This window comes from Pseudomonas sp. S3_B08, assembly GCF_054667725.1.
Window position 1 is genome coordinate 1,696,043 of the sequence record NZ_CP162750.1, and the last position, 57,671, is coordinate 1,753,713.

General features: G+C 60.3%; 45 protein-coding genes and 2 pseudogenes (2 of these 47 running past the window's edge). 13 read left to right on the top strand and 34 right to left on the bottom strand.

Features of this window, described 5'->3' with window-relative positions; translation table 11 throughout:
* Together treS and glgB are read left to right on the top strand one after the other, a co-directional pair.
* Positions 1 to 1,875: the 3' portion of a maltose alpha-D-glucosyltransferase gene (gene treS, locus AB4N73_RS07850; protein ID WP_460143209.1), read on the top strand. Its footprint begins 1,467 nt before the window's first position; only the last 1,875 of its 3,342 coding nucleotides appear in the window; its start codon lies off the left edge, out of view; its stop codon occupies positions 1,873 to 1,875.
* A 2-nt stretch (positions 1,876 to 1,877) separates the two neighbouring features.
* Positions 1,878 to 4,109, top strand: coding sequence for a 1,4-alpha-glucan branching protein GlgB (gene glgB / locus AB4N73_RS07855; protein WP_041480990.1), 2,232 nt, complete (start codon positions 1,878 to 1,880; stop codon positions 4,107 to 4,109).
* Positions 4,110 to 4,238: 129 nt separating this feature from the next.
* Here the strand turns inward: glgB and AB4N73_RS07860 are convergent, their stop codons facing one another.
* The 19 genes and pseudogenes from AB4N73_RS07860 to AB4N73_RS07950 all read right to left on the bottom strand — a co-directional run.
* The gene (locus AB4N73_RS07860; RefSeq protein WP_460143210.1) at positions 4,239 to 5,291 is read right to left on the bottom strand and encodes an autotransporter outer membrane beta-barrel domain-containing protein; all 1,053 of its coding nucleotides are present in this window, start codon (positions 5,289 to 5,291) and stop codon (positions 4,239 to 4,241) included.
* 379 nt (positions 5,292 to 5,670) lie between these two features.
* Positions 5,671 to 6,453: an endonuclease/exonuclease/phosphatase family protein gene (locus AB4N73_RS07865; protein ID WP_056786852.1), complete on the bottom strand. Its 783-nt coding sequence runs from the start codon at positions 6,451 to 6,453 to the stop codon at positions 5,671 to 5,673.
* 198 nt (positions 6,454 to 6,651) lie between these two features.
* On the bottom strand, positions 6,652 to 7,410 hold the full coding sequence (locus AB4N73_RS07870) for a PIG-L deacetylase family protein (protein WP_056785811.1): 759 nt from the start codon (positions 7,408 to 7,410) through the stop codon (positions 6,652 to 6,654).
* Between the two features lie 178 nt (positions 7,411 to 7,588).
* Entirely contained in the window at positions 7,589 to 8,248 is a 660-nt protein-coding gene (locus AB4N73_RS07875; protein ID WP_041480987.1) for a glycosyltransferase family 2 protein, read from the bottom strand.
* Positions 8,245 to 8,844, bottom strand: a complete 600-nt coding sequence (locus tag AB4N73_RS07880) for an SAM-dependent methyltransferase (RefSeq protein WP_460143211.1) — start codon at positions 8,842 to 8,844, stop codon at positions 8,245 to 8,247. The genes AB4N73_RS07875 and AB4N73_RS07880 overlap by 4 nt, the downstream gene beginning before the upstream one ends.
* Positions 8,841 to 9,599: a PIG-L deacetylase family protein gene (locus AB4N73_RS07885; protein ID WP_460143212.1), complete on the bottom strand. Its 759-nt coding sequence runs from the start codon at positions 9,597 to 9,599 to the stop codon at positions 8,841 to 8,843. Before AB4N73_RS07885 ends, AB4N73_RS07880 begins: the two co-directional genes overlap by 4 nt.
* Positions 9,596 to 10,594, bottom strand: coding sequence for an acyl-CoA dehydrogenase family protein (locus AB4N73_RS07890; RefSeq protein ID WP_041480984.1), 999 nt, complete (start codon positions 10,592 to 10,594; stop codon positions 9,596 to 9,598). Before AB4N73_RS07890 ends, AB4N73_RS07885 begins: the two co-directional genes overlap by 4 nt.
* 1 nt (position 10,595) lies before the next feature.
* The gene (gene glgX, locus AB4N73_RS07895; RefSeq protein ID WP_460143213.1) at positions 10,596 to 12,755 is read right to left on the bottom strand and encodes a glycogen debranching protein GlgX; all 2,160 of its coding nucleotides are present in this window, start codon (positions 12,753 to 12,755) and stop codon (positions 10,596 to 10,598) included.
* Between the two features lie 240 nt (positions 12,756 to 12,995).
* Complete coding sequence (locus AB4N73_RS07900) at positions 12,996 to 13,334, bottom strand: DUF2934 domain-containing protein (RefSeq protein ID WP_095179950.1); 339 nt, start codon at positions 13,332 to 13,334, stop codon at positions 12,996 to 12,998.
* A gap of 21 nt (positions 13,335 to 13,355) precedes the next feature.
* Positions 13,356 to 16,130, bottom strand: coding sequence for a malto-oligosyltrehalose synthase (locus AB4N73_RS07905; RefSeq protein WP_460143214.1), 2,775 nt, complete (start codon positions 16,128 to 16,130; stop codon positions 13,356 to 13,358).
* Positions 16,127 to 18,205 carry a 4-alpha-glucanotransferase gene (gene malQ / locus AB4N73_RS07910; protein WP_041480980.1) on the bottom strand — a complete coding sequence of 693 codons (2,079 nt, stop codon included), beginning with the start codon at positions 18,203 to 18,205 and terminating at the stop codon, positions 16,127 to 16,129. Before malQ ends, AB4N73_RS07905 begins: the two co-directional genes overlap by 4 nt.
* Positions 18,202 to 20,004 (bottom strand): malto-oligosyltrehalose trehalohydrolase, encoded by a 1,803-nt coding sequence (gene treZ, locus AB4N73_RS07915; RefSeq protein ID WP_460143215.1) that lies wholly within the window; start codon positions 20,002 to 20,004, stop codon positions 18,202 to 18,204. The genes malQ and treZ overlap by 4 nt, the downstream gene beginning before the upstream one ends.
* A gap of 17 nt (positions 20,005 to 20,021) precedes the next feature.
* The gene (gene glgA / locus AB4N73_RS07920; RefSeq protein ID WP_016774645.1) at positions 20,022 to 21,608 is read right to left on the bottom strand and encodes a glycogen synthase GlgA; all 1,587 of its coding nucleotides are present in this window, start codon (positions 21,606 to 21,608) and stop codon (positions 20,022 to 20,024) included.
* Positions 21,609 to 22,198: 590 nt separating this feature from the next.
* Entirely contained in the window at positions 22,199 to 23,152 is a 954-nt protein-coding gene (locus tag AB4N73_RS07925) for a D-2-hydroxyacid dehydrogenase family protein (RefSeq protein ID WP_406229073.1), read from the bottom strand.
* 12 nt (positions 23,153 to 23,164) lie between these two features.
* Positions 23,165 to 24,211, bottom strand: a complete 1,047-nt coding sequence (locus tag AB4N73_RS07930) for an alpha/beta fold hydrolase (protein WP_460143216.1) — start codon at positions 24,209 to 24,211, stop codon at positions 23,165 to 23,167.
* Positions 24,212 to 24,297: 86 nt separating this feature from the next.
* Positions 24,298 to 24,732, bottom strand: a complete 435-nt coding sequence (locus AB4N73_RS07935) for a YqaA family protein (protein WP_150742084.1) — start codon at positions 24,730 to 24,732, stop codon at positions 24,298 to 24,300.
* Positions 24,732 to 25,178 carry a DUF411 domain-containing protein gene (locus AB4N73_RS07940; RefSeq protein ID WP_460143217.1) on the bottom strand — a complete coding sequence of 149 codons (447 nt, stop codon included), beginning with the start codon at positions 25,176 to 25,178 and terminating at the stop codon, positions 24,732 to 24,734. Before AB4N73_RS07940 ends, AB4N73_RS07935 begins: the two co-directional genes overlap by 1 nt.
* 240 nt (positions 25,179 to 25,418) lie before the next feature.
* Positions 25,419 to 25,946 (bottom strand): annotated as a pseudogene (locus tag AB4N73_RS07945) (methyl-accepting chemotaxis protein); the annotation flags it as partial.
* A gap of 333 nt (positions 25,947 to 26,279) precedes the next feature.
* Positions 26,280 to 27,410 (bottom strand): annotated as a pseudogene (locus tag AB4N73_RS07950) (HAMP domain-containing protein); the annotation flags it as partial.
* A gap of 353 nt (positions 27,411 to 27,763) precedes the next feature.
* Here AB4N73_RS07950 and AB4N73_RS07955 point away from each other — a divergent pair.
* Entirely contained in the window at positions 27,764 to 28,291 is a 528-nt protein-coding gene (locus tag AB4N73_RS07955; RefSeq protein WP_024012886.1) for a hypothetical protein, read from the top strand.
* Between the two features lie 45 nt (positions 28,292 to 28,336).
* Here the strand turns inward: AB4N73_RS07955 and AB4N73_RS07960 are convergent, their stop codons facing one another.
* From AB4N73_RS07960 to AB4N73_RS07980, 5 genes are read right to left on the bottom strand one after another with little or no spacing between them, the layout of a single operon-like run.
* Positions 28,337 to 29,272 (bottom strand): GNAT family N-acetyltransferase, encoded by a 936-nt coding sequence (locus AB4N73_RS07960; RefSeq protein WP_256809769.1) that lies wholly within the window; start codon positions 29,270 to 29,272, stop codon positions 28,337 to 28,339.
* Positions 29,241 to 30,551 carry a phenylacetate--CoA ligase family protein gene (locus tag AB4N73_RS07965; protein WP_460143582.1) on the bottom strand — a complete coding sequence of 437 codons (1,311 nt, stop codon included), beginning with the start codon at positions 30,549 to 30,551 and terminating at the stop codon, positions 29,241 to 29,243. Before AB4N73_RS07965 ends, AB4N73_RS07960 begins: the two co-directional genes overlap by 32 nt.
* A 43-nt stretch (positions 30,552 to 30,594) precedes the next feature.
* Positions 30,595 to 32,997, bottom strand: coding sequence for an aldehyde dehydrogenase family protein (locus AB4N73_RS07970; protein ID WP_460143218.1), 2,403 nt, complete (start codon positions 32,995 to 32,997; stop codon positions 30,595 to 30,597).
* A 1-nt stretch (position 32,998) separates the two neighbouring features.
* Positions 32,999 to 34,129, bottom strand: coding sequence for a LuxE/PaaK family acyltransferase (locus AB4N73_RS07975; protein WP_460143219.1), 1,131 nt, complete (start codon positions 34,127 to 34,129; stop codon positions 32,999 to 33,001).
* Between the two features lie 9 nt (positions 34,130 to 34,138).
* On the bottom strand, positions 34,139 to 35,386 hold the full coding sequence (locus AB4N73_RS07980; RefSeq protein WP_460143220.1) for an MFS transporter: 1,248 nt from the start codon (positions 35,384 to 35,386) through the stop codon (positions 34,139 to 34,141).
* A 355-nt stretch (positions 35,387 to 35,741) separates the two neighbouring features.
* Between AB4N73_RS07980 and AB4N73_RS07985 the strand changes: the two genes are divergently transcribed.
* On the top strand, positions 35,742 to 35,930 hold the full coding sequence (locus AB4N73_RS07985) for a hypothetical protein (RefSeq protein ID WP_041480969.1): 189 nt from the start codon (positions 35,742 to 35,744) through the stop codon (positions 35,928 to 35,930).
* A 9-nt stretch (positions 35,931 to 35,939) separates the two neighbouring features.
* Here the strand turns inward: AB4N73_RS07985 and AB4N73_RS07990 are convergent, their stop codons facing one another.
* A complete protein-coding gene (locus AB4N73_RS07990; RefSeq protein ID WP_041480968.1) occupies positions 35,940 to 36,317 on the bottom strand; it encodes a fe2+ zn2+ uptake regulation protein in 378 nt (125 codons plus the stop codon).
* A 243-nt stretch (positions 36,318 to 36,560) separates the two neighbouring features.
* Here AB4N73_RS07990 and pvdQ point away from each other — a divergent pair, with 243 nt between their 5' ends.
* Entirely contained in the window at positions 36,561 to 38,900 is a 2,340-nt protein-coding gene (pvdQ, locus tag AB4N73_RS07995) for a bifunctional acylase PvdQ (RefSeq protein WP_460061246.1), read from the top strand.
* Between the two features lie 53 nt (positions 38,901 to 38,953).
* Here the strand turns inward: pvdQ and AB4N73_RS08000 are convergent, their stop codons facing one another.
* Complete coding sequence (locus AB4N73_RS08000) at positions 38,954 to 39,955, bottom strand: FecR family protein (RefSeq protein WP_150742091.1); 1,002 nt, start codon at positions 39,953 to 39,955, stop codon at positions 38,954 to 38,956.
* A 153-nt stretch (positions 39,956 to 40,108) separates the two neighbouring features.
* Here AB4N73_RS08000 and AB4N73_RS08005 point away from each other — a divergent pair, with 153 nt between their 5' ends.
* Positions 40,109 to 40,378: a PepSY domain-containing protein gene (locus AB4N73_RS08005; protein ID WP_095179971.1), complete on the top strand. Its 270-nt coding sequence runs from the start codon at positions 40,109 to 40,111 to the stop codon at positions 40,376 to 40,378.
* A gap of 71 nt (positions 40,379 to 40,449) precedes the next feature.
* Here the strand turns inward: AB4N73_RS08005 and AB4N73_RS08010 are convergent, their stop codons facing one another.
* The gene (locus tag AB4N73_RS08010) at positions 40,450 to 45,297 is read right to left on the bottom strand and encodes a dermonecrotic toxin domain-containing protein (RefSeq protein ID WP_460143221.1); all 4,848 of its coding nucleotides are present in this window, start codon (positions 45,295 to 45,297) and stop codon (positions 40,450 to 40,452) included.
* 233 nt (positions 45,298 to 45,530) lie between these two features.
* Here AB4N73_RS08010 and AB4N73_RS08015 point away from each other — a divergent pair, with 233 nt between their 5' ends.
* Complete coding sequence (locus tag AB4N73_RS08015) at positions 45,531 to 46,559, top strand: Ldh family oxidoreductase (protein WP_150635369.1); 1,029 nt, start codon at positions 45,531 to 45,533, stop codon at positions 46,557 to 46,559.
* Between the two features lie 202 nt (positions 46,560 to 46,761).
* Here the strand turns inward: AB4N73_RS08015 and AB4N73_RS08020 are convergent, their stop codons facing one another.
* Positions 46,762 to 47,079 carry an ElaB/YgaM/YqjD family protein gene (locus AB4N73_RS08020; protein WP_016774661.1) on the bottom strand — a complete coding sequence of 106 codons (318 nt, stop codon included), beginning with the start codon at positions 47,077 to 47,079 and terminating at the stop codon, positions 46,762 to 46,764.
* 154 nt (positions 47,080 to 47,233) lie between these two features.
* On the opposite strand from AB4N73_RS08020, the gene AB4N73_RS08025 reads away from it, so the two are divergent.
* Entirely contained in the window at positions 47,234 to 47,488 is a 255-nt protein-coding gene (locus AB4N73_RS08025) for a hypothetical protein (protein WP_003224595.1), read from the top strand.
* 6 nt (positions 47,489 to 47,494) lie between these two features.
* Here AB4N73_RS08025 and AB4N73_RS08030 read toward each other — a convergent pair whose 3' ends face one another.
* The gene (locus AB4N73_RS08030; RefSeq protein ID WP_256809776.1) at positions 47,495 to 48,409 is read right to left on the bottom strand and encodes a LysR family transcriptional regulator; all 915 of its coding nucleotides are present in this window, start codon (positions 48,407 to 48,409) and stop codon (positions 47,495 to 47,497) included.
* Positions 48,410 to 48,493: 84 nt separating this feature from the next.
* On the opposite strand from AB4N73_RS08030, the gene AB4N73_RS08035 reads away from it, so the two are divergent.
* A complete protein-coding gene (locus tag AB4N73_RS08035) occupies positions 48,494 to 49,417 on the top strand; it encodes a carbon-nitrogen hydrolase family protein (protein WP_236168857.1) in 924 nt (307 codons plus the stop codon).
* Between the two features lie 136 nt (positions 49,418 to 49,553).
* Here the strand turns inward: AB4N73_RS08035 and AB4N73_RS08040 are convergent, their stop codons facing one another.
* Positions 49,554 to 50,027: an LEA/WHy family protein gene (locus AB4N73_RS08040; protein ID WP_056785875.1), complete on the bottom strand. Its 474-nt coding sequence runs from the start codon at positions 50,025 to 50,027 to the stop codon at positions 49,554 to 49,556.
* A 66-nt stretch (positions 50,028 to 50,093) separates the two neighbouring features.
* Positions 50,094 to 51,560, bottom strand: a complete 1,467-nt coding sequence (locus AB4N73_RS08045; RefSeq protein ID WP_016774665.1) for a nucleobase:cation symporter-2 family protein — start codon at positions 51,558 to 51,560, stop codon at positions 50,094 to 50,096.
* A gap of 263 nt (positions 51,561 to 51,823) precedes the next feature.
* Here AB4N73_RS08045 and zapE point away from each other — a divergent pair, with 263 nt between their 5' ends.
* The 3 genes from zapE to AB4N73_RS08060 all read left to right on the top strand — a co-directional run bounded on the left by zapE (position 51,824) and on the right by AB4N73_RS08060 (position 54,239).
* On the top strand, positions 51,824 to 52,942 hold the full coding sequence (zapE, locus tag AB4N73_RS08050; RefSeq protein WP_258708178.1) for a cell division protein ZapE: 1,119 nt from the start codon (positions 51,824 to 51,826) through the stop codon (positions 52,940 to 52,942).
* A gap of 17 nt (positions 52,943 to 52,959) precedes the next feature.
* Positions 52,960 to 53,541, top strand: a complete 582-nt coding sequence (locus AB4N73_RS08055) for a DinB family protein (RefSeq protein WP_460143222.1) — start codon at positions 52,960 to 52,962, stop codon at positions 53,539 to 53,541.
* Positions 53,542 to 53,741: 200 nt separating this feature from the next.
* Positions 53,742 to 54,239: a GNAT family N-acetyltransferase gene (locus AB4N73_RS08060; RefSeq protein ID WP_024012903.1), complete on the top strand. Its 498-nt coding sequence runs from the start codon at positions 53,742 to 53,744 to the stop codon at positions 54,237 to 54,239.
* A 116-nt stretch (positions 54,240 to 54,355) separates the two neighbouring features.
* On the opposite strand, the gene AB4N73_RS08065 is transcribed toward AB4N73_RS08060, so the two are convergent.
* The 3 genes from AB4N73_RS08065 to AB4N73_RS08075 all read right to left on the bottom strand — a co-directional run bounded on the left by AB4N73_RS08065 (position 54,356) and on the right by AB4N73_RS08075 (position 56,879).
* Positions 54,356 to 54,565, bottom strand: coding sequence for a hypothetical protein (locus AB4N73_RS08065; protein ID WP_071172389.1), 210 nt, complete (start codon positions 54,563 to 54,565; stop codon positions 54,356 to 54,358).
* A gap of 177 nt (positions 54,566 to 54,742) precedes the next feature.
* A complete protein-coding gene (locus AB4N73_RS08070) occupies positions 54,743 to 56,485 on the bottom strand; it encodes a phosphoethanolamine transferase CptA (RefSeq protein WP_256809778.1) in 1,743 nt (580 codons plus the stop codon).
* A 211-nt stretch (positions 56,486 to 56,696) separates the two neighbouring features.
* Entirely contained in the window at positions 56,697 to 56,879 is a 183-nt protein-coding gene (locus AB4N73_RS08075) for a DUF6026 family protein (RefSeq protein ID WP_016774671.1), read from the bottom strand.
* Positions 56,880 to 57,154: 275 nt separating this feature from the next.
* Between AB4N73_RS08075 and gnd the strand changes: the two genes are divergently transcribed.
* Positions 57,155 to 57,671, top strand: partial view of a phosphogluconate dehydrogenase (NAD(+)-dependent, decarboxylating) gene (gnd, locus tag AB4N73_RS08080; protein ID WP_095179978.1) — the 5' portion only. The gene runs 464 nt beyond the window's last position; 517 of the gene's 981 nt are visible here — the first part of the coding sequence; the start codon lies at positions 57,155 to 57,157; its stop codon lies beyond the right edge, outside the window.

Here is a 57,671-nt window from a genome sequence, read left to right on the forward strand (position 1 = left end):
GTGCTGGCTTATACCCGCGAATACACCGATGCCGACGGCAAGCACGAAATCATTCTGTGCGTGGCGAACGTCTCGCGCAGTGCGCAAGCGGTCGAGCTGGACCTGTCGGCGTATGTCGGCATGGTGCCGGTGGAAATGCTCGGTGGTAACGCGTTCCCGCCGATCGGTCAGTTGAATTTCCTCCTGACCCTGGCGCCGTACGGTTTCTATTGGTTTGCACTGGCAGCAGAGAACCAGATGCCGAGCTGGCACGTCGAGCCGGCACAGAGCCTGCCGGACTTCACCACGCTGGTACTGAAAAAACGCATGGAAGAACTGCTCGAAGCGCCATCGCGGACGACGCTGGAGCAAAGCATCCTGCCGAGCTGGCTGCAGAATCGTCGCTGGTTTGCCGGCAAGGATGCGGCGATCGAGAAGGTCAATCTGGCTTACGGCGTGCGCTTCGGTGACGCCCAGCACCCAGTGCTGCTCAGCGAAATCGAAGTCACCAGTGGCGGCCAGACCAACCGTTATCAGCTGCCGTTCGGCTTCATTGGCGAAGACCATGTCGGCCCGCCATTGCCGCAGCAATTGGCGCTTTCGCGTGTACGCCGTGTGCGTCAGGTTGGCCTGATCACCGATGCGTTCACCCTGGAAACCTTCGTCCGCGCCGTTCTGCAAGGCATGCAGAACAACACCGTACTGGAGTCGATCGAAGGCGAAATCCGCTTCGAACAGACAGATCATCTGGAAAAACTCGGCCTCGGCGCCGAGTCGGATGTGCGCTACCTGTCGGCCGAGCAATCGAACAGTTCAGTGGTAATCGGCAACAGTCTGGTGCTTAAGCTGATACGCAAAGTCGCTTCTGGCGTACACCCGGAACTGGAGATGAGCGCTTACCTGACCGAGGCCGGGTTTGCCAATATCTCTCCACTGCTCGGTTCGGTGATTCGCCGCGACGCGCAAGGCGAAGACAACTTGCTGATGATCGCCCAGGGTTACCTGAGCAATCAGGGCGACGCATGGGAATGGACGCAGAACAACCTTGAACGGGCGCTGCGTGATGAACTGGCCGACGCCATGTCCGAGCAGGAGCAGCATTACAACGCCCTCGGCGAGCTGAGAGACTTCGCCGGCATGCTCGGCCAGCGTCTGGGCGAGATGCATCAGGTGCTCGCTGCGCCAACCGACAATGCCGACTTCGCGCCGCAAGTGTCGTCGAGCAAGGACATGGCCGCGACGGGCAAGGATGTCACCGCCCAGGTCGAACACGCCTTGAAGCTGCTCAAGCAGCATCAAGGCGAGTTGAATGCGGCGGATCAGAAACTGGTCAAGCGTCTGCTCGACGAGAAGAAAACCATTCTTGCCCATGTGCAGGATCTGGCGAAGAAAGCCACCGGCGGCTTGCGCATTCGGGTGCATGGCGACTTGCATTTGGGCCAGGTGCTGGTGATCAAGGGCGACGCCTACTTGATCGACTTCGAGGGCGAACCGGCGCGGCCATTGAGCGAGCGTCGCGGTAAACACAGCCCGTACAAGGACGTCAGCGGCGTACTGCGTTCGTTCGATTACGCAGCGGCGATGACCATCAATGTGCATAACGTTGATAACAGCGTCGAAGCCGAAGCGGCGCGCAAACGGGTCGCCGAGCGTTATCTGCGTGAGGCACGCGAGGTATTTGTCCAGGCATACCGCGAGGCAGCAGCTAGTCTTGAGCATGCCTGGCAGGATCCCGAGGGTGCCGACGCCGCGCTGGCGTTGTTCGGCCTGGAAAAAGCCGCTTATGAAGTGGCTTACGAGGCAGAAAACCGCCCAACGTGGCTGCCCGTGCCATTGCACGGCTTGTATGGATTATTGACAGGGCTTAAACCCTTTTCCGATCTTGGTGGAGAGTAGTCATGAGTTTCTCGAACAAGGAACAGGGTGTGGTAAAGGAAGCATTGTTACCCTCGGCGCGCGACATCGATGCTTTGGTGCGCGCTGAACATCAGGACCCGTTTTCCATTCTCGGCCCGCACGGCGATGGCGCCGGCGGGCAGTTCATCCGCGCCTATCTGCCCGGTGCGCTGAGTGTGGCAGTGCTGGACAAGGACAGCGGCGAAGAGCTTGGCCCGCTGGAGATGACCGAAACGCCGGGGCTGTTTGTCGGCCATTTCGACCAGGCGCGACCGTATCTGTTGCGCACACGTTGGGCCGGTGGCGAGCAGGTTGCCGAAGACCCGTACAGCTTCGGCCAGTTGCTCGGCGAGATGGATTTGTATCTGTTCGCCGAAGGCAATCACCGTGACCTCAGCGCTTGCCTCGGTGCACAGCTGAAAACCGTTGATGGCGTGGACGGTGTGCGCTTTGCCGTGTGGGCACCGAATGCCCGCCGTGTTTCGGTGGTCGGCGATTTCAACGTCTGGGACGGGCGTCGCCATCCCATGCGGCTGCGTCATCCGTCCGGTGTCTGGGAACTGTTCATCCCGCGCCTGCAAGCGGGGGAGTTGTACAAGTACGAAATTCTTGGTGCCCACGGCATTTTGCCGCTCAAGGCCGACCCGATGGCACTGGCCACCAGCCTGCCGCCGGACACCGCTTCGAAAGTTGCCTCGCCCCTGCAGATCGACTGGCAGGATCACGACTGGATGAATTCCCGTCAGGATCGCCAGCAGCGCTCCAAACCTCTGTCGATCTACGAGTTGCACGCCGGTTCCTGGCAGTGCGAGCTGGATGATCTCGGCGAGGTCGCGCGCCAGTACACCTGGCCGGAACTGGCCGAGCGCCTGATTCCTTATGTCAAAGAGCTGGGATTCACCCACATCGAACTGATGCCGATCATGGAGCACCCCTTCGGCGGTTCCTGGGGCTATCAGTTGCTTTCGCAATTCGCCCCGAGTGCGCGTTATGGCACGCCGGATCAGTTCGCCGAGTTCGTCAACGCCTGTCACCAGGCCGACATCGGGGTGATTCTCGACTGGGTACCGGCGCATTTCCCCACCGATACCCACGGCCTGGCCCAGTTCGACGGCACCGCGCTCTACGAATACGGCAACCCGCTGGAAGGCTTCCATCAGGATTGGGACACGCTGATCTACAACCTTGGTCGCACCGAAGTGCACGGTTACATGCTGGCCTCGGCGCTGCACTGGCTGAAACACTTCCATATCGACGGCCTGCGTGTCGATGCGGTGGCTTCGATGCTGTACCGCGACTATTCGCGCAAGGCGGGCGAATGGGTGCCGAATCGCCACGGCGGTCGGGAGAACCTGGAGGCCATCGACTTCCTGCGGCATTTGAACGACGTGGTTGAGCTGGAAGCGCCGGGTGCGCTGGTGATTGCCGAAGAGTCCACCGCCTGGCCGGGCGTCAGTCAGAGCACCCAGCAGGGCGGTCTCGGGTTTGCCTACAAATGGAACATGGGCTGGATGCACGATTCGCTGCACTACATCCAGCAGGATCCAGTGTACCGCGCACATCACCACAACGAGTTGAGCTTTGGTCTGGTCTACGCCTGGTCGGAACGCTTCATCCTGCCGATTTCCCACGACGAAGTGGTGCACGGCAAACACTCGCTGATCGACAAGATGCCTGGCGATCGCTGGCAGAAGTTTGCCAACCTGCGCGCCTATCTGAGCTTCATGTGGACGCATCCGGGCAAAAAGCTGTTGTTCATGGGCTGCGAGTTTGGCCAATGGCGCGAGTGGAACCACGATCAGCAGCTGGACTGGTACCTGCTGCAGTATTCCGAGCACAAAGGCGTGCAGAAACTGGTTGGCGATCTCAACCGGCTGTATCGCGAAGAGCCGGCGCTGCACGACCAGGACGATGCGCCGCAGGGCTTCCAGTGGTTGATTGGCGACGATGCGATCAATAGCGTTTACGCGTGGTTGCGCTGGAGCAAGGATGGCTCGCCAGTGCTGGTGGTTGCCAACTTCACCCCGGTACCGCGCCAGGCGTATCGGGTCGGCGTGCCGTTTGCCGGGCGCTGGACCGAGCTGTTCAACAGTGACGCCGACATTTACGCCGGCTCCAACTATGGCAATGGCGGCGGAGCGTTGACCGAAGAAGTGCCAAGCCATGGTCAGTCGTTGTCGCTGGAACTGAACCTGCCACCATTGGCGGTGTTGATTCTCAAGCCGCAGGGCTGATCCAGGTACAGTAAAACTGTGGGAGCGGGCTTGCCCGCGATGAGGCCGTCACATTCAGCACCTTTGTTGACTGACACTCCGCCATCGCTGGCAAGCCAGCTCCCACAGGGTTTTTCACTGATCAGCAGATCACCAACGCATCCGCACTCCAAGGCTGCCGATAATGCCGTTCAGGTCATTGTCATCCACATCGCTGCTGTAATCGGCGCTCATGTACAGGCTTACCGCCGGTGTGACCCGCGCCACCAGTCCCAAGCCCAATTCCACTGTTGAAGACTTGCGGCTGCTGCTGATCTTGTCGACCTGATCGAGGGTCACCGTGCTGCCGGTGTACACCGTGTGCCAAAGGTTGGTGCGCACGTAGGGTTCAACAGGCAACCCGTTCAAGTCATAACTGCCTTTCAATCGCGCACCGACACGGCCACTCCACGCGGTCAGGTCGGTCGACGAGGCGTTGCCCGAGCCTGCATAAGGCGCGTCGAGGCTGATGCGCTGGTTGATCAGTTGCGCCTGTGGTTCGACCACCCAGTTGTCACTCAAGCCGATCGGATAACCGCCTTCAACGGAAAAGGTCATCGCGTTGCCTTCGGTGGCTTGCCGATTGCCTTGCGGGGTCCGACTGAAACCGCTGACCCGACCGCCGCTGGCCGACAGGTCGACGTGCCAGCCCTGCGCGCCGACCAGGCTGTAATAGGCGCCAAGGCTCTGGCCTTGCAGGTTGAGGCTGTCAGTGTTGCGGTCGGCGAGGGCGCGTCGGGTCAGCGCACCATCGGCATTCAGCTGGACCTGATTGTCGCCACCTATGAGGCCAAGGGTCTGGGTAGTCCCGTTAGCGCTTTTCAACGTGACCACGGCCGGACCTTTGAACTCGCCACCGGCCATCGCATAACCGGAAGACAGTGCGTCGGTCTGTGCTTGCCGGGCGCTTTTGCCGTACAGCTCGTCCCAGGCAGACGGGGCAAGATCTTCGGTGATCAGGCGCGAACTCTGCTGACTCAATGGCAGCGGTCCGGGCGTTATCACGGTCACTGGCAAGGTCATCACAGGGACATCGGCGCGATACCACGCGGGTTCATCCGCCGAAAATTCCGCATGCGCCTCCATGGACGAGCACAGCAACAGCGAACCTGACACTGTGCAAAAAGTGATTTTCAATTCATGTGGGGTCAGTGAAGTTTTCATGGAGGTCTACCTTGCAAGCGCATGCGTCATCTCGAGTTTGGCGTCTCTCCTACCCCGAACGAGGGGCGACCGAATAGAGCGGGGCGAACCGCGGCTGCTCGATTTCGCGAGTGCCGGAAGGTCAGCCCCAGTAGTGATTCCGGGGGTAGTAAGGTAGAGATAAGAAGAGCGATGCTCGCGCGTCAAGAAAATGCACGATGAATGGCGCGCTTAAATCAGCAACCGCAAGCGTTTGTTTTTCTGCACATAACTAAGTGCTTGTTTGCATGGAAAAACGCTTGCGAAGGGTGCATCTGACGGTTTTTTGCCGCCGACGAAAGGTCCTTCCGAGCGGTTATGGCCGGAACGACCTGTCATTGGATGGCTGTCAAAAATGAAGCTAGAGGTGCACTTCAACCGCCAAGGGAAGATGATCCGACAAATGCGTCCACGGCTTGTTGCCGAGAATCCTTGGATCGTGGCTGCTGGCATTGCGCAGGTAAATCCGGTCCAGGCGCAACAGCGGAAAACGCGCCGGATAGGTTTTCGCCGGGCGCCCATGATGACGTTCAAAAGCTTCGTGCAAATAGTCGCGACGGGCGAGGGCGGCGTTGCCCTGCAACTGCCAGTCATTGAAATCACCGGCAATGATCACCGGCGCATCGTCGGGCAGTGATTCAAGCAACTGGCAAAGCAGCTGCAACTGCAATTGCCGATGGCTCTCCAGCAGACTCAAATGCACACAGATCGCGTGCACCTCGGCATGCCCGGGCACATCAAGAATGCAGTGCAACAGGCCGCGCCGTTCAGGCCCGGTGATCGACACGTCGAGGTTGCGGTATTCGCGGATCGGGTATTTCGACAGCAGCGCGTTGCCGTGGTGGCCGTCGGGGTAAACGGCGTTGCGGCCATAGGCAAAATCGCTCCACATACTGTCGGCGAGGAATTCGTATTGCGAGGTCTGCGGCCAGTCGTTGTAGCGACTCGAATGGCGTTCGTGTTCACCCACCACTTCCTGCAGAAACACCAGATCGGCCGAGGTACTGCGCATCGCTTCGCGCAGCTCCGGGAGAACGAACCGCCGATTCAGCGCGGTGAAGCCCTTGTGGGTGTTGACCGTGAGTACCCGCAGGCGATGAATGACTGGCGCGTCGACCACTTGACGCTTGGGATCGCTGGACACGTTCACTCCTCTGATTTGGGCCATGCCTGTTCATGCGACTGGTTTGAGGGGGTGGCAGTTCCTTCCGATGATTCACTGCTGGGCCAATGTGGGAGCGAGCCTGCTCGCGAAGACTTCATCACGTTCAATACATCTGACACATGACACACCGCTTTCGCGAGCAGGCTCGCTCCCACAGGTATTGTGAGCTTCCGCCGTTCAGAAGAAGACGATTTCATACGGCAAGCGCATCCGCTCCAGCAGCACCGGGGGCAGCAGCGGGGCGATGCCGATGGCCGGTTCGCCCTTGAGCTGGCTGGCGTAGGCGTGGGTGGCGTGGCTCTTGCGCGCGACTGTCCAGGTGTCGAGACGCAGCTTGCGCGCGCGTTCCCAGGGAATCATGCGCTGCTCGCGCTCCGGCCAGTGCCAGGCCCACACCGGCACATCGTGATAGGTCGCCCCGGCCTTTTGCGCCGCGTCGAAACTGGCGCGGCCGACCACTTCATGATCCGGCGGGCCATCCTTGCGCCAGGTACTGAACACTACGTCGCCCGGTCGCAGGTAGCGGCCGATGAACTCGGTGAGCTGGCTTTGCTGATCACTCAGTGCGTTGTCGGTAAAGCCGCCGCGCACCCACTTCAGGCTGTGCATGGGCAGGCCGAGGCGGCGCAGGGCTTCGACGCTTTCCTGCGGGCGGAATACACTCAGGCGTTGTTCCGACCATTGCCGCGAGCCGGGGTGGCTGGCGCTGCCGTCGGTAATCGAGAGCAATTGCAGGGGATGGCCAAGGCTGGAGAGCAATTGCAGCAAACCGCCGCAAGTGACCACTTCATCGCCCGGATGCGGGGCGATGACCACGGCGCGGGCGCCGGCGGGAACCAGGCTGTGGGTGTTGATGACGGGAATATTGTCGAGTTGCGGCGCGCTGTTCCAGATCTGTGCTGGCAGGCCGTGTTCGTTGATCAATGACGATTTCATGAGTGCGACGTCCTTGTGGTATCTCGCCCTCAGTCGTGAACAGCCAACGCTGATCGCGGCCCGTGAAGGCAAATGAATAGCAACGGTGCAGTGCTCCAACCCTTGGATTACTGCGAAGCAGAGTATTGCTCAAGACAGCCGATTCGTCGCGTCACAGATCAATCTGATCCGTATTTTTTTATTCCAGCTGTGCCAGATTGCGCAGAAAGTCACCGAATCCGCCCTTGGCCCGACTGTCGAGACGGGCGCTGGTGTGCACTTGCGGGCGATGACTCCAGGCGATATTCGCACCGCTGCGCTCCAGCGCACGCACCAGTTGCACGTCCTCGTCACAGGTCAGCGGTTTGAAACCGCCGGCCAGGCGATAAGCCTCGGCGCTGACACCGAGATTGGCGCCGTGAATGTGCCGATGGCCATCGCGGGCCTGATAATGGCGGTGATAGCGAATCTGCGCCGCTTCATCGATCGATTCGTGCCAGTGCTCGACGGTCACCGTGCCGCACACTGCGTCCGCCTCCAGTCCCAGTTGCGCCGCCAGCCAGTCATCGGCGACGCGGCTGTCGGCGTCGGTGCAGGCGATCCAGCGGGCACCGCGCTCGAGCAGCAGTCGCGCACCGGCGGCTCGGGCTTCGCCGACGTTGCGTGCGTCGATCTGCAGGCTCAGCACCGGATAAGCGCTGACGATCTGCGCCGAGGCGTCGCTGCAACTGTCGAGCACCACCAGGATTTCCACCGGCTCGCCGCCCAGTTGTGCATGCTGGCTGGCCCGCAGGGCGGCGCGCAGGCATTCATCGAGCAGCGCTTCTTCGTTGTGTGCAGGAATCACGATACCGATCAACGCAAGCCCTCCAGTGCCGCCACCGAGCGTGGCTCGCGGCTCCACAGTTCGAGAATGAAATCCGCTTCCTGATGCAGCACCAGACGCGGCAAAGCCAATTGATCGTGGATCTGATCGTGGACCTGACGTGCATTCAACGGGCAGCCCTCGATCGGCGGGCGCCAGTGGCAGGCCAGCAATTGTCCGTCGGCGGTCAGTGACTCACTGATCCGGCGGATCATTTCTGTCAGATCTTTTTCGTCGAGGTAGTAGCCGATTTCGCTGAATACGATCAGGTCGAATTTTTCCTCCGGCCAGTCAGCCGGAAGGCGGCCCTGACGGACTTCGGCATGCTCGAACACGCTCAAGCGCGTACGCGCCAGCTTCACTGCCGCGCTCGCCGTGTCGCAGCAAAACAGGCGGTCGCAGCGCGGAGCCAGTTCTGCACTCAGTTCGCCGTTGGCGCAACCCGGTTCGAACACCGACCTGTAGCGCGGACGCGGCAGGGCGGCGAGGGTGATCGCGCGTTTGCGCTGCTCGTACCAGCGCTGGCGGAACGCCCATGGATCGTCGTTGCCAGCGAACAGGCCGTCGAAATAGCGGTCATCGACGCTCACAGGAACACCACTTCAAAAGGTTGCAGCAAACGATCAAGCACATAGGGAGCGAGCACCGGCCCGAGCCCGACGTCGCGGTCGCCTTCCAGCTGGCTGGCGAACGCGTGGGCCGCGTGGCGTTTGCGCGCGATGTGCGTGGGTGACAGAAGAATCTTGCGCGCGCTTTCCCATGGTACAGAGGCGTCTTCCGGGGTTGCCCAGTGCCAGGTCCAGACCGGAAGTTCAAGGCAGGTCGCACCGACGCGTCGCGCCGCCTCGACACTGGCGCGGCCGACGGCCTCGTGATCGCTGTGACCGTCCTGGCGCCAGGTAGTGAAAACCACATCATTGGCGTGCAGATAACCGGCGATGAATTCGCTCAACCCGGTTTCCTGAGCCGCCACTTGGGTGTCGGTAAACCCGCCGCGCAGCCATTTCAGGCTGTGCATCGGCAAGCCGAGGCGGCGCAGAGCTTCGGCGGATTCCTGCGGTCGCACCACGCTCAAGCGTTCGACCGTCCAGCGTTGCGAGCCGGGGTGACTGGCGCTGCCATCGGTAACCGAGATCAATTGCAACGGCCGTCCGGCTGCCGCCAGCAACTGCATGATGCCGCCGCAACCGAGCACTTCGTCATCCGGATGCGGCGCGATGATCACCGCCCGCGAACCCAGCGGTACCAGGTCAAGAACGTCGATGGCGGGCAGTTCGGCCAGACGCCGCGAACCCTGCCATTGCTGCAGTGAAGTGCCCTGGCCGACGATCGGGTTGTCCTTCATAACGCCCAGACCTCGCAGGATTGACCGGCAATCCGCTGGCCCAGCGCAGCAAGGTCGCGCTCGGCGTGACTCTGGCGCAGAAACACCGGCAAGTCGGCACTCAGTCGCGCAAAATGCCGATCCTGACAAAACGGCCCGGCACCCAGCGCCCGCCCGACTTCACGCATGACCTGTTCGGCAGACTGTTCGACCACCGCGCGGGCGCGACGGGCCAGCAGTTCAGCGTCAGCCTCAGGCTGCGCATCGATTTGCAACGCGCTGAAGCGCAACACGTCGGCCGCTGCTTGCAGTGCTGTGTCAGTCGCACCGAGATGGGCGAGGGCGTGCGGTTCATCGCGTTGCGCGCAATGCTGACGCAGCCCTTCGGCAATCCGCCGTGAAGCGCCGTACCAGCAAGCCGCGATACCGATCCCGCCCTGCCAGAACCCCGGCCGTTGCAGGTAATCACCGGGGTTGCCAATGGCCTGCGCTTCGGCGTTTTCAAACAGCACTTCGACGCTGCCGGTGGCCGCCATGCCCACGGCTTGCCAGCCCTGATCGGTGATGGTCACACCGGGTTGATCGAGTGCGACTGCAACCAATTGCTGCTGATCATCAGCGTCCCACGCAGTGAGCAAGGCGTGGCTGAGCACCGCCGCGCCAGAGCACCAGGCCTTGCGCCCGTTCAGCGTGACCATATGCCCGGCCGGCGTGACTTTGACCCGCGCCTGCGGCGGTTCGGCAGCCCACATACCCCACGTGCTGCCTGGGGTTGGCGTGCCGCCCAATTGCTCGATGATCGCCAGCGCGTCGGTATGGCCTTCGTAGAGTTTGCACAGCCCCAGATCGTGTCCGCCCACCTCCGATAGACGCTGAAAGCGCTCCAGCGTGTGACCGCTGCCGGGCAACGGCAAGCGGTCGAGACCGGCCTCGACCATCGCCCGCAGGCAACGGCCGAGGGCATTGGTGTCGGCGTAATCTGGCGGACGGCGGGCCAGATAATGTTGAAAGTCCATATCAATCTTCTTCGTCGCGTTGCAGTTCGAACAACAGCAACGAACGCCCGGTCACCGAATACTCGTGGCCGAATTCGAAGCGTTCCTGGCCGCGAATCGATGGCTGATTGGTGTCGATCATGCAGGTCCAGAAGCCGCCGTCCGGCACTTCTGGCAGCGTGAAGTTGACGATGTCGTGGTGGGCGTTGACCACCAGCAGCAGCGTCGCGTCGGCGCCTTTGCGACGGATGCCGGTTTCCTGCGCGCGACCGTCGAGCAGCATGCCGAGGCAGCGATTGTGCGCATCGTGCCAGTGCTCGGTGGTCATTTCGGTGGCGTCCGGTGCCAGCCAGGTCACGTCCTTGACGCCGATATCTTCGTTGTACTCGCCGACCAGGAAGCGTCCACGACGCAGGATCGGATAAGTCAGGCGCAGCTTGATCAGGCGTTTGACGAACTTGAGCAGGGCCTTGCCGTCCTCGCTCAGGTCCCAGTTGACCCAGCCAATCTCACTGTCCTGGCAATAGGCATTGTTGTTACCGTCCTGGGTGCGGGCGAACTCGTCACCGGCGACGATCATCGGCGTACCTTGGGCCAGCAGCAGGGTGGCGAAGAAATTGCGCATCTGCCGGTGGCGCAGAGCGTTGATTTCCGGATCGTCGGTCGGGCCTTCGACGCCGTGGTTCCACGACAGGTTGTTGTTGCTGCCGTCCTGATTGTTTTCGTCGTTGGCTTCGTTGTGCTTGTCGTTGTACGAGACCAGATCGTTGAGGGTGAAACCGTCGTGCGCGGTGATGAAGTTCACCGACGAATACGGCCGGCGCCCACGCTGGTTGAACATCTCCCCGGAAGCGGTCATGCGGCTGGCGAAATCGGCGAGCTGGGCGTCGTCACCTTTCCAGAACGCACGCACGGTGTCGCGGAACTTGTCGTTCCACTCAACCCAGCCCGGCGGAAAGTTGCCGACCTGATAACCGCCGGGGCCGCAGTCCCAGGGTTCGGCGATCATTTTCACCTGACGCAGCACCGGGTCCTGACGGCAGGCGACGAGGAAGCTGTGGCGCTCGTCGAAACCATCGTGGTAACGGCCAAGAATGGTTGCCAGGTCGAAACGGAAACCGTCGACGTGCATCTCGCTGGCCCAGTAGCGCAGGGAGTCAGTGACCATTTGCAGCACGCACGGGTGACTCAGGTCCAGGGTGTTACCGGTGCCGGAGTCGTTGATGTAGTAGCGCTTGTCGTCGGGCATCAAGCGGTAGTAGGAGGCGTTGTCGATACCGCGCATCGACAGGGTCGGGCCTTGCTCGTTGCCTTCGGCGGTGTGGTTGTAGACCACGTCGAGAATGACTTCGAGATTGGCATCGTGCAGGTGCGCGACCATTTCCTTGAATTCGGCAATCTTGCCGCTGGCCAGATAACGCGGGTCCGGGGCGAAGAACGCGATGCTGTTATAGCCCCAATAGTTGGTCATGCCCTTTTGCAGCAGATGCTGATCGTTGACGAAGGCGTGAATCGGCAGCAGTTCGACAGAAGAAACACCGAGCTTGCGAATGTGCTCAAGCACGTCGTCGACCATCAAGCCGCCAAAGGTGCCGCGCAGGTTTTCCGGCACCGAAGGATGACGCATGCTGATGCCGCGCACGTGGGTTTCGTAAATGATGGTCTTGTCCCACGGCACGCTGACACGATGGTCGTTGCCCCAGGTGTGGGCCGGGTCGATAACCTTGCACTTGGGCACGAACGGCGCACTGTCACGCTCGTCGAAACTGAGGTCAGCGTCGGGGTGGCCGATGGTGTAGCCGAACAGCGCCTCCGACCATTTCAGCTCGCCGACCAATTGTTTGGCGTAAGGGTCGATCAGCAGTTTGTTGTGGTTGAAACGGTGACCATTGGCCGGGTCATAAGGACCATAAACGCGGTAGCCGTAGATCAAGCCAGGATGCGCATCCGGCAGGTAGCCGTGGTAGATCTCATCGGTGTATTCCGGCAGCTCGATGCGTTCGAGTTCGACTTCGCCGGCATCGTCGAAAATGCACAGCTCAACCCTGGTGGCGTTGGCGGAAAACAGAGCAAAGTTCACCCCCAGACCATCCCAGGTCGCACCCAGCGGGAAGGGCAGGCCTTCACGGATTCTCGACGGCTCGGCGTGCGCAGCGGGTTCGGCTTTCTTTGGACGGGTCATGATTGCTCCTGCAAAAAAACGGGACAGTTCAGGCAATGAGATTTCCTGGTGGGAGCGAGCCTGCTCGCGAAAGCGTCGGTACATTCGACGTTTTCACCAACTGACCTAGCGCTTTCGCGAGCAGGCTCGCTCCCACAGGGTGGTGTGTTTTGCCCCAAGAAGGGCTTTCTTCGGGGCGCAAGAACCCCCTTGTGGCGAGCACGCTCGCCACACAGTCATTCAGTTCAAAAATGGATCGGGTCAGTTCGCCGGAGGCTTCTTCGCGGCTCGCGGCTTTTTCTCGGCAGCCTTTTCGCCCGGCGGGACTACTTTGGCCGTGGCCGCAGGCTTGGCTTTCGCCGCTGGTTTGGCTTTGGCGGCTGCCGGTGTCTTGCCGTCGGTGCTTTTCGCTGTTGCCGCTGTAGTCTTGCCAGCCACTTTGCTGCCAGCCGCTTTTGGTGGCTTCTTGGGTGCCAGCGCTTCGGCCTCGGCCAGCTTGCGCGCCATTTCCCAATGACGTTCTTCGTGGCCTTCAGGTTTCCCTTCCGACTCCCAGATCTGATAGGCGAATTCGCGAATGCGTTTATCGTCGGTGCTCATCGCAATGCTCCTGAACTGAACTCATGCTTGTGTTAAGTGTTGGATAAAGAGATTGACCGGGACATCCCCCAGCGCTTCGCTGACATTCAGCTCCCTGTTTTGTGTGACTACGCTGCTTGCAAAAAGTCCCTTCAGGTTTGCATCCGAAGCGGCAGACGGTAAAACGACCCGCGTATCGCCCCAGCGCAGCGCATCGACCTGCGGGATGGCACTGTTTTCCAGCAACGTCGCGCAACGCACCGGCACTACGACAATGGCCCGCACGCCTTCGTGTTCACGCGCGAATGCCAAGACGTTGTGCGCCTGACTGCCCAGTACTTCCAATGGCTGGTAATCGCCACGGCGGAACAGCTCGCCGTGTTCCTTGCGCAGGTTCAACACCTCACTGATCAGCGCCTGTTTGATGCGCCCGTCACGCCAGTCCTTAAGCAGCTCGGTACCCGGCACGGATGCCTGCAACGCTTGCTCGCGGGCGGCGTAATCCACCGGGCGGCGGTTGTCCGGGTCTACCAGACTGAAATCCCAGTACTCGTTGCCCTGATAGAGATCCGGCACACCCGGCACGGTCATGCGCAGCAAGGTTTGCGCCAGCCCGTTGAGCGCGCCGGCAGCGGCGATGCTGTTGACGGTCTTGCTCAGCGCCGCGCGCAGCAATTCGCCTTCTTCGCCGGTCAGCAGTTTTTCCGTGAAGGCTTGCGCTGCGTTTTCATAGGCTTCATTCGGCGCGCTCCAGCTGCTTTGCAGCTTGGCTTCGCGCAGGGCTTTCTGTTGCCACTGCCAGATGCGCTTGGCGTAATCGGCGAAACCGGCCTTGTCGTCGTCCTGCAGGTCCAGCGGCCAACTGCCGAGCAATGCCTGATAGAGGATCAGTTCGTCGCCAGCGGAAGGCGCGTCATCTTCGATGCGCACGGGGCGGGCGAGGGCGCGCCACAGTTCGACCTGATCGGCGTACCAATGGCTGCGCTCGCTGAGTACGGCCAGCCGGGCGCGGGTGTCTTCACCGCGCTTGTGATCGTGGGTGGCAGTCGCCAGAAGGTTGTCGGGAAACTCCGTCATGCGCTGTTGATTGACTTCGTGGAACTCGCTGACCGGCGCGCTGAACTGCTCGGTGTTGTAACCGACATCATTGCGCGACAGCAGCACCGCCGAGCGATACAGCGCAGTATCTTCCACAGCCTTGGCCGCTGCCGGCGAGGTCAGTTGCTGGAAACGCACGCAGGCATGTTTGAGAATCTTGCGCGAGCGCCCCCGTGGCTTGCGGCGCCATGGCGTGCCGCCAAGCCAGCTGGCGACCGAGTCGAGCACGGGCCAGTCAGCTTCGCTGAGGGTTTGCCGCGCACCGTCCATGGCGTGCAGGAAAATCGCTTCGTCCTGCTCGGAACGGCCCATCGCGCTGATGTAGGTGCGATAAACCGGGAAGTGCACGATCAACGCGTGGAGCACGCGGCGGATCGCGCCCAGGGTCAGGTCGCGGGTCATCAAGTCATCACGTGCTACCTGATGCAGCGCTTGGGCAACACTTTCGAAGTCGCTGGCCAGCGAACCATTGAGGATTTGCTGACGGGCCAATTGCGCTTCTTCAATGAACGCTGCCGGGCGCTCGGTACGGCGCTGCCAGAGTTCGCCGAGGACATGTTCGCCGTCCGGGTCGTGTTGCAGCAGCGACAGCTGGTTCATGAACTCGTAACCGGTGGTGCCGTCGACGCTCCAGTCGCGGCGCAGGGTTTCGCCCTCGCCGAGGATCTTTTCGACGTAGATGGGCAGATGACGTCCCGGTGCCAAGTGATCCAGACGCCGACGCAATTTGCGGCAGTAGCCACGCGGGTCGGCAAGGCCGTCGATGTGGTCGATGCGCAGGCCGTCGACCAGACCTTCTTCAACCAATTGGAAGATCTTGCCGTGGGTTGCTTCGAACACTGCCGGGCGCTCCACGCGCAGACCGCCAAGCTCGTTGATGTCGAAGAAGCGCCGCCAGTTGATGTCGTCCGCCGCCGTGCGCCAACTGGCCAGGCGATAGCTTTGCCGTTCCAGCAGTTCGTGAAGCTTGTGAAAGCCTTCCTCGGTGGTGGAATCGTACTGTGCGAGGTTGCCTTCGATAGTCGCCAGAACACGCGGATCGCTCGCCAGCTCGCGCAACTCTTGCTTGAGCGGCATCGCCAGCGAATGTGCGTCGGTCTGATAGCTGAGTGTGCTGAAGCGATCTGCCAGAGACTTCAGCGTGTCGTCGGACTTGAGCAGCTCGCCATAGTTGTTCGGGCAGATCGGGAAGTGGTGGTCGTAATGCTCGACGTAAAAAGTGCCGGCCTGCGCGTTGAACTTGAGCTTGAGTGTGCCTTCCTGCAACGCCACGCCGTAGTCACTGCCAAGAAACGGCAGCAGCAATTGGCCTTCCATCAACGGGTCCGGCGAGTGCCACTGAATGTCGAAGAATTCGCCATACGGACTCAGGCGTCCCCATTCCAGCAGGTCGAGCCACCACGGGTTGTCGTTGCCACCCACGGCCATGTGGTTGGAAACGATGTCGAGGATCAGGCCCATGTTGTGTTCACGCAGGGTACTGACCAGTTGGCGCAATGCCGGCTCGCCGCCCAGCTCAGGGTTGACCTGAGTCGGGTCGACCACGTCGTAGCCATGCATGGAACCGGCGCGCGCCGCCAGCAATGGCGAGGCGTAGATATGGCTGATGCCGAGGCGGGCAAAGTACGGCACCAGTGGCACCGCTTGTTCGAGAGTAAAACCTTTATGAAATTGCAGGCGCAACGTGGCGCGCAGTGGCTGGATTTGCTGTTGATTCATTGGTCACGCTCAGAGGCTTGAAGGCGCGCGCAGGCCAGCAGTTCCAGGCGGCGGGCGGCATCGGGGCCGTCCAGCAACGCTTCGCTGGGACCGGGCAAACGTCGCGACCAGTTCGGATGTGAATCGGTGGTGCCAGGCAGGTTCGGCTGTTCATCGATACCCAAGGCATCTTCCAGCGGCAGCAGCACCAGCGGCGCGCGGGTGTGGCCGAGGAAACGCACACTGGCATCGACCACTTGATCGGCTTCGTGGGACTCTTCGCGGAAGTTCTGCGGATCCTGGCGCAGCGCATCACGCAGGCCTTCGCGTTCACGCTCGCGATGCCGGCGCCAGTCGATTTCGCCGTTGGCATCGACCAGACCGAGGCGCGCGTTCCAGTCGATATCGCGGCCATGCCACCAGCCATTGAGTGTCGGCAGGTCATGGGTGCTGGTGGTGGCGAGCGCGTCATCCGGCCAGTCGAGAATCGGTTTGAAGCGGGTATTGTCCTGTTCGAACAACAGCACGCGCATGCCGAGAATCGAGCGCGCGGCGAGTTTTTCCCGCAGGCCTTCCGGCACGGTGCCGAGGTCTTCGCCGAGCACGATGGCTTGATGCCGATGCGACTCGAGGGCCAGCAGACGCAGCATGTCGTCGAACGGATAATACAGATAGGCGCCATCGGCCGGGGCGGCGCCGTTGGGAATCACCCACAGGCGTTGCAGGCCCATGACATGGTCGATGCGCAGGCCTCCGGCGTGGGCGAAGTTGGCGCGCAGCATCTCGATGAAGGCACGGAAACCGTTGCGGATCAGCCCTTCCGGCGAGAACGCGGAAATGCCCCAACCCTGGCCGCTGCGGTTCAGGATGTCCGGCGGCGCGCCGACGGTCAGCGAGGCGAGCAATTCATCCTGAAAACTCCAGGCCTGACTGCCGGCACCGTCAGCACCGACGGCGAGGTCGGCGATCAGGCCAATGCCCATGCCGGCACTGCGCGCGGCAGATTGCACGCGCTCGAGGCAGCGATGGATCAGCCATTGGCAGAAGGCGAAATAACCGATGCGCTCGGCATATTCTTCGGCAAAAGCGCCCAGCGCCGCGCCGCGCGGGTCGTGCCAGTGCTCCGGCCATTCGCGCCAGTCGAGGCTTTCGCCACGGGCGGCGCGCATTTCCTGAATGGCTTCGAAGCGACAATGATTCTCCAGCGCTTCGCCACCGGCATGGCGGAAGCTGGCGAAGTCGGCGTGCAGCGGATGCTCGCCAGCGACGAAACCGTCATATAAGGCTTGCAGCAGTTTCTGCTTGGCTTGGGCGGCGGCAGGCCAGTCGATCAGCTTGAGATTTTCCAACTGGTCGAACTGCGCGGCCAGGCCACTGGCATCGATTGCGTCACGCAATGCGCGCTCGCCGAGAATGCTGCCCGGCGCTGCGTACAGTGAATTGAGAAACAAGCGGCTGGACGGCGAATAGGGGCTGTAGCGGCCATTGTCTGAGCTGAACATCGCGTGCATCGGGCTGATCGCCAGTGCATCGGCGCCACGTTCGCCCGCTACACGAACCAGTTCCTCCAGCGCTTGGGTGTCGCCGAAGCCACCGTCACCCGGACGGCGCAACGAATACAACTGGGCGCTCAGACCCCAGGCGCGCGGGATCGGGCTATCGACCGCATCGCCAACGCTGAAACAACGCTCAGGCGCCACAGCGAGAGTGAAATACTGATCGCCGATGTGCACTTGCTGGTAACCCACCGGAATCAAGCCGGGCAACATGGCTTCGTTGTCCAGCTTGAGGTTCATCTGCGAGCCGTCTTCAAGATGAATCTCGCAGGGCGTCTCCGGTGTGAAGTAGCGACTCAGGTCGAGGGCAACGCCAACGTCGCAGGTCAGCAGGGGCGGCAGATGGCGGTCTTGCTGGACTTCTTGCAGTTGCAACAGGCTGGCATCGATTTCTTGCGCGGTGCTGGCGGGGTGGCCGAGTCCGACCAGGACATTGCGCAACACAGCGGGAGCGACTTTTTGCTGACGCCCGTTGGCGTCGATCCAGTCGACGGCAAGGCCGGCTCGACTGGCGAGTATTTCCAGTTGCGCATCGCTCATAGGCGCTCTCCATCCAGGGGGTGCAAAAGGGGTGCGGCCGTGAGGCTGACGAGCGCGGTGTACGCCGGCAGTTGGTTCGGGTCCGACAGTTCGATCGCGGCTGGCTGTTGAAACAGCCACTCGGTATCGGTCTGTGCAGGGTTGACCACTGGCGTGTCACTGAGGTTCAGGTCAATTCGCAGCTCACTGCCGTTGCCCAGTCGCCAGCGCGCACTGACCGCTCCATAGCCGAGCATTTGCGCGCCCAGAGCCTGGGTCCCGGAGAGATGGGGAATGATGTACTGATGGCGCAACTTCAGCAGTTGCCGGTAGAGCTCTTGGGTCTGCTGTTGCAATGGCGTGCCGCTCCCGGACAGTCGCGGCTGCGAAGCGTGGAAGGTGCTTTCGGCATTTGGATCAGGGATCTGTTCGCGCTTGTGCGGATCGGTAAAGGCACTGAATGCGGCGAACTCGTTGCGCCGGCCTTCACGCACCAGTTCCGCCAGTTCACCGTGGTGGCTGGTGAAAAACAGGAACGGTTGCTCGGCGGCAAACTCGTCGCCCATGAACATCAGCGGAATCATCGGCGACAGCAGCAACAACACCGTCGCCGCCTGCACCGCACGCGGGTCGGCAAGCTGATGCAGACGTTCGCCAAACGCGCGGTTGCCGATCTGGTCATGGTTCTGCAGGAACAACACGAAAGCGGTGGAGGGCAGATGTTCGCTCGGCTCGCCGCGAGGTTCGCCATGGCGAGTGATGTGGCCCTGGAATACGAAGCCCTGACTCAGGCAGCGCACCAGTTGCTCGGTGGGCTGCGCGGCATAGTCGGCGTAATAGGCGTCGGTTTCGCCGGTCAGCAGCACATGCAACGCGTTATGACCGTCATCGTTCCATTGCGCGTCGTAATCGTTTTCCAGCAGGCTCGACTGGTTCAGCTCGTTCTCGACGGTCAGCCAGACATGCCGGGTCGGGTCGATCTGCTGGCGAATGCGCCGGGCCAGATCGCTGAGGAAATCCGGGTCTTCAATCGCGTGCACCGCGTCCAGGCGCAAACCGTCGAAACGGTATTCGAGCAGCCACATCAGTGCATTCTCAATGAAGAACTCGCGCACTTCCGGGCGGCGGAAATCGATCGCTGCGCCCCAGGGCGTGTGCTTGTCCTCGCGGAAAAAGCCTTTGGCGTAACGATGCAGATAGTTGCCGTCGGGGCCGAAGTGGTTGTAGACCACGTCGAGAATCACCGCCAGGCCATGGCCGTGGGCGGTGTCGATCAGGTGTTTGAGTTGTTCGGGGGTGCCGTAGGAGGCTTGAGGCGCGTAGGGCAGCACCCCGTCGTAGCCCCAGTTGCGATCACCGGGGAATTGCGCCAGCGGCATCAGTTCGATCGCGGTAATGCCCAGCGCCACCAAGCGCGCCAGATGCTGTTCAACTTCGGCAAATCCACCGAGCGCACCGACGTGCATCTCGTAAATCACCGCTTCGCTCCACGGCCGACCATTCCAGGTCGTGTGCCGCCATTGATAGGCATGGGGGTCGACCACCACGCTGTGGCGGTCAAGGTCACCATCCTGCGCTCTGGAGGCCGGGTCCGGCACCTCCAGTTCGCCATCGATGCAGTAACGGTAGCGACTGCCCGCCGGGCAATTGGCCTTGATTACAAACCAACCGTCACCCTGAGGCAGCATGGGCAACGATTTTCCATCTTCCAGTTCCACACTGACGTAGAACGCGTCAGGCGCCCACAACGCAAATTGCGTGTGCTCGGCATCCAGCATGATCGCGCCGTGGGGCCAGGTTTCTTGGGTCCTTGACGGCATTTTTTGCAACTCCCTGGTTATTTGTGGCTGGCTTTACCCAACGCCTTGGCGACCAGTTGTTCGTAAAGTTCGGCGTACGGTTCAACCGCTTTGCTCCAGTTGAACGGTGCAGCCATGGCCCGGCAACGCATGGCATTGAGCAATTCCGGGAAGGCGAAGACCTTGAACGCGCGGCTCAGGGCTTCCTTGTAGCTATCAACGGTGGACTCATCGAAGAGGAAACCGGTGACGCCGTTTTCAATGGTGTCGGCCAGACCACCGGTGTTGCGCGCGACCGGCAGCGAGCCGAAACGCTGGGCGTACATCTGGCTCAAGCCGCAAGGCTCGTAACGCGATGGCATCAAGAGGAAATCGCTGCCGGCGAACATGCGTCGGGCATCGGTTTCGTTGAAGCCAATCCGCACGCCGATCTGGCCAGGAAAGCGCAGGGCCAGTTCACGCATGGCTTGCTCTTCTTCCGGCTCGCCGCGACCGATGATCGCGATTTGACCACCGTTCTGCACGATGAACTCGGACACCGCTTCGGTGAGGTCGAGACCTTTCTGATAGACCAGGCGCGAGACCACGGCGAACAGCGGGCCGGTAGAGTCATTCAGGCCGAACAGCTCACGGACGTGGGCGGCGTTGACCGCTTTGCCTTCCCAATCGCCGATGGCGAACGGGGCGAACAGGTGCGGGTCGGTCGCCGAATCCCAGCTCTCGTCGATGCCGTTCGGGATACCGCTGAGCAGGCCTTGCTGGGTCTTGGCGGCAAGGAAACCGTCGAGGCCACAACCAAAGTCCGGGGTGGTGATTTCTTGCGCATACGTCGCGCTGACGGTGGTGATGTGGCTCGAATAGGCCATGCCGGCCTTGAGGAACGACATCTTGCCGTAGAACTCCATGCCTTCCTGTTGCAGGGCATGGGTGGGAATCCCCAGCTCCGGGCAGGAACCGAGGCTGGTCACGCCCTGGTAGGCAAGGTTGTGAATGGTGAACAGCGTTGGCGTGCGCTGCCCGCGCCAGTGCATGTAAGCGGGCGCGAGGCCAGCCGGCCAGTCATGGGCGTGCACCAGATCCGGGCGCCAGTGGATTTGCGCAAGGTTGGCGGCGATGTCGGCAGCAGCCAGGCCGAGACGGGCGAAGCGGATATGGTTGTCCGGCCAGTCGCGACCGTTGTTGGCGCCGTAAGGGCCACCCTCACGCTCGTAGAGTTCAGGGCAGATCAACACGTAGATCACCAGACCATCGGGCATGTCCATACGACCGATCTTGCAAGGTGGCAGCGCGGCGTGGCCACCCAGCTCGCCGATGATGTGAATCGGGTTTTCGCTGTGCACCACTTGCGGATACCCGGGAATCAACACCCGCACGTCATGCAGGTGGGCCATCGCCCGGGGCAGGGCGGCGGAGACATCACCGAGGCCACCGGTCTTGACCAGATCGGCGATCTCAGAGGTCACGAACAACACTTTTTTCTTGTTGGGATTCTGGCTTGCTACCGGAGCAAGCGTCTTGGTGCCGGGTACGTTGATCTGTCGGCTGCCGGGAACACTGATGGTGCTCGATTCTCCAAGCGACTGGTGAGCACGCTCTCCCTGAATATCCAATGCCGCACTGATCATATGTATCTCCCGTGTGTGATCTGATTCTTGTCTCGAACAAGCTGTTTCGTGGCCAAGTCCTGTGGCCGGGCGCAAAGGCGCCACGCATCGGTGAGCAAGTGCTGACCCAACACGCGCAAGCAGAATGGGTGGTGAGGCCGTTGCAAGGATTACACCAGTCGCTTTCGCCCAGTTGTTCTGATGACCTGTGGCGTGAAGCAAAAGTTTCGACTTTTTTTCGTCGGTATGACCGAGTGGTTTGGCCACTGAAAAATCAGTCTAGGCCAGATCCTAGAGCGGGTCGGGGCAAATGGGTAAATTGTTCGACAATCGGTTGTATCGGGATGTTAGCGAGGGTTCAGAAGGGAAAACGCTCCGACGAAGGGCATGTTTTTTGGACGGAGTGGGCCAAAACAGTGACTGGGTAGTCACGGTTTTGTGCTAGGGGATGGGCGAGTTGCACCGTTGTGGTGCGAGCGTATTGCAGAGTGGTATCTGAGATGACCTCTTCGCGAGCAGGCTCGCTCCCACATTGGACCGCGTACAACCTGTGGGAGCGAGCCTGCTCGCGAAGAGGGCGGTTGAAGCAACTCAACTTTAAAGTGATGGACTCAGTTCAACAGACGCACCGGCTCCCCAGCTGCCCAACCCTGAATATCCTCGATCATCTGCCGGAAGAACTGCTCGTAATTCTGCCGACTGACATAGCCCACATGCGGCGTGGCGAGGACATTGTCCAGCGTGCGAAACGGGTGCAGGGCCGGCAACGGCTCTTGCTCGAATACGTCCAGCGCTGCTCCGGCAATGCGCCGTTTCTGTAGCGCCTTGATCAACGCGGTTTCATCGACGATCGGCCCGCGTGCGGTGTTGACCAGCAATGCGCTCGGTTTCATCCACTCCAGCGCTTGCGCATCAACCAGACCGCGACTGCGTTCGCTGAGCACCAGATGCACCGACAGCACGTCGGCCTGCTCGAACAATTGCTGCTTGCTGACGTACGTCACGCCGGCCTGTTCAGCGCGTTCGGCCGTGAGGTTTTCGCTCCAGGCAATCACCCGCATGCCGAACACCTGACCGAATTGCGCGACCCGCTGGCCGATGCTGCCCAAACCGAGAATACCCAGGGTCTTGCCGTGCAGATCCCCGCCGAGGCCCTGTTGCCAATGGCCGGCGCGCAGGGCATTGGCTTCCTTCACCAGATCACGGGTGGCCGCCATGATCAGCGCCCAGGTCAGTTCCGGCGCGGCGTGTTTGTAACTGTCGGTGCCGCAGACCTTGATGCCCAGCGCTGCAGCGGCCGGCATGTCCAGCGCGGCATTGCGCATGCCGCCGGTGACCAGCAACTTCAGATTGGGCAAGCGCCCGAGCAAGTCGGCGTCGAAGCGCGTGCGTTCGCGCATGACGCAGATCACCTCGTACTTGCCGAGGCGCTCGGCCAGTGCCGCGTTGTCGGCCGGGTAATCATGCACAAAGGTCACTTCACCAATGCTCTCCAGCACGGACCAGTCGACCACGTCGCGTGCCACGTCCTGCCAGTCATCGATCACTGCAATCTGCACCGTCATCGGCTTACCTCATCATGGAGCGGAAGGAGTCTTGCCCAGCCAGCCGAGCAGCGCCTGATGGAATTTTTCCGGTTCCTCCATTTGTGGCGCATGACCCATGCCCGGGAATTCGATCAGCGTCGACTGCGGAATCAGCTTGGCGACCTGTTTGCCGAGCACCTCGTAGTGGCCGATTTTCGCTTTCACTTCCGGCGGTGCGAGGTCCTTGCCGATGGCGGTGGTGTCTGAGGTGCCGATCAGCAACAGGGTCGGCATCTTCAGGTCCTTGAACTCGTAGTACACCGGCTGGGTGAAGATCATGTCGTAGATCAGCGCCGAGTTCCACGCGACCTGGGTCTTGCCCGGACCGTTGCTCAGGCCGGCGAGCATGTCGACCCAACGATCGAATTCCGGCTTCCAGCGGCCGTCGTAATAGGTGGTGCGCTCATAATCGCGAATGCCCTTGGCCGTGACCTTCAATTCACGCTGATACCACTGATCGACGGTGCGATACGGAACGCCGAGGGCTTTCCAGTCTTCCAGACCGATCGGGTTGACCATTGCCAGTTGATCAACCTGCTCAGGGAACAGCAGCGCATAACGGGTGGCGAGCATGCCGCCGGTGGAGTGGCCGAGCACAGTGGCTTTCTGAATGCCCAAAGCCTTGAGCAATTGCTGGGTGTTGGTGGCCAGTTGCTGGAAGCTGTACTGATAATGCTCAGGTTTGCTGGAGGTACAGAAACCGATCTGATCCGGCGCAATCACGCGGTAGCCGGCGTCGCTCAGGGCTTTGATCGAACTGTCCCAGGTCGCTGCGCAGAAATTCTTGCCGTGCATCAGCACCACGGTGCGGCCGTTGGCCTTGCCATTGGCGGCGACGTCCATGTAGCCCATTTGCTGCTTCTGGCCTTGGGATTCGAAGGCGAAATGTTTAAGCGTGTACGGGTATTGGAAACCTTGCAGCTCCGGGCCATAGGCAGGCCCTTCGGCGGCAACGGTTTCAGTGGCTGCGTGCGCCATTAACGGCAAGGCAGCGCTGAGGACCAGGCCGGGCAGCCAGCGGGAAAGCGTGACGGACATAAGCACAAACTCCTTGAAAATTGGCCGACTCTGGAAGGTCGGGATTACGCCGACGTTAAACAAAGGCAATCACACTGAGGGTTGGTTCAACCTAGCCAGCCAAGTGTCAGCAAGGCCAGCACGCCATAGCGCGCGCCTTTGGCAAGGGTGACGATCAACAGAAAGCGCCCGAGCGGTTCGCGCATGACGCCTGCTATCAAGGTCAGCGGATCGCCGATCACCGGCAGCCAACTGAGCAGCAGCGACCAATGCCCATAGCGCTCATAGTGCTTGCGTGCCTTGGCCATATGCCCAGGGCTGACCGGAAACCAGCGTCGATCCTGAAACCGTTCGATGCCACGGCCCAGCCACCAGTTGACCAGCGAGCCGAGTACGTTGCCCAGCGTCGCTACCGCGAGCAAACCCCACAGCCAGTAACGCTCGCTGACGATCAGGCCGACCAGCAGCGCCTCGGATTGCAATGGCAACAACGTCGCCGCACCAAACGCAGCAAAGAACAGGCCGAAGTAAGCCGCACCCATCAACGGGCCGGGTAGTCCGCCACCACCACGTCGGCGCCGTCCTTCTTCAGACCGATCACTTGGTACGCATCGCTCATGCCGTCCATTTCCATGCCCGGCGAGCCCATTGGCATGCCCGGTGCAGCCACACCCAGCAGATCGTCGCGCTTGCTCAACGCAAGCACCTGATCGGCCGGCACATGGCCTTCGACGAATTTGCCATTGATGATCGCCGTGTGGCAGGACGCCAGACGCGGTGGTACGCCGTGCTGCTGTTTGAAGCTGCTCATGTCGCTTTCGACGTGATCTTCGACTTTGAAGCCATTGGCTTCGAGATGGCTGATCCACTTTTTGCAGCAGCCGCAGTTGGCATCGCGGTGCACTTCGATCGGGATCAGTTCGGCGGCTTGCGCCAGGGAGGAGATGAACAGGGTGCTCAGGGCGAGCAGACGCAGTTGGCTTCGCATGGGAATGGGCTCTCGACTCGGTGAAGGTCAGCAAGAGCGCATTTTGACCGGTTTTTCCATCCCGGCATCAACTGAGTGTTTCCAGTTGCTACAAGACAGCCGAACCAATGTGGGAGCGAGCCTGCTCGCGAATGCGGTTGACCAGCCGCAGATACAGTGACTGAAAAATCGCTTTCGCGAGCAGGCTCGCTCCCACAGGGGATTGGCGTAAAGGCCGAAATCCCCGTGGTCGCGGTTGGCTTAACTGACCTTGAACCGCCCCATGATCGCGCTCACGCGGCTATTGGCTTCGAGCAACTGGCGGGTATTCAGCTCGCTGGCCTGGCCGCTCTGCACCAGTTCATCGACCATGTGGCGAATCTGCACCATGCTGCGGTTGATCTCTTCGGTCACTGCGCTTTGCTGTTCGGCGGCGGTGGCGATCTGCGTGCTGAGGCTGTTGATATGGCTGACCGAACCGGCCATTTCGTCCAGCCCCGAGTTGACTCGGGCGGTGGCGTCAGCAGCGGACTGGCAACTGGCCTGGGTGTTTTCCATGGCGCTGACCGACGAACTCACGCCTTGGGTCAGACGGGTCAACATTTCGTTGATTTCCGAGGTGCTGGCCTGAGTGCGGGCGGCGAGGGCGCGGACTTCATCCGCCACCACCGCAAAGCCGCGACCCTGTTCACCGGCCCGGGCCGCTTCAATCGCGGCGTTGAGGGCGAGCAGGTTGGTCTGCCCGGCAATCGCGCCGATGACGCCGAGGATTTCGGTGATGCGCTGGGCGTCCTGCTGCATGTTTTCAACTTTGTGTGTAGCGCTGGCCACTTCGTCGATCAGCGCGACCACGCTGTTGGTCGCTTCACCCACCACGACGCGCGAGCGGTCTGCGTTCTCATTGGCACGCTGGGTGAATGCAGCGGTTTCAGCGGCGTTTTGCGCGACGCTTTCAGCAGTCGAGCTCATTTCGTTGATGGCGGTGACGGTCTGATCGGTTTCCGAAGCGTGACGCAGCAGAATCTGGCCGGTATGTGCCGAGGTGCGCTGCAGGTTGTCGAGGCTGGAAGCCATGGCGCCGGTGGCCTGGGTGACTTCGCCGATCATGTTCTGCAGATAGGCGATGAAGGTGTTGACCGAGTGACCGATGGCGCCCAGTTCGTCTTCGGCGCGAATGGTGATGCGGCGGGTCAGGTCGGCGTCACCGCTGGACAGCGAATCAATGTTGGCCTTCAGCGCTTTCATGCGCAGCACCAGTTTACGAATCGCGTAAACCTGCAACAGCACCAGCAGGATCACCAGCGGAATCTGGATCAGGCTGAGGCTATGGAGTACGTCATCGCGCTGGGCAGTGAGCATCTTGGTCGGCAGGGCGGTGGCGAGGAACCACGGTGTGCCCTCGATAGGCCGCATGAAGAAGGTGGCGTCTTCACCGTTGTTATCGAACTCGACGCGTTGCGCTGTATCGCGATTCTGCAGGCCGGTCTTGATCTGATTGACGAAGGTCGAGCTGGCCGTCAGTTCGCTGATGTTCTTCAACACGATCGGGCCGCTGATGCGCGAGCTGTTGCTGATGATCTTGCCGTCAGCCTCGACGATGAGCATTTCGGCGTTGAGGTCTTTTTCCTTGCGCGCCACCAGGTCGTTGAAGAAGCCCAGGGTCACGTCGATGGTCGAAACACCCCAGGCGCTGCCGTTCTTGTAGATCGCCATGGCGCAGTTGGTGCGCGGCTCGGCACTGGCGTCGTCTTTATAGGCAGCGGCCCACGCGCACTGGCCGCGCGGAGTGGCCATGCCGCCCTTGTGCCAGCTCTGGTCGTAATAGTTTGGCGCCGCATCGCTGTTCCAGAACGTGTTGACCTTGAGTTGGCCAGAGGCGTCACGGTGCCAGAAAGTGCTGAATTTGTTACGCCCGGCTTCGCGCTGGCCCGGCAACGGCCAGATACCGCCGCCAAAGACTTTCAGTTCGCCATACTGATCCACCAGCCCTGGCAGCACCACGTCGATGGCGGCGCTGTCGAGCAGCGGGATAGTCTGGGTGATGCTGCGTTGCTGCGCCTGGACCTTGTTCAGTTCGCCCTGGATCTGCACGGCGACTTCGGCGATGCGGTTGAGCACGACCTTCTCTTCGGTATCGCGCAGGGTCGGTGCCACCAGTTGGCTGATGCCGACCACGGTCAGTACGGACAACAGCAGGATGAACAGAATCAGAAACAGCGTGTAGCGAGCCTGAATAGTGCGCAGTGCGGGCATGGAACTGATCCTTGAGCGGCTTTTTTGTTGGAGGGCAGGAATAAAACAGGGCGGGTATCACAGCGTATCGTCGTTGCGGGCCGAAGCTTTAGGTGCTTGCGCGCCGAAACAACGCTGGGCGATGACCGGTTGGTATCGGGATGGGTACAAACCCCCGGATCGCCACGTTTGTTACATCAAGATGACGGCTCTGAACCAATGTTTACGGGATGCAGGCTTGTGTCACGAATGTACGAGATTTGTAAAAAAGCGCACAAAAGACTTGGTGCGATCAGGCGCATCGGCCGATACTCGCGCCCATTCAATTGGTTGGAACAAGGACATTTCATGCTCACCGCACAAGGAATCCTCGCATGACGATCGGCTATACCGGCGCCTGGGAAAGCAAGGCAGGCGTAATGGTCCGTGATACCGGCGCGAAAAAGCAGGTTTCGCAGAGCGTCAAAGTGCAGCAGATGCTGACGCTGGTCGGCAACGATCCGAATGCGCTGAATGTGGCGGAGATGGATAAGCAGGGTTTGCGCAAGCAGATCAAGGGCTTCGACCCGGCCAACGTTTCCGTCAAGCAGTTGGGCAACCTCAGCGAATTCCTGCGCGGGCGCGGCCTGATTTCCGAGATCACCTCGATCACTTTGCTCAATGCCGGCGACAAATTCGACCGCTTCGGCGTGCAGAAAGACCCGGAGGCGAAGTTCAACGCGCTGGAATATTTCGCCACTCAGCTCGATGCCATCCAGACCAACAGTCTCAATGGCAATTACTACGGCAAGAGCCTGATCCCCGAATTCAAGAAAGCCATTTACGTCCTGCAGAATCTCAAGACCTATGGCGAAGGCAATGCGGCAGTTCCGTCCGACAAAGGCCTGAAGGCAAAGGCGTAACGTCTGCTGATGACGCCCGCTCATCCGTGTGCGGGCTCATGCTGTTTACGCCGCCGGCACGGCTTGCCGAGTGATGTGACGTTGTGCCTGGTCATGCAACTGCTGCATGTGCGGACAATGCAATGTCTGCCTGCGCGTGCGGTAGCCACGATGAAACAGCGCCAGCCATCCCCCTCGATTATCCTGTGCAGGCGCCAGGCCGGTGAAAGCAAAACCGATGGCGTTGAGGCTGTGCAGATCCACGGCAAACTGTCGCGAAAGCTGTAGACGAATCGAAACCAGCCAATGCCCGGGCAGTGATCGCAACTGGTCGAGCAGTTCCGGATTGAGTTTTTCCAGCCACATTTCATGGCGGCTGCCGTGCTGCTGGACCTGAACCGAAGCTCCGCGCCAGCGTCCTGCATCAGCCCCGACGCCGAACACAGCGCTCAGACGCTCCATCAAGGGGCGGCAACTGGCTGGCCATGCCTGTTCTGGCAATGGCCGTTGATAGCCATCGATAGCACGTACACCCAACACGATCGACTCGGGTTTTTTACAACCAAAGGGTGAGCGGACATAGTCCGGCAACAATCCAGTGTTGTGAAAACCGAGGTTGATAGCCATGCGTTGGGTGTAAGGGTGATGGGTGACCTGTTTGATCGAGACGCTGCGACAGCCCAACGCCTGCGCATGAGTCAGCAGTTGTCCGCCCAGCCGTGTGGCAATGTTCTTTCCACGGGTATCGGGATGTACGACGCTCAAGGCCAGTTCGGCATCGTGCGAGCTTTCGCTTTGCCGATACAAAGTGGCATGACCAAGAATCCGCTCACCCTCCACTGCAACCAGTGAATGCCAGCGTTTGTCGGCGTGGTTCTGATTGATCAGGCAGGGCATGTAAACGTCGGTTTGCACGTAATGATCACCGTAGACCTCGCGAAACAGCTGGCTGACGGCCTTGGCGTCGGTGTCACGGTAATTGCGCAGAATCAACGACTCCATCACGCACCTCCCTCTCGTCCGGGCCATAGCAGCGCAAGTCAACGATCCGCAGGCTTTTCCCTGCGCGAGGATGGCGCGCCAAGTCCTCAAACCGGCAACTCTGGATGCGCAGCTCCAATAACCGCTCAGCCCGCAGTTGCGCGATCGGCGGGTACAGTTCGATCAAGCGGGCCTCAAGTTTCTCGTCGATGAGCGCCGATCGTTCGATGACTGCGTATTTCAACGTCAACACATCAGCGCTGTTGGCTTGTTCGATCAGCAATTGCCAATCGTCGCTGCCAGTAATGCTCCGTACGCTTTCGCTGATTTCATCGGTCATCAGCGACAGAATGCCGACCCGCACCCGCTGGCTATTGCCGCTGCGTCCTCTCAGGGCGAATTTGCGTCGTGCAGTGCCCGGCGGTTCGCGCCAGCACGCTAGATCTCCGACGGGATAGCGGATCAGCGGCATCAAGCGGCGATGCAGATTGGTCAATACGAGCAGACCGGTTTGATTGCAGGCCTCGATCGTTGCGCCGCTGTGCTGATCGACAATCTCCAACAGGACGTGACCGTCGGGTGTGCGATGTTCTCCTTCGATGCAGTCAGGATGACTGGCGCCAATGAATCCGCCATCGACGCTGGCGTAGCCGATCGAGGCAATGCGCGCGTTGGGCAGCACTTGCTCAAGGAGCTGGCGTTGTGAGGCAAACAGGCTCTCCCCGCCGTAAAGCACACTATCAACCAGGGGCAACGTAAGGCCGCGTTGTTTGAGCCAACTGGCGAAAGTCAGTAATTGCGCGGGCACGCCAGCCATTACATTGATTCGATGCTGGTTGATGGCGTCGGCCAACTTCGGTGGATCAACCTCGCCGGTAAACGGAAACTCGCTGACAGCTGTTTGAACATGGGCGAGTGAGTCATGAATAAACACAAAACTGGCGTAGAGGTCGCCAGCGAAAAACAGGTTGGCGACACGGTCCCCGGGGCTGAACTGCTCGCTCAGACTGCGGCCGAAATCTTCCACCGTGCGCTGCCATTCCGTGCGGGCATACACGGACAGCCTGCCACCGCCGGTTGATCCACCGGTCTTGAACACCAAGGCGTGCCCAATGGGGGCCGTCAGGACCGGCCATTGCGCGAGATCCGCGCTGTCTTTCCAGAAGTCTGCCGGATCAAGCAGTGGCAGTTCGCACAGTGAACTTATCGCCTCGGGGATGTTGGCGAGACTGTTCTTGTAGTAGGGCGAATGCTCACGGGCGAAACCCGTTAATTCGCTAATCGAGTCGGTTGTTTTCACGGTGTGTTCTTCTTGATTCGAATGAGCCAGCTCACGGCAAGCGTCAGCGGCGGGAGTCAATGACCAGCGGCGTCTTGCCACTGTGTTTGTTTCGAACGAAGTGTTCGGGCGAGCATTGCTCGATCTGCAGCACCAGCAATCCGCTGTCGATGATGGTCGTCAGGGTCAGGTAATCGGCGAGACGTGTTTCAACGGTGGCGGCTGTAAGTTCGCAATGCAGTTGCATGCGCTCGACGCCCTCGGCGCTGTGGTCCAGATGCAACTGAAACGGCACTTGCAGCCGTGACGCCAATTCGCTCAGGGAGATAAAGTCAGTGCCGATACGCAACAACTTGCCGTGGCGTTGCAACAGTTCAAAGCGGGGCGACTTCAGCCCGCAGGCGCAGACGCCCGGGAGCCAGCGTCCGCTGTCGCCAATCTCATAACGCTGCACGCGCTGACCACCCTCGCGGGCGAGCGAGGTCACCAGCAGCCGGCCCACCTGATCATCCGCCACCGGCACATCCTCATCGAACGCGACAATCTCCAACTGCTGGATCTCGCTCATCAGATGGAAAACCCCATCCGCCGAATCCTCGCAGGCATGCCCAAGCGGACCGGCGTCGACGCTGCCGTAAATCGCCGAGCGAATGGTCGAGACGCCACAACTGCGCAGCAATTCACGGTTCTGCTCGCTCAGGTGCTCGCCACCGAGAAAGACCTTTTCGACTCCGGCATAAGCACGCAGACGCTCCTGTTGATTGAGGAACAGACGATGCAGGGTGCCGGGCATACCGACCAGCACGTTGACCCGTTGGTCGATGATCAATTGGGCAATCTCCCGATAATCGTCATCAGCAGGGGCGGCCATGGGCAGGTGCGTCACCTCGAGCAGTTCCAGCGTTTTGCTGAAGCTGAGAAAGCCGCCGTACAGCCCGCCACAGAAGAACAGGTTCATGACTCGGTCTTGTGCTGGATCCAGACCGGCAGCGAACAGGCCATCAGCGGTCGCGCGCATCTGCCGATCAAAGTCGCGATAGCTGTAGCCGGCCAGAGCAGGGGTGCCGCTGCTGCCTCCGGAGCGGAAATACAACTGCGCCTGATCGTTGATGGGCTGGGCGACGAAGGCTTCTTTGTCCATGATCGCAGCGCACGGCGTCGCCGCTGATGGTGCTGGATCGAGACTGGCCTGATTCGGCAGTTGCATGGCCGCCAGACTCACCGATACCCGTCGACTCAAACGTTGCAGCGCATAGACGCCATCATGGGGTTCGCCCTCGTACCCGTCGTGAATGTTGCCGATCGGTGCGATCCGCGTGACTCCGGCAGCGATCAACGCATGGGTAAGCTCGACAATTTGCGATTGTGCGCATACCAGCGCACAGCTTTGCAGGACGTTGCGCCACGGCAGCAGAGTGGCGGGCAGCAGCGCCTGCGGCACCGGGTGCAGCAATACGCTGCGAAACAGCGGCGAAGGTGCGAGTTGCCGATCATGGGTCCAGATCACCCGCCAGCCTGGGCCGTGCCAGACTTGCCCGGTGTGACCGGCGAAACTCTGACCGAGGCGGGCCATTTGCGTGTGCGTGGTAATTTGCGAAGCTTCCTGGCGTGTCGGCACCAGTGCCGGCCACTGTGCGGCGCGTCGTTGCAGGGCCTGCGCCAGGCGTTCACCGATATCGCGCAAGACTTGCGTGTCGTCGCTGTCCACCAACAGCCATTGCGGGCTGGAGCAGGCCTGCTGATCCAGTCGGCAAACTTCGTCGGCGACGGCATCAAGCGCCTCTGGCGTAGCTGATGCAGGAGTGAGATAGACGAAGCTGATGCGATGCCCCCAGTCGATCCAGCGACAACCCGGCGCGAGCTGTTGCCGAATGGCTTGCAAGGCCGCTTCGCCACCCCACGCCGCGACGCCATTGGCAGATTTGCATAATTGGCCGATCTGCTCGGTGCTCGCTGGAACCACCGCCACGTGGCCGGCCAGTTGTCCGCTCGCATCGCAGTTCACCAACGCCCGCAACAGTCGCGCCGTCAGGCCTTGATCGCTGCGGCTGGGGCGCAACCAGTTGACGTTGCCGGCGAGCAGACTTTCCACCACCGCGCAAAAGGCCAGCAGCGGCGCGTTGGCCGGGGTGATGTGCACCACCAGCCCGAGCGGGCGCCAGGCTTCGAAGCGCGGCAGGCGATAATCGATACGGCGCAGGGAGTCGGCAGCGACGCCGAGTTCGCGCTGGCGTTTGATCGTCAAGGCTTCAGGTTGGCAGAAATCGATCAAGGCCTGCCGTTGTTCGCTGTCGAGGGGCAGGTTCGTGCGCGAGTCACGCAGCAGCTGGGCAAAAACAGTTATCGCCGTGATGACCGTGCTGCTGTCTAGCGACGTCGCCAAACGCTGGGGCAACTTGTGTTGCAGGTCTTGCAGCGCTTGGTCGAGGCTGTAAATGTCGTGCAGTTGTCCATTTATCAAATACATTTCAGTGACTTCCCAGTAATTCGGCGGCGGCCATCGCGCAGCTTCTGCCGGCCGTGGTGCCGGCGCGGCCGTGCAGTTCGAACCAGTCGCTGGTCAATCCACAGCCGCAACTTGCGCCCGGGTGCAGCGTGGCAAGGTCGCTCATCACCACGGCATGCGCCGGGCTGGATGAGATGTAAGGCGAGACGAAGCCGAGCAGGCCTTGTTGGCCATAGGGCAGCAGAGAAAAATCCGCCGCATCGCGAATCAGCACCCGCGAATACACCGGCACATGAAAGCGGTGACGGGCGCATTCGATATAAGGCACCGCATGCTCGACAGCGCCGTAACCGTCGCGGCAGCGGGCGGTTTCGATGCCCAATTGCCGATGGATATGGGCATAAAACTGTTGTTTAGGAATTTCCTGCGCAGCCAGGGTTTTCCAGCCGCCGCCAAAAAAGGCCAGCGAACCGGCGGGCAATTGCACATCCTGTACAGCGGTAGCCTGCATGCGTTGCAGGGTCTGCCAGAGAAACGCCGGGAAGCCGAAAATCCGTACCGGCAAACCTTCTTCAGCGAATGACTGCAATGCGGCGATGACACCGAATACGTCGAACTGATGGCCGCTACCGGTGTTGCGCAAGGCGTAAACCACGCGATTGACCGGGGCAAACCGACAGAGAAACTGGTCGGTAAACGAAGTGCCGAGCGTAATGTGACCCTCGGGTTCGTAGCTCAGCAGCAGGTAATTGCACGGCGTATCCGGAGTATCCCAACCGTAATGGCGAAAGATCTGCGCAACCATGAACTGCGCCCGCGCCAGGCTGCGTTCGTCGTAACGCATCCGGCTTTTCTGTCCGCTGGTGCCCGACGAGGTCAGTTCCAGGGCGTCCGCCCCCGTGCTGCTGAGCAGCAAGTGTTGCTTGAAGAAACTGGCAAAGATCGGCGGCAGACGCGACCAGTCATCAAGACTGTCGAGGTCTTGCGGCGCCAATCCATGGGCGTTGAGCCAATGGGCGTAACCCGGGGTGTGGTCGCAGTGAAAGCGGCTGATTTCCTTCATCGCCCGATCAAACAGACCGGGCGCGGCTGAATCCGCGCAATAGGGTTGCTTCAACGCGCACAGCGCGTCGGCATAGGGTAGGTGAGTCATCAGTGTTCCTTACTGAGGCGAGGCCACATCAGCTGTGGTGGTTTGCAGGAGCCGGTACACCATGGGCAGGCACATCAGCCCGCCGAATGCGGCCCAGAGGGCGAAGTATTCAAGACGGTCGCCGCCACCGATGGCCGCAATCAGCGAACCGCCAAGGCCCATGACGGCGATCGAAATCATGCCGGTCAGCGCCGACACCAGACCTTTGCTGTCGTCGCTGGCAAACAGCGCCAGGCGATACACCGCGGCGTTGCTCATGCCCAGCCCGACGGCGTACAGCGACAAACTCGCCACCACCGGACCAAGCCCCGCGCCGAACAATGCGCACGCGGCCAGAAACAGAAGGCCCAGACAGAACGGCCAGAGCGCCAGTTGAATCAATTGCGTCAGCGAATGAGTCTGCAGCAAGCGGTCGAGAATCAGATTGCCGGCAATCACCGCTGAGAAAACCGGAATCTGCCACAGGCCATATTCCAGCGGCGGCAGTTCCAGCACCCGCACCAGCAGCAACGGTGCCAGGCCTATCCATGTGATCAGGGGCAGACTCATCAGGCCCAGCGCCAGACTGGCGCAGAGAAAACGCGGGTTGCCTAACAACGCGCCATAGCGCCGTGAAGTGCAACGCCAGGAGAAGGGCACACGGGGTGTTCGATGACCATCGCGGCGCTCGACGCCTACGGTTTCCGGCATCCACAGCAACAGACCGAGCCAGACCAGCGCTGCCGTGAATCCCAGCAGCAGAAAGATTTCCCGCCAGCTCAGCCATTCCAGCAACAGGATCCCCAGTAGCGGCCCGAGCAGCGGCGATAACAACGCAACATTGCCGAGCAAGGCCATCAGCCTGACGGCGTCCGCTTCACAGAACACCTCCTGTAGCGCCGGATAGCTGACTGCGACGACAAACCCCAGACCCATGCCTTGCAACAGCCGCAACAGGTTGAACGCCCCAATACTGTCGGTGAAAAAAGCCGCCGCGCACGACAATCCGAACAGCGCGCTGCCCGATAACAACAGTGGTCGTCGGCCGTATTGATCGGACAACGGGCCGAGCAACCATTGCAGGCACACGCCACCCAACAGATACAGGTTGAAGGCATGGGGAACATGCCGTACGTCCGCGTCGAGGTCGGTGGTGACATCCAGCATCGCTGGCATGATCACATCGCTGGCCATGTAAGTGAGCAGTTCGAAAGCGGTCAACGCCAGACAGAAACCCGCAACCTGTCTGGGGCCGATATTGATAAGTGTTCTCTGCATGAACATCCCTGTTTTATGAGTGGTAGGAAGTTCGCAGAGCCTAGGCGCAGGCGCACAGCCGACCTAGCCGTTTGCTGCGTCAGCAGATTTCAAAAACTTACGGCATGTTTAAAGGATTGGCGCGGCGTGAAACCTGTTTACCTGGCTGCCATTGCGGCGCAAACAACGATGCCCGCGTCAGTGCGGGCATTGATTGCGCCAGAGCAGGGAGGGCCATGCCTTAAGGTCGGGTTACCTTGCAGCCAAAAGTCTTCAGGGGCGGTAACATGAGCACCCGTTTGCCCCGGCGCATACCCGTAATCCGGGGAACGCTCGGCGTGCAACCGGCTACATTTCAATGTTTCAGGAAACCGCAATGACCCAGAAGCAACGCTTGATTTATTCGATTCTGATCGCTCTGTCGGTACTGGCGATCATGCTGGGCCTGTCCTGGCTGCAGAATGCCGGCATGATCACCGAGAAGACTTTCCAGTACGTGGCAATCGGCGTGGCGGTCGTGGTGGTCATCATCAACGGCGTGATGCGCCGCAAGGTCAAGCCCTGAAGGCGAGCCTCATTCGTGGTTGAGGACCGCTGCAGCCTGCGGGTGCAGGCTGTAACTCTTGTCGGCGTTGAAGGTGATCACGCCTTCGGCGCACAAGCGTTTAAGCACTTCTCGCACGCTGAGAAACGACAGCGGCACGTCCAGATCGAGCAACTGGCTATGCACGCCACGTACGCCAAGGCGACGATTGCTCTGTGCCGCCACGAGCAGGGCGTCGATGACTTTCAGGCGAATCAGGCTGGTGCGCAGGCCGAAGCTCTTCAGTAGCACGCGAATACGCTCGTTGCCCGGGCGCTCGCCGCGCTGGGTGAAATTGCCAGAGTGCGAACTCATGGAAACGCCCTGTGGCGTCTGGCTACCGTCCGTTGGTAGTTGCGAGTTGTACATGCGATTACTCCTTTTCAGAGCCAGATCGGGAAAGGTTTTGTTGCGCTCTCTAAACAAGACGTTTCAGCACGACAAATCATGAAAGAAAAGATGTAGAAATTTCGTCGCTAATTCGTCTCAGCCTTGTGATGACGGCATTGCCCCAATGGGCTACCCGCTAAATTTTTTCCCTCAGCTTCGTTTCTTCGACAGGCTCATTGCGCGTGGACGCAGGGGCAATCGACCTTTCGATCAGGAGCAAGCGTGATTATTTCCAGGCAACTCACCGGGCTGGCCCTCGCCAGCACCTTGTTCGGACTGAGCCTGTCGGCCCATGCACTGAGCCCGGCTGCACAAACCAGCGCCGATATTCGCCGCACCAGTTTCGGCGTGCCGCACATTCGCGCTGAAAACGAGCGCGGTCTGGGTCTCGGCATCGGTTACGCCTACGCCCAGGACAATCTGTGCCTGCTGGCCAACGAGATCGTCACGGTCAATGGTCAGCGCTCCCAATATTTCGGCCCGGAGCAGTTCACTGTTGAACAACGGCAAAACCGCGTCAGTGATGTGTTCTTCACCTGGCTCAATACCCCTGAAGCGGTCGAAACCTTCTGGCAGGCGCAACCGACGCAGGTCCGCGACCTGGTCGAGGGATATGCCGCCGGTTACAACCGCTATCTGGCTGAACGCCGTCAGCAAGGGTTGCCGCAGCAATGCCAGGGCGAGTGGGTACGTGACATCAGCGCCGAGGATCTGGTCAAACTGACGCGGCGCCTGTTGGTTGAAGGTGGGGTGGGGCAGTTCGCCGAAGCCCTTGCTGGCGCGACGCCGCCGCAAGCGACCGCGCAGGTGAAGCGCGACACCGAGGCGTTCCAGTTGGCCGACGCGCGCCAGCAACGTTTCGCCCTGGATCGCGGCAGCAACGCCGTGGCGGTCGGCAGCGAGCGCTCGTTCAATGGCCGTGGCATGTTGCTGGCCAACCCGCATTTCCCATGGGTCGGGGGGATGCGCTTTTATCAGATGCACCTGACCATCCCCGGCAAGCTTGATGTGATGGGCGCCGCTTTGCCGGGATTGCCGATGATCAATATCGGTTTCAACCAGCATCTGGCCTGGACCCACACCGTCGATTCGTCGAAACACTTCACCTTGTATCGCCTGCAACTTGATCCAAAGGATCCGACTCGGTATTTGCTCGATGGCAAGTCGCTGCCGCTGAACAAACAGACGGTTGCCGTGCAGGTCAAGCAGGCTGACGGGCAGGTCGTAGCGGTTGCGCGCGACATCTACAGCTCGCAGTTCGGCCCGATCGTGCAATGGCCGGGCAAGCTCGACTGGGACAGGCAATATGCCTACAGCTTGCGCGATGCCAACCTCGACAACGACCGCGTGCTCGAACAGTGGTATGCGATGAACCAGGCCAGCAATCTCAAGGATCTGCAAGACGCGGTGCACAAGATCCAGGGCATTCCGTGGGTCAACACCCTGGCAGTGGATGACAAGGGCCAGACGCTGTACATGAACCTGTCGGTGGTACCGAACGTCAGCGCGGAAAAACTTGCCAAGTGCAGCGACCCACGCCTCGGTCTGCGCATGATCGTGCTGGACGGTTCCAACAGCGGCTGTGCCTGGGATGTCGATCCGCACGCGGCGCAGAAGGGCATCTTCGCTTCCAGCCAGTTGCCGCAATTGCTGCGCAGGGATTTCGTTCAGCACTCCAATGATTCGGCATGGCTGGCCAACCCGGCTCAACCGCTCACCGGCTATTCACCGCTGATCAGTCAGGAAGGACAACCGCTGGGCCTGCGCTCACGATTCGCGCTTGATCGTTTGGGTGAACTGAGCAAGAAAGGCCCGCTGGCAGTCAAGGATCTGCAGCACATGGTCATGGACGATCAGGTCTATCTGGCCGCGCAGGTCATGCCCGATCTGCGGAAGTTCTGCGGCGCCGATCTGGGCAGCGATGCCGCGACACTCAAGTCTGCGTGCGCCAGCCTCAAAGCCTGGGACGGCCGCGCAAATCTGGATTCCGGGCTCGGTCTGGTGCATTTTCAGAACATCATGCAGGCGCTGCTTGAATCAGCGGATATCTGGCGTGTTGCATTCAATCCGGCAGATGCGCAACACACTCCTCGCGGCCTGGCAGTCGAACAACCTGCCGTCGCCAAAGCACTGCGTGAAGCGATGCTGGCGTCGGTCGAGCGGGTCGCAAAAATGGGCCTGAAACCTGACACCCGCTGGGGTGATGTCCAGGTGGTCAGCAGCGGCGGGCAGCAAACGCCGATTCATGGCGGGCCGGGGACGCTGGGCATCTACAACGCGATGCAAAGCGTGCCCCGCGAAGACGGCAAACTTGAAGTGGTCAGCGGCACCAGCTATCTGCAAGTTGTGAGCTTCGATGAAAAAGGCCCGCACGCCCAAGGGCTGCTGGCGTTCTCGTTATCCAGTGATCCGATGTCGAAATACTCGCGGGATCAGACTGCTGCATTTTCGAAGAAGCAGTGGAGTGTTCTGCCGTTCACCGAACAGCAGATCCAGGCGGATCCGCAATATCAGGTGCAGACGATCAAGCAGGATCAGGCAGGGAAGGTGGCAGCGCAGTAAAACAGTCACAGCTCGAAACAAACGAAGGCCGCCTCCCGCAAGGGACGCGGCCTTCAGCTTTTCGGCGGGCGTTGCGGCATCGAATTGATTACCGGGTTGCCTTCCTTGTTGCGCGTCAAATAGACCGGCAGCACTTTCGGCAGGCTGTTGGCGAGGTGGTTCATCTCTTTGATGTTGTAGACGCCGCCCACGCGGATCGCGCCGGTACTGGTGTCGGCCAGCATCAACGGCTTGTCGAGGTAACGGTTGATCAGCGGCAGGGCGTCGTGCAGCGCGAGGTTGTCGAGCACCAAACGGCCGCTGCGCCAGGCCAGCGAAGTATCGCCAGGGTAGGTCTGACTGATTTGCGGCGCGTAATCGCCATGCCGGTAGCGCGCCTGCATCGAGGGACTGAGGCGCAGACCGTCGCCAGGCAAGTCGCGATTGCTGCTGACCAGCACCGAACCTTCGATCAGATTGACCCGCACCTGATCTTCGTACATCCACACATTGAACCGCGTACCGGTCACGCGGATCTTGCCGTCGCCGGCGCGAACCACGAACGGATGAGACGCGTCATGGCTGACATTAAAAAACGCCTCGCCCTTGTTCAGGGTGACGCGACGTTCATGTTTGTAATTGCTGAAGCTCAGGTCGGTGTGCAGGTTGAGTTCGAGCTGGCTGCCGTCACTCAGGGTGATCTGACGCACACTGTCGGTGGCGGCGTAATGCTGATAACTGTTGGGCACCCAGCCCAGACTCCAGCCGCTGTAAGCCGCGAGTGGCAAGGCGAGGGCGCAGGCGCCAGCAATGACCGCGAACTTGCGCCACGAACGCGAAGGCTTGCGCTGCGCCGCGAGTGCCTCGGGCTCGGTTCGAGGCAGATCTCCGGCGACTTCCCAGATTTCTTGCATGGCTTCGTATTCGAAGGCATGCAAAGGATGTGCAGCGTGCCAGGTCTCAAATGCGCGACGCTCCTCGTCCGTGCAGTCAGCGGCGTGCAGACGCATGCACCAGTGCGCGGCGGCATCGGTGATCGCATCGTATTCGGCTTCCGAGAGAGTGTCTTGGGTCATTGACTCGTCCTGATTTCGCTCATTCTAACCTCGCCGGCAGGCTGCCGAGAACATCCGTCATGGCATTTACCCATCAACGTGGAACTTATTTTTCCCTGTGGCGCCCAAAAAAACAGGAAGCAACTGCCTACTATCCATAAATGGAGTGAAAAAATGATCAAAAAGACATTCGCAGCCCTGATCGCCACTGCTGGTTTGCTCGGTGCCGGTGCCGCTCTGGCGGACAAGCCCGGCGCAGGCTGGATCACCATCGAAAAAGCCATCGAGGTCGCCAAGACCAAAGCCGGCTATGTCGAAGTCTATGAGATCGGCGCCGATAATGACGGCTACTGGGAAGGCAAAGGGCGCAAGGCCGATGGCACCGCCTACGAGTTCCGCATCGACGGCGCCTCGGGCAATGTGCTGCGCGAACAGAAGGACTAACCGACCGTAATCACTTTTGACTCTGGTCATGAGCAATGCGCTGGCGTTACGCCGGCGCATTTTTTTTGTCGTCACGCCAGCGCTTGCGAGGATCCCGCCTGATCTGCAACCGGCGCCGATAGCGGTATGGGCGCGGGAAGCGGGTCGAGCTGGCGCCCCAGTTCGCTGATGAGCAGGGCGATCGAGTCGGCGTTGGCGAGCATCACGTCGACCCGCGCGTCTGCTGAAACAGGACTGCGAAACGCTCGGCGCGCGTCTGCAAGGTTTGTGGTTTTGGTAAGGCTGAGGATTTTCAGGTAATCCGCGGCATGCGTCGGCATTTTGTCCAGATCGGTCCAGACGTGGTTATCGGATTTCACCGCAAACAGGTGCGAGAGATTGCCGTAGCGCGACAATAACCTGCGATAACGTTCAAGCGAGTCCTTGGCCGCTTGCCCCTCTGCCGTCGTCGTGTCGATAAGGTCGAGATAAGGCCCCATGGCCTGGACCGTCACCAGATCTTCGCTGTCGCAAACCAGATGCGAGAGTTCATGGATAATCGTTACCGCGCGTGCGTGTGAATCAACATTGAATCGAGGAGGCAGATGGGCGGTGTATTTGTCCATTCTGGGATTGAAAAAAACCTCGGTGAGATGAATTATTTTTTGTTTGTCCTGTTTGAAAACGAAAGCAACGGTATTGGCGCTGCCAGGCCCATTCAGACCAGTAAAGAAGCGCTCGGTGTAGAGCAAATCATCTTTTGGGTTCGTCAATTCCTGGCAGACAGGAATTATCACTTTCTCGAGTTTTGTGAGCAGCAAGGGCGTTACCTCATGCACCTCGAAGAACTCCTTCAAAACCGTCTCCAGCCGTGTGCCCGCAGGATGGCTGCGCTGTGTAACGTAGTTATGCAGGCAGTTGACTGCGTATTCTCTTGCACGGTTTACGGCTTGCTGTATCACGAACGCCCTGGCCGGATAGCGACGGTGGATCTGGGCCATGCCTCTGGCCTGGATATACATTTCTATTGAGCGGTTCTCCTCGACTTCATGTTGAGCAGGGTCACGACGTTTTGATCGGCAGCGATGAACCGGCTGGCTGGCGCTTGCAACAACCAGACGGGCATTTTTCTCTTCGAGTGCCGGCCCCTGACTGCCGTCTTTTTTGCGCAAATACCAGTTTTTTTCGAGCTGGACTGCCGGATACACCTTGCCGGCAATGGCGGCGTATTTTTGCGTCGTTGACGAATCCCCATAGACCAGCTTATTGGCATCAAGCTTGAGGGATTCCAGCGCCGTACTGCTTTCAAAGGGCTGCAAATCAATCCGAGCGGGCGTGACGGGCGACACCTTTGCCCAGCCAGAGGCGACTTGCACCGTTGTGGCTGTACCCGCAGGTGCTTGCGCCTCTGCGGCGAATTCGGAGCCGGCCGTTTCTGCCTCGCTTTCCCATGACAGACGTCCCAGGCTGAAGAGGGTAATCGCCCCTGCGATGAAGCTTTTCAGGGCATTTGCCCAGTGGTGATCCTGAAGGCCTTCGGCGGACGCCTTGAAGTCCTGGTAGCTTCGCCACAGAAAAAAACCGGACGCGAGTTTGCCCGGTAGCAAATGTGGCACCAGGCGCACGCCGTGACTGAAGAGAAACTTCACCGCTTCCCAATCCGCTTGGCCATTGATCTGTGGCTGGCTGCGCAACAGTTGCGGCAGAAGGCTCAAAGTGTCCTGGTGAAACCGCTCGAGCACGTTGCCATTGATGGGCGCGCCATGAAGAGTGATTTCACTGTCTTTGCCGATCGTTGTTTTCAACAGGCTCTTGAATATCGCCTGCTGAGCTTCAGGCAGACGCCGGATGATCAAATCCTGGAAGTGCCCGGGGGTATTCAGTGCCTCGATCAGCTGCGCTTCGTTTTCGAATTCGCGAAACACATACCTGGAGTAAGGCGCATAGAGGATCCGGGGGCCTGTTTTCTCTGCGCCCGGACCGAAGACATACAAACCGAGTGTGTCGACACAATCAGCGCCTGGGGTCTTGATCAGCGATAGGGGGCAGGCGATGGCATGAGCGCCCTCGACCGCAGCGCGCGCTATCGCGTCGGGCATGTCGAGGACCTGGCAAATGTAGTCATAGCCGGTATCCGAGAGCTGTTGCTGCAATTTCATCGAGTGGGCGTGTTGCATCAATTGCCAGGGCAACTGGCGCAAGAACCGTTCTTTGCTGGTGCGAGCAGACGGGCTGTCGGCTGACAGCGCTTCGGTGACTTTCGCGGTGTAGGTGGTAGCAACATCAAGAGATTGCAGTAATTGCCGTACCGCGGCCTGGGCAAACTCTTTTGGTAAGGCTGTGGCCGTTGTCGAGGCGACTTTGAAACCGCTGCCTTGCACGACGTTGTAGTGATGCAGGGCAAATTCCAGCAAGTCGCAGGCAGGGCCGGCCAATATCAGATTGGGGGTAATCCGGATGTCCTGTGGCTTGAGCCCGTTGCCTGGAAATCGCGCGTCGAGCAGGGTTTTGAGGGTCTGCTCGATATGAGTGGCCAGCGCCGGGACCTCATCGAGGAAATCCTTGCCATCGATGAACGCATGCCGCAGTTCATCCAGCAGCGCGAGTTGCGTGCGTTGCTCCGTCGCCGAGGCCATGCGCAACCAGTCCGGGTAATCCAGATGACGCGAAAGGGTTCTTGCAAGATCGATCGCGCGTCGCAGGTTGGTATCGATGACAGCATTCTTCATTTGATCAAGGAAGCTCGCCAATGTCTTTGGCTCCTTGATGCAAACTCGCAGCAGTTCACATTCCGCCAAGAACTGTTCAATGGCAGATTGCATGCGGTCTCGGGAGACACTGCCATTAATCAATTGAAACTCGCCCAGGGTGTATTGCTGGTCCAGTCTGTGTTGCGCCTTTGGCAGATTTTCCAGCAGCGTGTGGCTCTGATTGTTGTCGTCCAGTCGTTGTTGCAATTGCTTTTGCGCATTGGCGATGTCGTCAAACAGCTCCAGGCCCAGGGCCGGTGTCCAGAGGATGGCGCGCCCGGAATGTTTCACGTCCATGCCGCCGCGCTCGGTCAGCAGCACACAGTGAGCGAGCGGCAGCGCAGCGTTGGGCTCGGTTCCGATGAGGGTCAGTGACCAGGCATCGGGGCGAAAACCATTGAGTGACTGGCGGTCCCTGCGTGTCGGGTGCCTGGAATCGAACACGGTGTCGACGATCTTTCGTTCCGCCTCCAGCCATGACCCGCTGAGGCTGCGCAGGTACGCCTCACCACGCAGGCCGTCTTCGAATGCCTGGGCCAGTTTCCACAGAATGCCTTCCAAAAAGACGCGCTGTTCTGCGCCGTGCGCGGTCGGCTGGTCTTTGAAGTGGCTGGTCAGATTATCCAGCGTCCGTCCCAGAAGTGTCGCCTGCTGCGCAGCCTTGTCTGCCTGCACGAGTGACGATGGCGGTGTACTGGTAAACAACGGCCGGGTACTCCAGCGCTGATTGACGTCGAGCTTGAGCAGCCGTTCATGAATCATTGAGCGGATATCCAACGCCTTGTCGAAGAGCGCATGGATGTCAGTGGTGCGCTCGCTCTGACGAAAACGCTGCAGAACGAATTCAACGTTCTGACGTTGCTTGGTGATGATGGCCTCGAACAGCGTGGTCATGATCTCACCGCCAATGTTTTCCCCGGATACCTGCGCGTTAGCGAAGCCAAGGTAACGATTGCGTTCTTGCAGATTCATCAGCCCGTAGAGTTCGTCTTCGTGTCCGGCAGCCCGCATTTTCGCGGTCAGTGTCTGTTTGAGATCCGCGTAGTCGGCGAGTACCTGCAGGCCCTGGCTGGGCGTATAGAGATAAGCCTTGTCGTGATTGATCATCAGTGAACCGGCCAGCTCGACACAGGCTGTCTCTTCACTCAAACACACGGTTTCAAACGTTGGCCGCCGTACCGCAACGGTTGGCTCACGTACCAGGCTGTGCAGGGCGTTGAACTCGCCGGCGGTGAGGATCTGCGTTTCGCGCTTGATCATCAGATCCGCGCGCGCCTGATCCTGCACCGTCTGGCTGAAGAAAGTACGTCTGGGCGAGCCTTCGAATGAGGCGCCGTTCCAAAACACCTCAAGCTGTCGAAACAACAGCATGGTCAGTTTTCCCGATGCCGACTTGATCGCATTGGTCCAGGCCGACTGATCGTCTTCGCGTATCGAACGGGCGGGATGGGTGAATTCTACGGCCTGACCGTGGGGCCAGCCCTGACGGTGAAAGTGCACCAACAGCGCTTCAGTCAGCGACAGCGAGTCGACCCACTGTTTCCCCTCCGAAGAAGTCACCGAATAGAAACCGACGCGAGTAAGCGATTGTTGCACCGCGCCAAAATGCGCTTCGAGCAGTTCGTCGAGAATCTTTTCCAGCAGCGTTGCAAGGGATGGCAGGCGTTTGAGCTCGTCCAGCAGGTCACGGGCGCACCTCTCCAGAGAGTCGCCGATTGCCAATTGCTGGTCCTCGAACACATCACCTTCGATGGTTTCGCAAGTCAGGGTGATACTGCGTTTTTCCACCAGTTCCTTGCGCAATGAAACCGAGAGGAAAGCCAGCAGATCATCAGCTTCCCCGGCATTGTCGAGGCGTGTCTGCAGGGCGTCCGTCAGTGCCTGGCGGTCAGCGAATTTTTTCAGGCCATCGTAGGGCGTATAGAGAAACACGCCGTTGTCATCCGGCCCTGCGCTGAGTATGAAGCTGCCTGCCAGCGGCACGGCCAGTTGCTTGTCGGCGTTGAGCAGGATGCGTTCGGCCAGCATTGGCGGGGTTTGCTTGTTGCGCAGCGATTGCGTAGCGAGTTGCGCGTGTGCAAGCCAGTCGAAGTCTTTGCTGTTGAGACCGTGTGCCGGAGCGAGGTCAGCGTGCAGGCCGGGTGAATCGAATATCACTGGAAACAACAGCGGGGCAGTCGGGGTGGACATCATTGCAACTCTGAACAGGGCGCCATTGGGCTGGAACTCAACAGTAAATGCGCAGAGTGGAGCACTTGCGGTAGACAGTTACCGCACGTGCCGAGATCAAAATGTGCATCAGGGCGCGCCAACCGATGGCAATGAATCGAAGGGTTGACAGCTGGCAGCTCGGACAGGGTTAATCGGTGGGCAAAATCGACCGTACGCTGTTGTTCCCTCCAATAATCATTCTGGAGCTTCAGATGTCTGCGCCACACGATCATGGCTCGTCCACAGTGTCCCTCGAAGCACTGACGCAATTGCTTGAAACGATTTTTCTGCGCCACGGCACCTCCAGCGAAGTCGCACGGGTACTCGCCGTCAACTGCGCCAACGCCGAACGCGACGGCGCTCATAGTCATGGCGTGTTTCGCATCCCCGGTTATGTCTCGACGCTGAAAAGCGGCTGGGTCAATGGCCATGCCGTGCCACAGGTTGAAGATGTCGCGCCGGGGTTTGTCCGGGTTGACGCTGGCAACGGTTTTGCCCAGCCAGCGTTGGCAGCGGCCCGACCCTTGCTGATCGAGAAGGCGCGTCATGCCGGCATCGCGGTGCTGGCGATTCGCAACTCGCATCATTTCGCCGCTTTGTGGCCGGATGTCGAGCCCTTCGCCGACGAAGGTCTGGTGGCGCTGAGCGTGGTCAACAGCATGACCTGCGTGGTGCCCCATGGCGCTGATCGGCCATTGTTCGGTACCAATCCGATTGCCTTCGCCGCGCCAAGGGCCAACGCCGCGCCGATTGTGTTCGACCTTGCCACCAGCGCCATCGCCCATGGCGATGTGCAAATTGCAGCCCGTAAAGGTGAAAAACTCCCGGCCGGCATGGGTGTCGACAGCCTCGGCCAGCCGACCCAGGACCCCAAAGCGGTTCTCGAAGGCGGCGCCTTGTTGCCGTTCGGCGGGCACAAAGGCTCGGCGCTGTCGATGATGGTCGAGTTGCTGGCGGCGGCATTGACCGGCGGCAATTTCTCATTCGAGTTTGACTGGTCCAACCATCCCGGCGCGAAAACCCCGTGGACCGGTCAGCTGTTGATCGTCATCGACCCGAGCAAGGCCGCAGGGCAGAGCTTCGCCCAGCGCAGTGAAGAGCTCGTGCGGCAGATGCACGGGGTCGGGCTCAAGCGACTGCCGGGGGATCGCCGGCATTTGCAGCGCAGTCGATCAATGGCGCAAGGGATCGTACTGGATGAGCAGACGCTGGGGCAGTTGCGGGAGTTGGCGGGGGAGTGAGTCTTTTGTTGTTCTGACGATTGCAGTGACAAGGTCAAAAGCCCCTCACCCTAGCCCTCTCCCGGGGGGAGAGGGGACTGACCGCGTGGTTTGGGCGAGGTACGCCGACTTGGGATACCGAGGTGAATTCAGTAATGGAAAAGCAAAGCGGTTGGCATAAAAAAAGCGAACCCTGAGGTTCGCCTTTTTCTGTGCGCCTGACTCAGCGACGGCCGAGCAGCAGGCCCACCACCAGGCCGAAACCGGCGGAGATCGCCACGGTTTGCCAAGGGTGACCACCGATGTAGTTTTCGGTGGCTTCGACGGCGGGTTTGGTGCGATCGCGCACGCTGGACACCGAATCCAGTGCCAGCTGCAGTTTCTGGGCGATTTGTGCACGCAGCGTTTCTGCTTCTTCGCCGACCAGTGAAGCGCTGCTCTTGAGCAGTTTGTCCGATTCTTCGATCAGAGCCTGAAGCTCGCTGAAAGCTTGATCCTTGATTTGCTCTTCGGCAGCTTGCGAGGCGGTTTTACGGGCCATTGGGTGACTCCTTGCAGGTGAATGGACAGTGACCAATGGAGTGTAGCGGCAGGCGAAAAGTTGCATGTCATTCGTGGAGAAGGGAAAAACCTGCACCGGAGATTTCCATCGAGCGTGTAAGATGTCGCCATTTTACGCAGCAGGATAAATCCCCATGAGTTTCAATCTGGCCGACAAATCCCTCGCAGAGCGCGCAGCGCTGGAAGATGAGAAATCCCGTCTGTTCGAACTCTGGCAGAACAATCTGGGCAAAGCCAAAGGCGAAGCCGCGCGCTTGTTTGGGGAGCGCTCCAAGCGCAAGGGCAAATGGGCCGAGTGGGTCCGCGCCGAACTGGACGGCATGTCGCCGCCGGAGTTCGCCAACATGGTGCGCAGTGAAGTCAATCGCTTGATGGCGGCGAACAAATAATCCGCTTCACGCCTGGCTGAACGTGGCGACAATCGCCTCGCGAACCTTGACCAGCACCGGATCGATCTGCGTGCTGGTGCGCCAGCCCAGTTCCACCGGATAGCGCGGTAAAGCCAGAGGGCAGGGCAGCAACGCCAGCCCGCTCAGCGTCGCGATGCTTGCGGCGGCATGGGCCGGGATGGTCGCCACCGCCTGACTGCCCTTGAGCAGAAAGGGCAGCGCGGCGAAATGCGTGGTCGACGCGCAGACTCGCCGGCTCAAACCCACTGCCGCCAATCCCTCATCGGTAATGCCGATAAAGCCGCCCGACGACACCAGAATGTGCTCGCGTTCAACGAACTCTTGCAACGCGATCTGCTGTTGGCCTGGCGCGAGACTGGCCGGGTCGACCAGACACGCATAGCCGCCTTCCCCCAACACCTGACGACTGAGCAGACGCTCGGAAAAGCCGCCGGCAGTGATCGCCAGGTCGATGCTGCGTTCCATCAGCGCGCGGGCAACGATCTGGCTGTGGGTCTGGCGAAATATCAACCGCAGCTTCGGCGCACGGCGGGCGATTTCCTCGATCAAGTGGCGCCCGTAGGCAATTTCAAAATCATCTGACAGACCGATCGCCACCGAGCGTCCTTCGTATTGATTGGCCGCCGGATCGAGCATGGCCAGACTTTGCCGGCATTTGTTGAGCGCATCGCTGATCACCGGTTTCAGCTGATTGGCTTGCAGGGTCGGCGCCAGTCCGCGCCCGGTGCGCACGAACAACTGATCGCCATACACCTCACGCAAGCGGCGCAATGCCGCGCTGACTGCCGATTGCGTTACGCCCAGGCGCAGGGCGGCGCGACTGGCACTGGATTCGTCGTGCAGCGCTTCGAAGACTTTCAGCAGGTTGAGGTCAATGTCGGCGATATTCATTTGGCTCATATCATTCAGCAGTCGGCAGGGCTTTATTCATGATCGCGTGACGCCGGAGAATCGGCAACACCTGAACCTGATGGAGTAAATACGATGGCCAGATCCATAGTGGCGGCGTTGCAGATCGGTGCATTGCCCGGCGGCAAAGGCGAAACCCTTGAACAGATCCTTGCTTGGGAAGACGCAATCCGCGAATCCGGCGCCGCGTTGGTGGTGATGCCGGAAGCCTTGCTCGGCGGCTACCCGAAGGGCGAGGGCTTCGGCACCCAATTGGGCTACCGACTGCCCGAGGGGCGTGAGGCGTTCGCACGTTATTTTGCCAACGCCATCGATGTACCGGGCGCCGAAACCGAAGCGCTGGCCGGATTGTCAGCGCGCACCGGAGCCAATCTGGTGATCGGCGTGATTGAGCGCGCTGGCAGCACGTTGTATTGCACGGTGCTGTATTTCGATCCGCAGGCCGGGCTGCTCGGCAAACACCGCAAGCTCATGCCCACCGGCACCGAGCGACTGATCTGGGGCAAGGGTGACGGCTCGACGCTGCCGGTGTTCGACACCCAGGTCGGCAAGCTTGGCGCCGTGGTCTGCTGGGAAAACATGATGCCGCTGCTGCGCACGGCGATGTATGCCAAGGGCGTTGAGGTCTGGTGCGCGCCGACCGTGGACGAGCGCGAGATGTGGCAGGTCAGCATGCGCCACATCGCCCACGAAGGCCGCTGTTTCGTGGTCAGCGCCTGTCAGGTGCAGGCCTCGCCGGATGATTTGGGGGTGGAGATTGCCAATTGGCCGGGTGATCGACCGTTGATTGCCGGTGGCAGCGTGATCGTCGGTCCGATGGGCGATGTGCTGGCGGGGCCGTTGCGCGGGGAAGCGGGCTTGCTCACGGCGGAAATCGACACTGATGAACTGATCCGCGCGCGGTATGACTACGATGTGGTCGGCCACTACGCGCGGCCGGATGTCTTCGAGTTGACCGTTGATGAGCGTGCGAAGCCGGGGGTGCGGTTCAACTCCTGACCTTGATACTTGTTTTGAACCTGTGGGAGCTGGCTTGCCAGCGATGGGGCCATGTCAGTCGACATCTTTTTGGCAGATGCACCGCTATCGCTGGCAAGCCAGCTCCCACAGGGATCGGTGCGCGATCAGAAAACTTTTACCAGGTCGCCGCACTCGCCTTGGGCAGGCTCAACTTGCCGCTGTCGGTAAAGCGCATCGTGCCAAACAACCCGCCCGCCAGTTTGCCGCGCAGCACGTAGGGCAGATTATCGAGGCTTTGCGTCTGGCTCAGGCCCAGCGTCTGGCGCAGCACCGAGAACGCCGAGACGCTGACCGGCACCGTGACAATGGCTTCAGAGAAACGCGGGATCGAGCCGCTCTGATCGCTCACACCGGACGCCAGCGAATGACCATTGACCTCCAGATCCAGGGCGATGCCGTTGTAATCGATCGCCGTTTCATTGGGGTTCTGTACGCGCAGCTTGATCGCGAAGCGTACTTCCAGTTCCTGGCTGGGTAACGGTTCGAGGCCGACCACGTTGATGTTCACCGGATCGCGGTTGGGAAACAGCGCGCAGGCGCTGAGCGACAACAGCACAAGCGACAGGATGACGGCGTGGACGCGGCGCATAAAAATCTCTCGACAAAAAAAGGGCTGAACCGTCGCCGGTGCAGCCCTTTTTTTCGAGGCGTGACGTCAGCGGTTCAACTGTGCGACAGCCGCCGCTTGGCCGGGTTCACCTTTGGCGGCGACGTCGGGGTTTTCCATGACCTGCAGAATCGAAGCTTCCGGGTCGAAATCATCTTCTTCCAGCTCGATGAATTCTTCCGGCAGGAAGATGTTCAGCACGATAGCGCACAACGCACCGACAGTGATTGGCGATTCGAAGATGTTGCGCAGCGCTTGCGGCAGTTCGCGCAGGACTTCCGGCACCGCCGCGATGCCCAGGCCCATGCCCAGCGAGATCGCCACGATCAGCATGTTGCGTCGATGCAGGCCGGCCTCGGCGAGGATCTTGATCCCGGCCACGGCGACGGTACCGAACATCACCAGCTCAGCGCCGCCCAGCACCGGTTTCGGCATCAGTTGCAGCACTGCGCCGATCATCGGGAACAAACCGAGCAACACCAGCAGCCCGGCGATGAAAAACGCCACGTAGCGGCTGGCCACGCCGGTTAACTGGATCACACCGTTGTTCTGCGCAAACGTCACCATCGGCATGCTGTTGAACACTGCCGCCATGGCCGAGTTGAGACCATCGGCGAGCAGGCCGGATTTGATCCGGCGGATGTACAACGGGCCTTTCACCGGTTGCCGGGAGATCATCGAGTTGGCGGTCAGGTCACCGGCCGCTTCCAGCGGCGACACGAGGAAAATCACCGCCACCGGCACGAATGCCACCCAATCGAAGTTGAAGCCGTACTTGAACGGCACCGGCACGCTGACCAGCGGCACTTCGGGCATCGAAGCGAAATCCACCGTGCCCATCAGCCAGGCCACCACGTAGCCAAGGGTCAGGCCGATGACGATCGCGCCCAGGCGCAGAAACGGCACGTCGACACGGTTCAGCACTACGATGGTACCGATCACCAGCGCCGCCAGAAATACGTGACTGGCTGCGCCCAAGTCAGGCGCGCCGAAGCCGCCGGCGATGTCGGTCATCGCCACTTTGATCAGCGACAGACCCATCAGCGTGATGATCGTGCCGGTGACTACCGGGGTGATCAGCATGCGCAGCTTGCCGATGAACTGGCTGAGCACCACTTCAATGAACGCAGCGAAGAAGCACACGCCGAAGATCGTCGAGAGGATTTCGTCAGTGCCACCGCCGCGCGCCTTGACCATGAACCCGGCGCTGAGGATCACACTGATAAAGGAAAAACTGGTGCCTTGCAGACACAGCAGACCGGAACCGACCGGACCGAAGCGCTTGGCCTGGACAAAGGTGCCAAGGCCGGAGACGAACAGCGCCATGCTGATCAGGTAGGGGATTTCACTGTGCAGACCGAGGGCGCCACCCATGATCAGGGTCGGGGTGATGATGCCGACGAAACTGGCCAGCACGTGCTGCAACGCGGCGAACACCGTGGCGGTCAGGTGCGGACGGTCGTTGAGGCCGTAGATCAGGTCGTTGTTGCGCGGGGTTTTGTCAGAGGCGGTCATGGTGATGTGCGCGCCGCAAGGCGGGGCCGGGTCAGAAAATGGGTGCGCAGAATGCCGGAAGAGGGCGGCGAGGGCAACGAGCAATAACTGCCTGAAAGGTCAGGTTTTACTGCCTATGTGGGAGCGAGCTTGCTCGCGAAAGCGGTGGCTCAGTCTGCATCTCGGTGACTGACGAGCCGCCTTCGCGAGCAGGCTCGCTCCCACAATGATCGTCCACGCCCGTTAATCAGCAATGGCCAATCGCCCGTGGCATACTCCCGCGCATGACTTTCGACTCTCCCCTCAGTGCCTGGCAATACGCGGTCGACCACAAGGGTTTCATTCAGGATGAAGCCCAGGAACACGCGGTCTGGGCCTTGCAAAAATGCCATGAAGCCTTGCACGCCGGCGCCCGCTCGGTCGACGGCGTGTACCTGTGGGGGCCGGTCGGGCGTGGCAAGACCTGGTTGATGGATCAGTTCTACCAGAGCCTGCGCGTGCCGGCGCGGCGTCAACACTTTCATCACTTCATGGGCTGGGTTCATCAGCGATCGTTTCAACTCAGTGGCATCGCCGATCCGTTGCGCGCTTTGGCCAAAGAGCTGGCCTGCGAAGTGCGGGTGCTGTGTTTCGATGAACTGTTCGTCAATGACATCGGCGACGCGATCATTCTCGGCCGGCTGTTTCAGGTAATGTTCGAGGAAGGCGTAGTGGTGGTCTGCACGTCCAACCTGCCGCCTGATGATCTGTACGCGGACGGCTTCAATCGCGACCGTTTCACGCCGGCGATTGCGGCTATCAAGGCACACATGACAGTGGTGGCGGTGAATGGCGCCGAGGATCATCGCTTGCATCCCGGAGCGATTGAGCAGCGCTATTTTGTCAATGAAGCCGATTCACCGAGCGCACTGGGTGCCGTGTTCAAGTCGCTGGCTGCAGATGAGACTGTCAGCGATGAGCCAGTCGCCGTGGGCCATCGCACGCTCAACGTCGTGCAAGCCAGCGAATCGGTGCTGTGGTGCCGCTACAGCGGTCTGTGCGAACAACCTTTCGCCGCCATGGACTTCATTGCCCTGTGTGATCGCTACCGGGCTATTCTGTTGAGCGAAGTGCCGAACCTCAGCGCACAAAAACGCGAAGGGCGCATTGCGCGGGGCACCGAAGATGGCGCTGAGCGCGTGGTCGCCGGTGACCGGGAATTGCCGCAGTTATCGGTGCATGACGATGGCGTTCGCCGCTTTATCGCGCTGGTCGACGAATGCTACGACCGCAAGGTGCCGCTGTACGTCGAGGCAAGCGTACCGATGGACGCGCTGTACACCGAGGGCTACCTGGAATTCCCGTTCCGCCGCACCCTCAGCCGTTTGCAGGAGATGCAATTGCAGCGCTTCGCTGAAGCCTGAAAGAAGAGGGCGCCGACATGAGTCAACCGCTGTCCCATCATTTGCTGACCATGGCCTATCAGAATGCCTGGGCCAATCACCGCCTGGCAAAGGCCTGGAGCCAGCTCGACACCACTGAACTGGCGGCGCCACGGGGGAGCTTCTTCCCCAGCATCCGCCTCACGCTCAACCACATCCTCACTTGCGACTGGTTCTACGTCGACGCGCTGGAGCGGGAATTGCGCGGTGACGAGCCACACCCTGATTGCTATGTTTTCTTCAATGCAGACGAGCCGTTTACCGAGGCTGCGGCGCTGCGTGCAGAACAGGCCCGCGTTGATCGCCGCCTGATCGCCTATTGCGAGCAACTGCGCGATGCCGACCTGTCGAGAATCGTCACCATCGCCCGTGACATGCCGCAACATGACAGCCGCCTGCGCATGCTCTCGCACCTGTTCGAGCACCAGCTCCATCATCGTGGCCAGGTGCACGCCATGCTCAGCGGCACGGCGGTCAAGCCACCGCAACTGGATGAATTTTTCTGTGTCGGCGAAAGCGCATTGCGTGCCGAAGATTTCGCCGAACTGGGCTGGACCGAAGAGCTGATCTGGGGCCACTGACCGCAAAAGATCGCAGCCTCGTTGCACTCGTCAGCTCCTACACATATCGGACCGTAGGAGCTGACGAGTGCAACGAGGCTGCGATCTTTTGATCTTCAGCTTTTCAAGTTGCCCTCTCCGGCGCACCCAAGCTAAGGTCCCCCCCAGGCCTTTCAGCTAGCACCTTGCGCGCCGGGGCTTTTTGCTTATCGGGGATGGAAATGGATTCCGCAGAAATACTCGTACTTCAGGCCAGCTACAGCAACCCGGTGCACGCCGAAGCCATCGGCATCGTGCTCAACCACTACGCCGAAGATCCCATGGGCGGCGGTCATCCGATCGCGCCCGAACTGCTGCAACGCCTGCCCGAAGAACTCGCCCGCCGCCCGCATGCCTTCAGTGTGCTGGCCTTCGTCGGCGGCGAACCGGCCGGGCTGGTCAACTGTTTTGAAGGGTTCTCCACTTTCGCCTGCAAACCGCTGGTCAACGTTCACGACGTCGCCGTGGTCGGCAAATTTCGCGGCCTGGGGCTCAGTCAGAAAATGCTGCAGAAAGTTGAAGAAATCGCTCGTCAGCGTGGCTGCTGCAAGATCACCCTGGAAGTGCTGGAAGGCAATGCGGTGGCGCAGGGTTCATATCGCAAATTCGGCTTTGCACCGGGGATGTTCAATCCAGATCACGGGCGGATGCTGTTCTGGATAAAGGATTTGCAGGCCTGAAGGCTCCTCACCGCCAATCACCAACATAAAAAAAGGCGCCCCGATCAGGGCGCCTGAACTGTCATCTCCCGGGCCAGACCGGAGCCACGGAAGGTCCATCGGTTGCTCGGTAATGCTCAGTCGCGATAAGACTCGGTCACCTGCGCCGTCTGGTCAGCAGGGACGCGGATTTCTTTCGCGCTGGCGTCGGTCTTCTGCTCGCTTTGCGCGTGCTGGACCGGGAAATTGTCGTAGTAATAACGCATGCGTTCGGCACCGCCTTCAGCGAAGGCGCTGGTGGAGCCGAGGGCGAGCAGGGTGGTGAGAATGAAGGTAGTGGTTTTCATGGTGCCTCCTACTGAACAAGTGGGAGTCGGTTCGTCCGTGAAGCAGACCGCGAAAGAAAGTCTGCGGCGCGGCCATTAACAATGGGTTAACGCTGGTTCAGCGCAAATATTGCGGCGTATTACAGAAACACTGCGGCCGATGGGCACAAAAAAGGGCCTTCTCGGCCCTTTGTCGTTTTACTTCTGCGCGACTTCCGCCGGAGCAGGGTGTTTGGGCTTCATCAAACTGAAGTCAATCAACGCGCGCCTCGGCGCCTGGTACGGGTCGCCAATCAACAGCTTGCGCGGTACAAAGCTGTCGCTGACCAGGCTTTTGCTGCGATCCAGTTCATCGGAACTCAACCCGGCCAGATCCGCCCAGGTGTGAATGAGTTGCGAGCTGCTGTACGGGCGGCTGAGGTCGCCGGCGAAGTTCCAGTCGTGGTTTTCCTTCCACTTCGGCGAGGCCCAGGCCATGAACGGGATGGTGTACATCGGCGCGGTCGGTTTGTTTTCGTTGCGGCCCAGCGTGCCGTGACCGGCGGAGTCGAAGACATCTTCACCGTGGTCGGACAGGTACAGCAGGAAGCCATTCGGGTCGGTCTTGGCGTAGTCCTTGATCAGGCTTGAGACCACGAAGTCGTTGTACAGCACCGCGTTGTCGTAGCTGTTGTAGGTCGGCACCTGATCGTCACGCACGCCAGCCGGAACGCCCTGGCGATCCTTGAACTTGTCGAACGTCGGCGGATATCGGTACTGGTAGCTCATGTGCGTGCCGAGCAGGTGCACGACGATCAGCTTGCGCGGCGCCGCATCGGCCAGCGCCTTGTTGAACGGCTCGATGACGTCGCCATCGTACTGCGCCGAGTTCTGGTTGCGATTGTTGTTCAGGTACACCTGCTCGTCGGCCTGTTCGGAGAAGGTCGTGAGCATGGTGTTGCGCTTGGTCATGGTCTGCTGGTTGGTGATCCAGAACGTCTTGTAACCGGCCTGTTTCATCACGCTGACCAGCGATGGCGTCGACAGGTACAGGTCGGGGTTCTGCTCGTCAGCGAAGGTCAGCACTTGCTGCAGCGCTTCGATGGTGTACGGGCGCGGGGTGATGACGTTGTCGAAGATCGCCAATTGATCCTTGAGTTTGTCCAGTTCCGGCGTGGTGTTGCGCGGATAACCGTAGAGGCTCATGCGCTGACGGTTGGTCGATTCACCGATGACCAGCACCAGGGTCGCCGGTTGCCCGGCCGAGGCGTCCTTGAGGTTTTTCAGCGGCGGGATCTTGCTGGCACTGTCGAGCATGCCTTGCATGTCCCCCAGCGTTTCCAGATAGCGGTGATACGCCACGGCCATCTGCCACGGCACGGCGGGCTCGATGCGGGTTTCGAATTTCTCGAAGCCTTCGGCGAAATTGCCCATGCGCATGGTTTGTTTGATCAGCGGGTAGCCGGCGACGGCGATCACGATTGCGGTGGCTGCAACCAGTGCGCGACCACGGGGCATGTACACCGGGCGCAGGCGCGTCCACAGAAAGTAGGCGAACGCGGTATGGGCGAGGAACGCCGGGATCATCCACCAGGCGAAATACTGCGTCATGTACTCGCCGGCTTCCGACACGTTCGACTCGAACATGATGAAGATGACGCTCTGCGAGAATTCCTGCTGATAAATGAAGAAGTAACCCAGGCTGGCCATCGAGCAAGCCCACAGCACCACACCGATGATTGCCGCAAGCAGACGCGTCTGTTTGGGGAACAGCAACATCGGCGCCAGCCACAGTGCGCTCATCACGAATGCCTGACGGAATCCCGTGAAACCAGACGTGCCGGTCAGCTGGATCAGCAGTTGAGTGATGCCCGAGAAGTACCAGAAGAAGACGAACAACCAGATGAATCCGGCCCAGTCGAAACCGGTCGCAGTCGTTTTGCTGCGTTTGAACAATGCCATTCAGCGCTCCAGCTCAATCATCAGACCCACGCCGGAAACGCTTCCATGACACCGACGAACAGAGGCCGTACACGCAGGCACGGCCAGAATGGGGCGAAGTATCCCCAAGGGCTTGTGAAAGATTTGTTAAGCGCCGCTGTTGGTGTGTATCAAGCGGTCAGGGGTGCAACGTGTCGGGAACGACGAGGGCCGTTCCCGAAGCAGGCGGGGATCAGGCGTGGGGTGCGCGCTGCACAACCGGACGAGGTTGCGGCTGCGAGCCCTGGGTCAGTGCGCGCAATTGCGCCAATTCGTGCTTCAACTGGTCGCGCTCGTCTTTCAACTGGCGCAATTCATCGCGACGGATCGTAACGTAGAGGGTTTGTGGCGGCATTGCTGTATGTACTGTGCCCATTGCTCACCTCGCAAATGGCGTGCATCAACTGTAAGTCACTCCTCGTTTTGAGGCGCTTGACTTACTATCGGCGCCAATTTTGATTTCTTTTGCCCTGGAAGGGAACTTTTTTATTTTTCATGGTCGGTGTGTCTTCGGCAGGATTCGGGGCGTTATCACTCTGGATCGGGCACAATGCCCGGAAACTTCATCGCAACGCTCTGGACTAACCTCCATCAGTCGCGTTGGGCTATAACCAATGACACACATTTATTTGTAGTAAGGAGCATCAGCACATGCAACTCGGGATTATTGGACTGGGCCGCATGGGCGGCAATATTGCGCGACGTCTGATGCTCAACGGGCACACCACCGTTGTTTACGACCGCAATACCGCTTTCATCGATAACCTGGTCGCCGAGGGCTCCACCGGCGTCGCCGACTTGCCAGCACTGGTTGCCGGCCTCGACAAGCCGCGTGCTGTCTGGGTCATGCTGCCGGCTGGCGCGCCGACCGAAGACACCATCAACACCCTGAGCGAACTGCTCGAACCCGGCGATACCATCATCGACGGCGGCAACACCAACTACAAGGATGACATTCGCCGGGCCAAAACCCTGAACGACAAGGGCCTGCACTACATCGACGTCGGCACCTCCGGCGGCGTCTGGGGCCTGGAACGCGGTTATTGCATGATGATCGGTGGCGATGCCGAAACCGTGCAGCGTCTCGATCCGCTGTTCGCCGCACTGGCGCCGGGCATGGGCGACATTCCGCGCACCAAGGATCGCAAGTCCGATGACCACCGTGCCG

Coding starts and splice junctions, on each gene's coding strand:
- AB4N73_RS08010 (WP_460143221.1), bottom strand. CDS start 45,297: ATGTCCACCCCGACTGCCCCGCTGTTGTTTCCAGTGATATTCGATTCA.
- AB4N73_RS08065 (WP_071172389.1), bottom strand. CDS start 54,565: ATGAAAACCACTACCTTCATTCTCACCACCCTGCTCGCCCTCGGCTCC.
- AB4N73_RS08060 (WP_024012903.1), top strand. CDS start 53,742: ATGGATTCCGCAGAAATACTCGTACTTCAGGCCAGCTACAGCAACCCG.
- AB4N73_RS08055 (WP_460143222.1), top strand. CDS start 52,960: ATGAGTCAACCGCTGTCCCATCATTTGCTGACCATGGCCTATCAGAAT.
- AB4N73_RS08025 (WP_003224595.1), top strand. CDS start 47,234: ATGAGTTTCAATCTGGCCGACAAATCCCTCGCAGAGCGCGCAGCGCTG.
- AB4N73_RS07930 (WP_460143216.1), bottom strand. CDS start 24,211: ATGTCCGTCACGCTTTCCCGCTGGCTGCCCGGCCTGGTCCTCAGCGCT.
- AB4N73_RS07860 (WP_460143210.1), bottom strand. CDS start 5,291: ATGAAAACTTCACTGACCCCACATGAATTGAAAATCACTTTTTGCACA.
- AB4N73_RS07935 (WP_150742084.1), bottom strand. CDS start 24,732: ATGGGTGCGGCTTACTTCGGCCTGTTCTTTGCTGCGTTTGGTGCGGCG.
- AB4N73_RS08030 (WP_256809776.1), bottom strand. CDS start 48,409: ATGAGCCAAATGAATATCGCCGACATTGACCTCAACCTGCTGAAAGTC.
- AB4N73_RS07980 (WP_460143220.1), bottom strand. CDS start 35,386: ATGCAGAGAACACTTATCAATATCGGCCCCAGACAGGTTGCGGGTTTC.
- zapE (WP_258708178.1), top strand. CDS start 51,824: ATGACTTTCGACTCTCCCCTCAGTGCCTGGCAATACGCGGTCGACCAC.
- AB4N73_RS07940 (WP_460143217.1), bottom strand. CDS start 25,178: ATGCGAAGCCAACTGCGTCTGCTCGCCCTGAGCACCCTGTTCATCTCC.
- glgA (WP_016774645.1), bottom strand. CDS start 21,608: ATGATCAGTGCGGCATTGGATATTCAGGGAGAGCGTGCTCACCAGTCG.
- AB4N73_RS07925 (WP_406229073.1), bottom strand. CDS start 23,152: ATGACGGTGCAGATTGCAGTGATCGATGACTGGCAGGACGTGGCACGC.
- AB4N73_RS08045 (WP_016774665.1), bottom strand. CDS start 51,560: ATGACCGCCTCTGACAAAACCCCGCGCAACAACGACCTGATCTACGGC.
- AB4N73_RS07890 (WP_041480984.1), bottom strand. CDS start 10,594: ATGGACTTTCAACATTATCTGGCCCGCCGTCCGCCAGATTACGCCGAC.
- AB4N73_RS08040 (WP_056785875.1), bottom strand. CDS start 50,027: ATGCGCCGCGTCCACGCCGTCATCCTGTCGCTTGTGCTGTTGTCGCTC.
- glgB (WP_041480990.1), top strand. CDS start 1,878: ATGAGTTTCTCGAACAAGGAACAGGGTGTGGTAAAGGAAGCATTGTTA.
- AB4N73_RS07990 (WP_041480968.1), bottom strand. CDS start 36,317: ATGTACAACTCGCAACTACCAACGGACGGTAGCCAGACGCCACAGGGC.
- AB4N73_RS07885 (WP_460143212.1), bottom strand. CDS start 9,599: ATGAAGGACAACCCGATCGTCGGCCAGGGCACTTCACTGCAGCAATGG.
- AB4N73_RS08020 (WP_016774661.1), bottom strand. CDS start 47,079: ATGGCCCGTAAAACCGCCTCGCAAGCTGCCGAAGAGCAAATCAAGGAT.
- glgX (WP_460143213.1), bottom strand. CDS start 12,755: ATGACCCGTCCAAAGAAAGCCGAACCCGCTGCGCACGCCGAGCCGTCG.
- AB4N73_RS07905 (WP_460143214.1), bottom strand. CDS start 16,130: ATGAATCAACAGCAAATCCAGCCACTGCGCGCCACGTTGCGCCTGCAA.
- AB4N73_RS08035 (WP_236168857.1), top strand. CDS start 48,494: ATGGCCAGATCCATAGTGGCGGCGTTGCAGATCGGTGCATTGCCCGGC.
- AB4N73_RS08005 (WP_095179971.1), top strand. CDS start 40,109: ATGATCAAAAAGACATTCGCAGCCCTGATCGCCACTGCTGGTTTGCTC.
- AB4N73_RS07985 (WP_041480969.1), top strand. CDS start 35,742: ATGACCCAGAAGCAACGCTTGATTTATTCGATTCTGATCGCTCTGTCG.
- malQ (WP_041480980.1), bottom strand. CDS start 18,205: ATGAGCGATGCGCAACTGGAAATACTCGCCAGTCGAGCCGGCCTTGCC.
- AB4N73_RS08015 (WP_150635369.1), top strand. CDS start 45,531: ATGTCTGCGCCACACGATCATGGCTCGTCCACAGTGTCCCTCGAAGCA.
- AB4N73_RS08000 (WP_150742091.1), bottom strand. CDS start 39,955: ATGACCCAAGACACTCTCTCGGAAGCCGAATACGATGCGATCACCGAT.
- AB4N73_RS08070 (WP_256809778.1), bottom strand. CDS start 56,485: ATGGCATTGTTCAAACGCAGCAAAACGACTGCGACCGGTTTCGACTGG.
- AB4N73_RS07975 (WP_460143219.1), bottom strand. CDS start 34,129: ATGACTCACCTACCCTATGCCGACGCGCTGTGCGCGTTGAAGCAACCC.
- treZ (WP_460143215.1), bottom strand. CDS start 20,004: ATGCCGTCAAGGACCCAAGAAACCTGGCCCCACGGCGCGATCATGCTG.
- AB4N73_RS07900 (WP_095179950.1), bottom strand. CDS start 13,334: ATGAGCACCGACGATAAACGCATTCGCGAATTCGCCTATCAGATCTGG.
- AB4N73_RS08075 (WP_016774671.1), bottom strand. CDS start 56,879: ATGGGCACAGTACATACAGCAATGCCGCCACAAACCCTCTACGTTACG.
- AB4N73_RS07870 (WP_056785811.1), bottom strand. CDS start 7,410: ATGAAATCGTCATTGATCAACGAACACGGCCTGCCAGCACAGATCTGG.
- AB4N73_RS07960 (WP_256809769.1), bottom strand. CDS start 29,272: ATGGAGTCGTTGATTCTGCGCAATTACCGTGACACCGACGCCAAGGCC.
- AB4N73_RS07970 (WP_460143218.1), bottom strand. CDS start 32,997: ATGTATTTGATAAATGGACAACTGCACGACATTTACAGCCTCGACCAA.
- AB4N73_RS07955 (WP_024012886.1), top strand. CDS start 27,764: ATGACGATCGGCTATACCGGCGCCTGGGAAAGCAAGGCAGGCGTAATG.